The organism is Moritella sp. Urea-trap-13, from assembly GCF_002836355.1.
Taxonomy (GTDB): domain Bacteria; phylum Pseudomonadota; class Gammaproteobacteria; order Enterobacterales; family Moritellaceae; genus Moritella.
In genome coordinates this window covers 230687-288357 of the sequence record NZ_PJCA01000039.1, presented here as the reverse complement: position 1 = coordinate 288357, position 57671 = coordinate 230687, and the positions used below count along the sequence as shown (strand labels likewise).

The 57671-nt window shown below is 42.1% G+C and carries 54 protein-coding genes and 1 other RNA gene (2 of these 55 running past the window's edge); 38 read left to right on the top strand and 17 right to left on the bottom strand.

Going from position 1 to position 57671, the window contains the following annotated elements:
• Nucleotides 1-592, bottom strand: the 5' portion of a protein-coding gene (locus CXF93_RS20210) for a KpsF/GutQ family sugar-phosphate isomerase (RefSeq protein ID WP_101064302.1). 380 nt of this gene lie to the left of the window's left edge; the window shows 592 of its 972 coding nt (coding positions 1-592); the start codon lies at nucleotides 590-592; the stop codon falls past the left edge of the window.
• A gap of 57 nt (nucleotides 593-649) precedes the next feature.
• Nucleotides 650-1618, bottom strand: a complete 969-nt coding sequence (locus CXF93_RS20205) for a calcium/sodium antiporter (RefSeq protein ID WP_101064301.1) — start codon at nucleotides 1616-1618, stop codon at nucleotides 650-652.
• 326 nt (nucleotides 1619-1944) lie between these two features.
• On the opposite strand from CXF93_RS20205, the gene CXF93_RS20200 reads away from it, so the two are divergent.
• Together CXF93_RS20200 and murA are read left to right on the top strand one after the other, a co-directional pair.
• On the top strand, nucleotides 1945-2202 hold the full coding sequence (locus CXF93_RS20200) for a BolA family protein (protein ID WP_101064300.1): 258 nt from the start codon (nucleotides 1945-1947) through the stop codon (nucleotides 2200-2202).
• Between the two features lie 11 nt (nucleotides 2203-2213).
• A complete protein-coding gene (murA, locus tag CXF93_RS20195; protein ID WP_101064299.1) occupies nucleotides 2214-3476 on the top strand; it encodes a UDP-N-acetylglucosamine 1-carboxyvinyltransferase in 1263 nt (420 codons plus the stop codon).
• 119 nt (nucleotides 3477-3595) lie between these two features.
• Here murA and degS read toward each other — a convergent pair whose 3' ends face one another.
• From degS to CXF93_RS20180, 3 genes are all read right to left on the bottom strand, one after another.
• The gene (gene degS / locus CXF93_RS20190) at nucleotides 3596-4684 is read right to left on the bottom strand and encodes an outer membrane-stress sensor serine endopeptidase DegS (RefSeq protein ID WP_101064298.1); all 1089 of its coding nucleotides are present in this window, start codon (nucleotides 4682-4684) and stop codon (nucleotides 3596-3598) included.
• 97 nt (nucleotides 4685-4781) lie between these two features.
• On the bottom strand, nucleotides 4782-6143 hold the full coding sequence (locus CXF93_RS20185; RefSeq protein ID WP_101064357.1) for a Do family serine endopeptidase: 1362 nt from the start codon (nucleotides 6141-6143) through the stop codon (nucleotides 4782-4784).
• An 81-nt stretch (nucleotides 6144-6224) separates the two neighbouring features.
• Nucleotides 6225-6596: a YhcB family protein gene (locus CXF93_RS20180; protein WP_101064297.1), complete on the bottom strand. Its 372-nt coding sequence runs from the start codon at nucleotides 6594-6596 to the stop codon at nucleotides 6225-6227.
• Nucleotides 6597-6787: 191 nt separating this feature from the next.
• Between CXF93_RS20180 and zapE the strand changes: the two genes are divergently transcribed.
• The 9 genes from zapE (at nucleotide 6788) to sspB (ending at nucleotide 14414) form a co-directional block, all read left to right on the top strand.
• On the top strand, nucleotides 6788-7900 hold the full coding sequence (gene zapE / locus CXF93_RS20175) for a cell division protein ZapE (protein ID WP_101064296.1): 1113 nt from the start codon (nucleotides 6788-6790) through the stop codon (nucleotides 7898-7900).
• Between the two features lie 253 nt (nucleotides 7901-8153).
• Nucleotides 8154-9086, top strand: a complete 933-nt coding sequence (gene coaA / locus CXF93_RS20170; RefSeq protein ID WP_101064295.1) for a type I pantothenate kinase — start codon at nucleotides 8154-8156, stop codon at nucleotides 9084-9086.
• A gap of 247 nt (nucleotides 9087-9333) precedes the next feature.
• Entirely contained in the window at nucleotides 9334-9762 is a 429-nt protein-coding gene (gene rplM / locus CXF93_RS20165; RefSeq protein WP_101064294.1) for a 50S ribosomal protein L13, read from the top strand.
• Nucleotides 9763-9780: 18 nt separating this feature from the next.
• A complete protein-coding gene (gene rpsI, locus CXF93_RS20160; protein WP_101064293.1) occupies nucleotides 9781-10173 on the top strand; it encodes a 30S ribosomal protein S9 in 393 nt (130 codons plus the stop codon).
• Nucleotides 10174-10565: 392 nt separating this feature from the next.
• Complete coding sequence (gene petA, locus CXF93_RS20155) at nucleotides 10566-11156, top strand: ubiquinol-cytochrome c reductase iron-sulfur subunit (protein ID WP_017221716.1); 591 nt, start codon at nucleotides 10566-10568, stop codon at nucleotides 11154-11156.
• A complete protein-coding gene (locus CXF93_RS20150) occupies nucleotides 11156-12370 on the top strand; it encodes a cytochrome bc complex cytochrome b subunit (RefSeq protein ID WP_101064292.1) in 1215 nt (404 codons plus the stop codon). The genes petA and CXF93_RS20150 overlap by 1 nt, the downstream gene beginning before the upstream one ends.
• Complete coding sequence (locus CXF93_RS20145; RefSeq protein WP_101064291.1) at nucleotides 12370-13170, top strand: cytochrome c1; 801 nt, start codon at nucleotides 12370-12372, stop codon at nucleotides 13168-13170. Before CXF93_RS20150 ends, CXF93_RS20145 begins: the two co-directional genes overlap by 1 nt.
• Nucleotides 13171-13283: 113 nt before the next feature.
• A complete protein-coding gene (gene sspA / locus CXF93_RS20140; RefSeq protein WP_017221719.1) occupies nucleotides 13284-13919 on the top strand; it encodes a stringent starvation protein SspA in 636 nt (211 codons plus the stop codon).
• Nucleotides 13920-13922: 3 nt separating this feature from the next.
• Nucleotides 13923-14414, top strand: a complete 492-nt coding sequence (gene sspB, locus CXF93_RS20135; protein ID WP_198551718.1) for a ClpXP protease specificity-enhancing factor — start codon at nucleotides 13923-13925, stop codon at nucleotides 14412-14414.
• Nucleotides 14415-14536: 122 nt separating this feature from the next.
• Here sspB and CXF93_RS20130 read toward each other — a convergent pair whose 3' ends face one another.
• The 4 genes from CXF93_RS20130 to CXF93_RS20115 are packed head-to-tail and all read right to left on the bottom strand — an operon-like array spanning nucleotide 14537 to nucleotide 17970.
• Nucleotides 14537-15085, bottom strand: coding sequence for a BON domain-containing protein (locus CXF93_RS20130; protein ID WP_101064289.1), 549 nt, complete (start codon nucleotides 15083-15085; stop codon nucleotides 14537-14539).
• A 2-nt stretch (nucleotides 15086-15087) separates the two neighbouring features.
• Nucleotides 15088-15684, bottom strand: coding sequence for an SIS domain-containing protein (locus tag CXF93_RS20125; protein WP_101064288.1), 597 nt, complete (start codon nucleotides 15682-15684; stop codon nucleotides 15088-15090).
• Between the two features lie 11 nt (nucleotides 15685-15695).
• Entirely contained in the window at nucleotides 15696-16088 is a 393-nt protein-coding gene (locus CXF93_RS20120; protein WP_101064287.1) for a YraN family protein, read from the bottom strand.
• Entirely contained in the window at nucleotides 16081-17970 is a 1890-nt protein-coding gene (locus tag CXF93_RS20115; RefSeq protein ID WP_101064286.1) for a penicillin-binding protein activator, read from the bottom strand. Before CXF93_RS20115 ends, CXF93_RS20120 begins: the two co-directional genes overlap by 8 nt.
• Nucleotides 17971-18054: 84 nt before the next feature.
• Between CXF93_RS20115 and rsmI the strand changes: the two genes are divergently transcribed.
• The 20 genes from rsmI to mutT all read left to right on the top strand — a co-directional run bounded on the left by rsmI (nucleotide 18055) and on the right by mutT (nucleotide 41289).
• The gene (gene rsmI, locus CXF93_RS20110) at nucleotides 18055-18894 is read left to right on the top strand and encodes a 16S rRNA (cytidine(1402)-2'-O)-methyltransferase (RefSeq protein ID WP_101064285.1); all 840 of its coding nucleotides are present in this window, start codon (nucleotides 18055-18057) and stop codon (nucleotides 18892-18894) included.
• Between the two features lie 43 nt (nucleotides 18895-18937).
• An RNA gene (rnpB, locus tag CXF93_RS20105) (RNase P RNA component class A) lies at nucleotides 18938-19313 on the top strand.
• Between the two features lie 154 nt (nucleotides 19314-19467).
• On the top strand, nucleotides 19468-20409 hold the full coding sequence (gene rsmH / locus CXF93_RS20100; RefSeq protein WP_101064284.1) for a 16S rRNA (cytosine(1402)-N(4))-methyltransferase RsmH: 942 nt from the start codon (nucleotides 19468-19470) through the stop codon (nucleotides 20407-20409).
• Between the two features lies 1 nt (nucleotide 20410).
• Nucleotides 20411-20725, top strand: a complete 315-nt coding sequence (gene ftsL / locus CXF93_RS20095) for a cell division protein FtsL (RefSeq protein ID WP_101064283.1) — start codon at nucleotides 20411-20413, stop codon at nucleotides 20723-20725.
• A complete protein-coding gene (locus tag CXF93_RS20090; RefSeq protein ID WP_101064282.1) occupies nucleotides 20722-22449 on the top strand; it encodes a penicillin-binding protein 2 in 1728 nt (575 codons plus the stop codon). The genes ftsL and CXF93_RS20090 overlap by 4 nt, the downstream gene beginning before the upstream one ends.
• Nucleotides 22450-22499: 50 nt before the next feature.
• On the top strand, nucleotides 22500-24011 hold the full coding sequence (gene murE / locus CXF93_RS20085) for a UDP-N-acetylmuramoyl-L-alanyl-D-glutamate--2,6-diaminopimelate ligase (protein ID WP_101064281.1): 1512 nt from the start codon (nucleotides 22500-22502) through the stop codon (nucleotides 24009-24011).
• Entirely contained in the window at nucleotides 24008-25444 is a 1437-nt protein-coding gene (gene murF, locus CXF93_RS20080) for a UDP-N-acetylmuramoyl-tripeptide--D-alanyl-D-alanine ligase (protein WP_101064280.1), read from the top strand. Before murE ends, murF begins: the two co-directional genes overlap by 4 nt.
• On the top strand, nucleotides 25438-26520 hold the full coding sequence (gene mraY, locus CXF93_RS20075) for a phospho-N-acetylmuramoyl-pentapeptide-transferase (protein WP_101064279.1): 1083 nt from the start codon (nucleotides 25438-25440) through the stop codon (nucleotides 26518-26520). The genes murF and mraY overlap by 7 nt, the downstream gene beginning before the upstream one ends.
• Complete coding sequence (murD, locus tag CXF93_RS20070; RefSeq protein WP_101064278.1) at nucleotides 26520-27860, top strand: UDP-N-acetylmuramoyl-L-alanine--D-glutamate ligase; 1341 nt, start codon at nucleotides 26520-26522, stop codon at nucleotides 27858-27860. The genes mraY and murD overlap by 1 nt, the downstream gene beginning before the upstream one ends.
• A complete protein-coding gene (gene ftsW, locus CXF93_RS20065; RefSeq protein WP_101064277.1) occupies nucleotides 27860-29044 on the top strand; it encodes a cell division protein FtsW in 1185 nt (394 codons plus the stop codon). The genes murD and ftsW overlap by 1 nt, the downstream gene beginning before the upstream one ends.
• 58 nt (nucleotides 29045-29102) lie before the next feature.
• Nucleotides 29103-30170, top strand: coding sequence for an undecaprenyldiphospho-muramoylpentapeptide beta-N-acetylglucosaminyltransferase (gene murG / locus CXF93_RS20060; protein ID WP_101064276.1), 1068 nt, complete (start codon nucleotides 29103-29105; stop codon nucleotides 30168-30170).
• A complete protein-coding gene (murC, locus tag CXF93_RS20055) occupies nucleotides 30171-31631 on the top strand; it encodes a UDP-N-acetylmuramate--L-alanine ligase (protein WP_198551725.1) in 1461 nt (486 codons plus the stop codon).
• Nucleotides 31619-32557, top strand: coding sequence for a D-alanine--D-alanine ligase (locus tag CXF93_RS20050; protein WP_101064274.1), 939 nt, complete (start codon nucleotides 31619-31621; stop codon nucleotides 32555-32557). Before murC ends, CXF93_RS20050 begins: the two co-directional genes overlap by 13 nt.
• A 6-nt stretch (nucleotides 32558-32563) precedes the next feature.
• Nucleotides 32564-33382, top strand: a complete 819-nt coding sequence (locus CXF93_RS20045) for a cell division protein FtsQ/DivIB (RefSeq protein WP_101064273.1) — start codon at nucleotides 32564-32566, stop codon at nucleotides 33380-33382.
• A 5-nt stretch (nucleotides 33383-33387) separates the two neighbouring features.
• Complete coding sequence (gene ftsA, locus CXF93_RS20040) at nucleotides 33388-34635, top strand: cell division protein FtsA (protein WP_101064272.1); 1248 nt, start codon at nucleotides 33388-33390, stop codon at nucleotides 34633-34635.
• Between the two features lie 29 nt (nucleotides 34636-34664).
• Nucleotides 34665-35858, top strand: coding sequence for a cell division protein FtsZ (gene ftsZ, locus CXF93_RS20035; protein WP_101064271.1), 1194 nt, complete (start codon nucleotides 34665-34667; stop codon nucleotides 35856-35858).
• Nucleotides 35859-36026: 168 nt separating this feature from the next.
• Complete coding sequence (gene lpxC / locus CXF93_RS20030) at nucleotides 36027-36950, top strand: UDP-3-O-acyl-N-acetylglucosamine deacetylase (RefSeq protein WP_101064270.1); 924 nt, start codon at nucleotides 36027-36029, stop codon at nucleotides 36948-36950.
• Between the two features lie 126 nt (nucleotides 36951-37076).
• Complete coding sequence (locus CXF93_RS20025) at nucleotides 37077-37991, top strand: M23 family metallopeptidase (protein WP_101064269.1); 915 nt, start codon at nucleotides 37077-37079, stop codon at nucleotides 37989-37991.
• Nucleotides 37992-38037: 46 nt separating this feature from the next.
• Complete coding sequence (secA, locus tag CXF93_RS20020) at nucleotides 38038-40755, top strand: preprotein translocase subunit SecA (RefSeq protein ID WP_101064268.1); 2718 nt, start codon at nucleotides 38038-38040, stop codon at nucleotides 40753-40755.
• Nucleotides 40756-40896: 141 nt separating this feature from the next.
• Nucleotides 40897-41289 carry an 8-oxo-dGTP diphosphatase MutT gene (gene mutT, locus CXF93_RS20015; RefSeq protein ID WP_101064267.1) on the top strand — a complete coding sequence of 131 codons (393 nt, stop codon included), beginning with the start codon at nucleotides 40897-40899 and terminating at the stop codon, nucleotides 41287-41289.
• 32 nt (nucleotides 41290-41321) lie between these two features.
• On the opposite strand, the gene yacG is transcribed toward mutT, so the two are convergent.
• The 8 genes from yacG to CXF93_RS19975 form a co-directional block, all read right to left on the bottom strand.
• Complete coding sequence (yacG, locus tag CXF93_RS20010; RefSeq protein ID WP_101064266.1) at nucleotides 41322-41507, bottom strand: DNA gyrase inhibitor YacG; 186 nt, start codon at nucleotides 41505-41507, stop codon at nucleotides 41322-41324.
• Between the two features lie 34 nt (nucleotides 41508-41541).
• Entirely contained in the window at nucleotides 41542-42147 is a 606-nt protein-coding gene (gene coaE, locus CXF93_RS20005; RefSeq protein ID WP_101064265.1) for a dephospho-CoA kinase, read from the bottom strand.
• A 12-nt stretch (nucleotides 42148-42159) separates the two neighbouring features.
• Nucleotides 42160-43059 carry an A24 family peptidase gene (locus tag CXF93_RS20000; protein ID WP_101064264.1) on the bottom strand — a complete coding sequence of 300 codons (900 nt, stop codon included), beginning with the start codon at nucleotides 43057-43059 and terminating at the stop codon, nucleotides 42160-42162.
• A 125-nt stretch (nucleotides 43060-43184) separates the two neighbouring features.
• Entirely contained in the window at nucleotides 43185-44438 is a 1254-nt protein-coding gene (locus CXF93_RS19995; RefSeq protein ID WP_101064263.1) for a type II secretion system F family protein, read from the bottom strand.
• An 86-nt stretch (nucleotides 44439-44524) separates the two neighbouring features.
• Nucleotides 44525-46228 (bottom strand): type IV-A pilus assembly ATPase PilB, encoded by a 1704-nt coding sequence (gene pilB, locus CXF93_RS19990; protein WP_101064262.1) that lies wholly within the window; start codon nucleotides 46226-46228, stop codon nucleotides 44525-44527.
• Between the two features lie 6 nt (nucleotides 46229-46234).
• On the bottom strand, nucleotides 46235-46681 hold the full coding sequence (locus CXF93_RS19985; protein ID WP_101064261.1) for a prepilin-type N-terminal cleavage/methylation domain-containing protein: 447 nt from the start codon (nucleotides 46679-46681) through the stop codon (nucleotides 46235-46237).
• 377 nt (nucleotides 46682-47058) lie between these two features.
• Nucleotides 47059-47901 (bottom strand): carboxylating nicotinate-nucleotide diphosphorylase, encoded by an 843-nt coding sequence (gene nadC, locus CXF93_RS19980; protein WP_101064260.1) that lies wholly within the window; start codon nucleotides 47899-47901, stop codon nucleotides 47059-47061.
• A gap of 24 nt (nucleotides 47902-47925) precedes the next feature.
• On the bottom strand, nucleotides 47926-48432 hold the full coding sequence (locus tag CXF93_RS19975; RefSeq protein WP_101064259.1) for a TIGR02281 family clan AA aspartic protease: 507 nt from the start codon (nucleotides 48430-48432) through the stop codon (nucleotides 47926-47928).
• 166 nt (nucleotides 48433-48598) lie between these two features.
• Between CXF93_RS19975 and ampD the strand changes: the two genes are divergently transcribed.
• The 7 genes from ampD to CXF93_RS19940 form a co-directional block, all read left to right on the top strand.
• A complete protein-coding gene (ampD, locus tag CXF93_RS19970) occupies nucleotides 48599-49171 on the top strand; it encodes a 1,6-anhydro-N-acetylmuramyl-L-alanine amidase AmpD (RefSeq protein ID WP_198551717.1) in 573 nt (190 codons plus the stop codon).
• A 1-nt stretch (nucleotide 49172) separates the two neighbouring features.
• A complete protein-coding gene (ampE, locus tag CXF93_RS19965; RefSeq protein ID WP_101064257.1) occupies nucleotides 49173-50021 on the top strand; it encodes a regulatory signaling modulator protein AmpE in 849 nt (282 codons plus the stop codon).
• Nucleotides 50022-50437: 416 nt separating this feature from the next.
• Nucleotides 50438-51199, top strand: coding sequence for a pyruvate dehydrogenase complex transcriptional repressor PdhR (gene pdhR / locus CXF93_RS19960; RefSeq protein ID WP_101064256.1), 762 nt, complete (start codon nucleotides 50438-50440; stop codon nucleotides 51197-51199).
• 85 nt (nucleotides 51200-51284) lie between these two features.
• Nucleotides 51285-53942: a pyruvate dehydrogenase (acetyl-transferring), homodimeric type gene (gene aceE, locus CXF93_RS19955; RefSeq protein WP_101064255.1), complete on the top strand. Its 2658-nt coding sequence runs from the start codon at nucleotides 51285-51287 to the stop codon at nucleotides 53940-53942.
• Between the two features lie 10 nt (nucleotides 53943-53952).
• Nucleotides 53953-55548 (top strand): pyruvate dehydrogenase complex dihydrolipoyllysine-residue acetyltransferase, encoded by a 1596-nt coding sequence (gene aceF / locus CXF93_RS19950; RefSeq protein ID WP_101064254.1) that lies wholly within the window; start codon nucleotides 53953-53955, stop codon nucleotides 55546-55548.
• A gap of 199 nt (nucleotides 55549-55747) precedes the next feature.
• Entirely contained in the window at nucleotides 55748-57178 is a 1431-nt protein-coding gene (gene lpdA, locus CXF93_RS19945; protein WP_101064253.1) for a dihydrolipoyl dehydrogenase, read from the top strand.
• Nucleotides 57179-57421: 243 nt separating this feature from the next.
• On the top strand, nucleotides 57422-57671 hold the 5' end (the start) of the coding sequence (locus tag CXF93_RS19940) for a patatin-like phospholipase family protein (RefSeq protein WP_101064252.1). 2069 nt of this gene lie beyond the right edge of the window; 250 of the gene's 2319 nt are visible here — the first part of the coding sequence; the start codon lies at nucleotides 57422-57424; its stop codon lies off the right edge, out of view.

The window sequence follows — 57671 nt, the reverse complement described above, 5'->3', positions numbered from 1 at the left end:
ATAATTTACGGCCTAAGCTACCGCCGGGATGAGACAGCGCAAAATCATTCGCAGTAAAGCCTTTCGCTTCGAGTAATGCCACGGCAATCGCATCGCCCATCACTAGACTTGCTGTGGTGCTTGATGTTGGCGCTAATCCTAAGGGGCAGGCTTCTTTATCGACTTTAATGCATAAATTAACCTGTGCTTCGCGTGCCATGGTTGAGTTAGCATTACCTGTCATTGAAATAATTGGAATGCTTAAGCGTTTAAGCACTGGATATAACGCCAAAATTTCATTTGACTCGCCTGAGTTTGAGAGCGCGATGACCACATCTTCACCGCCAATCATGCCCAAATCACCGTGACTTGCTTCACCGGGATGGACGAAGAAAGCTGGGGTGCCGGTGCTGGCTAATGTCGCGGCAATTTTATTGGCTATGTGACCAGACTTCCCCATGCCAGTGATAATTACTTTACCTTTACAGGCGATTAATAATTCGCAAGCCGCCGTAAAAGTGTCATCAATATACTGACTTAATTGAGTAATCGCCGCCGCTTCTGTTTGAATGACATTAAGCGCGCTTTGGCAATAATTAAACTGACTAGACATGGTTACTCCCTAATAAAAATACGGTTTAATACTTAGATATAAAAATATCAAATAATGTTAAATGCTATTAAACACCAGAAATTGATACGCCACAAAACCAACGAGGAGTAATCCACCTTCAATGCGGTTGATTCGACCTGGACGACCTCTAAAGCTCATTGCCATTAATAGCATGACTATCGTAGCACCTAGCATGTAATAGAAGTCACGACTAATAATCGCGGGATCTATCATCCCAGGCGCTAAAATACCCGGTAGTGATAATACTGCTAAGATGTTGAATATATTAGAACCAATGATATTCCCAATAGCAAGATCATCCTCACCTTTTAGTACACCTGAAATTGACGCGGCGAGTTCCGGTAAGCTGGTGCCAATCGCGATAATCGTGAGGCCAATGACTAAATCGCTCATACCAAAGTGTTGGGCGATCACCACTGCTGAATCAACAAGGTAACTTGAACTAACAGGGAGAGCGATCATGCCGAAAATTAACCACGCAACTGCTTTCCAAGTTGGTACACCTTCTGGCACTTCATCGTTATGCTCTTGTACCAGAGGATCATTGTTGGGACGCTTTAGCGCGAGAATAGTTAAAGTGAGGATGGTAATAAAGAACAGTAATAATAGAATTACCCCTTCGTACATCTCTAACTTTAAATCCCACAGTACAACGCCAGCAAGTAGGGTGGTAATTAATACCATCGGGATCTCACGACGGATCGTTGCTGAGCCGACGAGTAACGGTTTTAATAATGCGGTGATACCTAATACTAAGGTGATGTTGGTTATATTTGAACCAATGGCGTTACCGATTGCCGTATTGGGTGCACCATTGAGAGATGCTGACACTGCTACCATCATTTCTGGTGCCGATGAGCCCATCGCGACAATAGTCAGGCCAATAATCAGCGGCGATATACCGAGGTTTCTCGCCAAACCAGCGGCACCATAGACGAATTTATCGGCACTTATAACAAGGCCAATCAATCCCAGAATTAAAATAATTATATTGGTAGTTAGCATCAGCACAATTGAAGTAGATAAAAAAGAACACTATTTTCGGTCTTTTTTCACTGAAAGAAAAGCTAAATTGTTAAATCTTGTCGTGTATTGAATGATCACAGCCTAAAAATCACTACTTAGTGATACTTTTGGATTGTGTATTATAGCGATTGCTTTTAGAATACTGGACTATTTTAATACTTTAGTTTTAAGCGCGATTCTCTCATTCAGAACGCCATTCACTTAAAACTAAACATGCTGTGGCTATCGTTTTAGGTCAGTTCGCGACTACGGCGTGTAGAGTTTTAACTTGGCTTAGAATGGCGGCATCATAGGATTTAAGTATTATGGATATTCAAGAATTACAAACATTGCTGGAAAATGAGTATACGTTCCAGGAATTACACGTGACAGGTGAAGGCAGTCATTACGACGTTATTGCTGTCGCCGAGATGTTTGTCGGTATGAGCCGTGTAAAAAAACAACAAGCTATTTATGCGCCATTAAAAGAGCAAATTGCATCAAATAGCATTCATGCGTTAACCATCAAGGCATACACACCTGAAGAATGGGTTCGCGAACGTAAATTTATATTACCTTCTTAGGCTGGATTAGAATGGATAAGTTTTTAATTAAAGGTCCTTGTCAGTTAAATGGCGATGTGACTATCTCGGGTGCTAAGAATGCGGCACTACCGATTTTGTTTGCTACATTGCTAAGTGATGAAACCATCACTCTTAAGAATGTTCCTGAATTAAGAGATATTAAGACCACGTTGCAATTGTTACGTGAGCTTGGTGCACAGGCAGAGCGTAACGCTGACGGTGATGTCGTTATCACTGCAGGTACAGTTAACTGCCAAAAAGCCCCTTATGAATTAGTTAAAACCATGCGCGCATCAATTTTAGCATTAGGTCCTTTGACTGCTAAATTTTCGACGGCGGATGTTTCTTTACCGGGTGGTTGCGCGATTGGCGCTCGTCCAGTGAATTTACACATTCACGGTTTAGAAATGATGCAAGCGAACATTAGCGTTGAAGAAGGCTATATTAAAGCCCGCGTTGATGGTCGTTTAAAAGGCGCGCGTATCCTCATGGATATGGTCAGTGTAACGGGTACTGAAAATTTATTAATGGCCGCGGTACTTGCTGAAGGTATTACCACGATTGAGAATGCTGCAAGAGAACCAGAGGTAGTTGATTTAGCTAATTTCTTAAATTCGCTTGGTGCTAAAATTACTGGTATTGGTTCTGACGTCTTAATCATTGAAGGCGTTGAAGCGCTTCATGGTGGTACGTATGCAGTACAACCAGATCGTATTGAGACCGGGACTTTCCTTGTTGCTGCAGCTGTTACAGGTGGCAAGATCACATGTCATAAAACCGACCCTTCATTGCTTGATGCTGTATTGCTTAAACTTGAAGAAGCGGGCGCGACGATTGAAACGGGTGACGACTGGATCTCACTTGATATGCAAGGTCGCGAATTGAAAGCGGTAAATATCAAGACGGTACCTTATCCTGGTTTCCCAACTGATATGCAAGCACAGTTCACGGTATTAAATACAGTGGCGAAAGGCACATCAACGATCATTGAAACTATTTTTGAAAACCGTTTCATGCACGTACCTGAATTAGCACGTATGGGCGCTGATATTGAACTAGAAGGTAACACGGCAATCTGTCGTGATACCGAGAGCCTAACTGGCGCACAAGTGATGGCAACAGATCTACGTGCATCTGCGAGTTTGGTTATCGCTGGCTTCCTTGCGACAGGTGATACGACGGTTGAACGGATTTACCATATCGACCGTGGTTATGAGTTTATTGAAGATAAGCTACAAGGCTTAGGCGGCAACATTATCCGTATTGAAGGTTAATATTCGTTGACGCTTTGTCATGGGAATAACCGCTAATAACGGGTAATTGTTTATTGTAAATAAAAAAGGCGCATTCAAATGCGCCTTTTTTATGTCTGAATTTATCTTGTCTTGAAATGTTATTGAGGTTGTAGTGCTTGCAGTTCACCGAGTGTGACTGAGATGTCGAGTTGTTTACCTTCTCGTATCACCGTTAAATTAATTTTTGAGCCTGGGCGCTGTTCTGCCACCACATCCATCAACCAAATAACATTATCAATCTCAGTCGCGTTGAACTTGATCACGACATCACCAGCAACCAAACCGGCCTTTTCAGCAGGGGAATCTGGCGCGGTGTTTTGTATTACAATACCTTGATTGGCTTTCAAACCGAGTAGTTTTGCCATTACGGTATTAATTGATGTGCCTTCAATACCGAGATAACCACGGATAACACGACCATTAGCAATCAATGCATTCATTATCTTAACCGCTAATGGGTAAGGGATCGCAAAGCTAATACCCATGGTTTCAACGTTTTCTGCGACTTGAAAAGAGGCAGTATTGATACCCACTAACTCACCGAGACTATTGACTAATGCCCCTCCGGAATTACCTTCATTAATCGCCGCATCAGTTTGCAAAAAGTTTTGATGCCCTGTGGTACTCATGCCAATACGACCACGGGCACTGATGATGCCTTGGGTAATGGTTTGGCCTAAATTGTAAGGGTTACCAATGGCAAGCACGACGTCACCAATGTTGGTTTGTTCATGTTTACTCTGCGGGATACTGGGTAAATTTTTGGCATCAATGCTTAACACGGCAAGATCAGTATATTTATCAAAACCGATTAACTCGGCGGTAAAAAATCGGCCATCTTGTAGCGCAACGATAATTTGGTCGGCGTTCGCGATGACGTGATAGTTTGTCAGTAAGTAGCCTTTTTTGTTCATTATCACCCCTGAGCCGAGGCTTTGTGGGCGTAATGTCGCTTTACTGTTAATCGTTGATTTTTGATAGGTGCGGGTATAGATATTAACAACAGAAGGCGCTGCGCGTTTTACGGCGGCAGAAAAGCTCATTTGTTCATTAAGGCCTAATGAAAAAGGTTGGGTAAGGGTGAGGCCTTGCTTGTTTTGTAATTGTGGTAACGCCAACAGCAGTACTGCGGCGACAGCAATACCGAGGAAGATACTTTTTGAAACATATGACCACAAATTTTGCACTGAAATATCCCTACGTTACTCACCAAAAATAGCAATGTAGAGAATAGCACCTCTTTCTAGGATAATGTAAGAAATAACGTGTAAAGTGATGTAAGACCTAGCGTAATACTAGGAATAAGTGTTGCTCACCACGCTGAATATTAAGTGCCAGAGTGGTTTTTTCTGCCGTCAGTAATTGACGTAGTTGGGCTAGATTTTTAACTTGGTCTTTATTCACGCCAATAATGACATCACCTTGCTTCAATCCGGATGCCGCAGCGATTGAACGTGGTTGGACGTGAGAAATCATCACGCCTTGGTCTTTTTCGGCGCTAACTAATGTCGCGCCTTTTAGACTCGGGTGCAAGTTACTGGCATTGGCGAGTTGGTTATCTGCTGGTTTGAGAGTTGCAGTGACTGTTATTTGTTTACTGTCTCTGACGATACCTAAGGTGATTTTTTTATTTGGGCCTAAAGAACCAATACGTGCTCTTAATTCACTGAAACTACGAATTTTATTATTATTGACGCTGACAATAATGTCGCCCGCGACTAATCCAGCTTCTGCAGCGGCAGAATCAGGGGTGACTTGGTTAATGAAAGCGCCGTATTGCACATCGATATCAAATGCTTTGGCAAGATCGGCGGTTAACTCTTGTCCTGCGACACCCAATAAGCCACGACGTACTTCACCGTGTTCAATGATCTGTTGTACTAAGTTGTTAGCCATATTCGCTGGGATCGCGAAACCAATACCGACATTACCGCCATTAGGGCCTAATATCGCGGTATTAATGCCGATCAATTCACCACGTAGATTCACTAACGCACCGCCAGAATTACCACTATTAATGGCAGCATCGGTTTGAATGAAGTTTTCGAGGTTTTCTAATTGTAAACCGGTTCGGCCTAAGGCACTTACAATACCTGAGGTCACAGTCTGACCTAAGCCAAACGGATTACCAATGGCGATAGTGAAATCACCAACACGTAATTTATCCGAGTCGGCGAATTTTATTTCAGTTAAATTTTTGGCTTTAATTTGCAGTAAGGCGATATCACTACTTTTGTCGGCACCAATGAGTGTTGCGTTATATTCATGGCCGTCTTTAAGCATGACTTGGATGTTGTCAGCATCGGCAATAACATGGTTATTGGTGAGGATATAGCCTTGTTTGGCATCGATAATAACACCAGAACCTAGGCCTTGGAATGGTTGCGCTTGTTGTTTCGAGCCTAAACCATCAGGGCCAAAAAAATAGCGGAATTCTTCAGGGATTTGTTGTGGTGATACCTTGGTACCCGATACCGATATATTAACAACGGCAGGTGTCACTTGCTCTAGAATTGGAGCTAGACTGGGCAGGGGTTGTCCTGCAACAGCGAAGGGCAAGGCTGCTGTTGCAGGTAAACTGGCTAACCCTATCGCTGCCGTTAATGCTAGCGCTGAGAGCGTTTTACAATGTAATTTAACTTTCATAACATTAACGTCCATAACAGTTTAAGCCTTTTAAATTATAAGCATAAACAGTTAGATATGGTCCAAAACTAAAAGTTCAAGTTATTTGTTCAATAACCCTGAACTGGTGCTCGAATAGTCTTTTGGCTGGCCTTCAAGCGGTTCTACTGGAACGATTATTTCTTTAGCCTGAAAAGGAATGTCTTTAACGGCTACATTGTCTAATAAATGTTTGGCGTTATTGGCTAAGTGCTTCTGCATTTCAACATAGCTATCAGACAATTTCAGCAATAACGCTTCAGTACTGTTGAAGTGTTCATTCACATCATGCTTGTATTGTTCAATTTCAGCTTCTTTGGCTAATAACTTACCCTTAAACTTACCTGTTTGATCTTTTGTGTTGGTTACCTTGGCAATAGCAAAACCGATAACAATACCGATAACCAGACTAATTAATATTTCAAAATAGGGCATATACACCTCGTTAAATGGAAATTTGTATTCTACTAAGTATGGGACGCTTAATTCTATACTCTAATATAACGGCCTTAGTTTTAAAATAGTGTATTTCAAAAGAATACAACATGGTAGCATTGATTATCATTAATGCGTGTCGGAATATGGCAATAAAAGGCGTTAGAAACAGTAAAGGATTAGCAATTATAATGACCCCCATAGAAAAATATCAGCTTGATTTAAAGCGCCCTGATTTTATGTTTGATGCAGCACAAGAAAATGCCGTAATGGCATTGCAACGCTTGTTTGATGAATTGTTAGCGGTGCCAGAGTTACCCGCCAAAACAAGCTTTTTAGCTAAGTTAAAAGCATTAACGGCAAAGCCAATACCGGTGTTGAATAATCCAGTGAAAGGTATTTACTTTTGGGGCGGGGTGGGAAGAGGTAAGACCTATTTAGTTGATACTTTCTACGATTGTCTACCGTTTGAAAATAAAACCCGCATTCATTTTCATCGTTTTATGCACCGTATCCATCAAGAACTAAAAGGCTTAGCACAACAAAAAGATCCATTGAAAGTGATAGCGAAGAAGTTAGCAGATGAAACTCGTATTATTTGTTTTGATGAATTTTTTGTTTCAGATATTACCGACGCGATGATTTTAGGCACCTTGTTTGAGGAGTTATTTTCCCATCAAGTTATTCTGGTGGCGACATCGAATATTATTCCTGATGAGCTTTATCGTAATGGCCTGCAACGCGCGCGTTTTTTATCTGCTATTCATTTGATTAATCAAAACTGTGACATCATTAATGTCGATAGTGGGGTTGATTATCGCTTACGGACATTGGAACAAGCAGAAATTTACCATTTCCCCTTGGACAGTATTGCGCAGCAGAATTTAGATCAATATTTTCAACAGTTATCTTGTGATCCTCGTAACTATAATCAACCGATAGACATTGAAAATCGCCAAATCCAAACATTAGCGGAAGCTGATAGTGTATTGATGATTGATTTTGCAGAATTATGTGGTGGTCCACGCAGCCAAGTTGATTATATGGAAATCTCGCGTATCTATCACACCGTGTTATTAGCCAACGTCAAACAGATGGGCCCGTTAACCGGTGACGTTGCGCGTCGCTTTATTGCCATGGTCGATGAGTTTTATGAACGTAATGTAACCTTAATCATATCAGCGGAACTGGAAATGTCGGCGCTATATAGTACTGGCTTGTTGGAGTTCGAATTCCGTCGTTGTTTATCGCGTCTGCAAGAGATGCAATCTCATGACTATCTCGCGCGTGAACATTTGCCTTAAAGTGTAGTTAAGGCACAAATACAGCTGTTTTTAGCACCAAGTAGGTAGTTTTTGTGCGCGTTATTAAAATAAATACAGCAACTAACGCATTTATTTATTGAGTTACGGTAAGTATATAGGCTATTGTTTCGGCGGACATGGACTGACAAAGTGACGTATATAGTGTTATTACGTCATTAAGTTCATTGCAAAGGCTTACTTCTAAATACGCGAAGTAAGTCATTATTAGGGCGTTAAGTAGGCTTTTAGTTTAATGAATTACTCACCATATCAAGTGTTTGACAGGGAATATTGGGCTGAACTACGTGAGTCAGTACCACTGACGTTATCCGCTCTCGAGTTAAAGCAGCTGCAAGGTATTAATGAGCGCGTTTCTATTGAAGAAGTGTGTGATATTTATTTACCACTCTCGCGCTTGCTTAATTTATATGTCACCAATCGTGTTCAGCGTCGTTTGGTGCGCGATCAGTTCTTAGGCCGTAAAGTCGGTAAGGTACCTTACATTATTAGTCTTGCTGGTAGTGTGGCTGTCGGTAAAAGTACCACAGCAAGGATCTTACAAGCACTGCTACAATGTTGGGGCGAACACCCCAATGTGGCGTTAATTACTACCGATGGTTTTTTGTATCCAAATGCACATCTAAAAGAACATGATTTGATGAAGCGTAAAGGCTTCCCTGAAAGTTATGACATAAATTCATTGGTTAAATTTGTCGCCGATATTAAATCGGGTAATGCGCGTGTTACTGCCCCTGTCTATTCGCACTTTTCTTATGATATTGAACCGGACAAAGAAGTCGTTGTTGAGCAGCCAGACATCGTTATTCTTGAAGGCTTAAATGTGTTGCAATCGGGATTAGAATATCCGAATGATCCGCATCGTGTATTTGTTTCTGATTTTGTCGATTTTTCTATCTATGTCGATGCTGAAACAGAAAATTTAGAAAACTGGTATGTACAACGTTTCTTGCAACTACGCGAAAGTGCCTTTACTGACTCGAGTTCTTACTTCCATCATTATGCTAAATTGGATGAGGAAGAAGCAAAAGGTGTGGCCCTGAACATTTGGCGAACAATTAATGGTAAAAATTTAGTAGAAAATATTTTACCGACACGAGAACGTGCTAACCTTATTCTTACTAAAGACTTAAATCATCAAGTACATCAAGTTAAATTGCGGAAATAGCCTTAATTCCAGTCGTTTTTTTGGTACTAGATGAATGTTTTTTGAGATTAATCCTATTTTTTGAAAAATATAGGTGAAATTTCGCTCATTTCTCTTTATAATGCGTGCTGCCCACGAACAAGGTGCTGTGGTGGTTCCTTGTCCTAATGACGCCATGTACTTATTCGAAGGGATAAGCAAGGTATATAGTTCATATATAGACAAGTATATATGATAGTTTAAACAAATTTTATTGGGTTCAATATAAATGAAAACTTTTGTTGCTACACCAAGCACGATCAAACGTGACTGGTACGTTGTTGACGCTGAAGGTAAAACTTTAGGCCGTCTTGCGACTGAAATCGCTTCTCGCTTACGTGGTAAGCATAAGCCTGAGTTCACTCCTCATGCTGACACTGGTGATTACATCATCGTTGTAAACTGTGAAAAAATTACTGTAACAGGTAACAAAGCGAAAGGTAAAATTTACCACTCGCACACTGGTTACATTGGTGGCTTAAAATCAATCAGCTTCGAAAAGCTAATTGATAAAGCTCCAGAGCGTGTTATCGAATCTGCAGTTAAAGGTATGTTGCCAAAAGGTCCTCTAGGCCGCGCAATGTTCCGTAAGATGAAAGTATACGCAGGTCCTGAGCATAATCATGCTGCTCAACAACCACAAGTTCTAGACATCTAATTTACGGAATTTAAGCAAATGGCAGAAAATCAATACTACGGCACTGGTCGTCGTAAAAGTTCAACAGCTCGTGTATTCATGACAGCTGGTACTGGTCAACTAACTATCAATAAACGTTCTTTAGAAGTTTATTTTGGTCGTGAAACGGCTCGTATGGTTGTTCGTCAAGCACTAGAATTAGTTGGTCTACAAGACAAATTCGACCTAAACATCACTGTTTCTGGTGGTGGTACTACTGGTCAAGCTGGCGCAATCCGTCACGGTATCACTCGCGCACTTATGGTTTATGACGAAACTTTACGTCCTAGCCTACGTGCAGCTGGTTTTGTTACTCGTGATGCTCGTCAAGTTGAACGTAAGAAAGTTGGTCTTAGAAAAGCACGTAAACGTCCACAGTTCTCAAAACGTTAATCCGTTTTTTGTGGTTCGCTTTATTGCGACGAAAGCCTGGCATTTGCCAGGCTTTTTTTTGTCTTTTTTTTGTCTATTTTTTATCTTTTATTTAATTGACGTAGTTACAGCTTTGTTAAATTTAATGCTGTTTCTTACTTGTATGATTGCAGTTAACACAGAAACAGAGCGACTTGCTCTATTTACTGGGTCATAAGCGACAGATATTGACTTAATCACTGAAAATCCATGATTAATGTCTCATTGTCCTTGTAAAAATGTAACCAATTAATTAAAATTCAACGGCATTTATGTAACTTTTTTAGCTATTAAAAAGTTATCTTTTTTGAAATGGTATTCACTGCAAGATAATAAAAATAATTTGCGCTGAGTCCGAATGGGAGAATAATTGGATGAGCAATGCGCCTGTTGATTCTGGTCGTCGTCGCTTTTTAACTGCTGCTACATGTGTAGTGGGTGGTGTTGGAGCTGTCGGCGCAGCCGTACCTTTTATCAAATCTTGGAACCCGAGTGCTAAAGCTAAAGCAGCTGGTGCTCCCGTTGAAGTTGATATTAGTAAAATTGAACCTGGTCAGTTAATTCGAGTTGAATGGCGAGGCAAGCCTGTATGGATTGTATCTCGTACAGAAAGTGTATTAAACGAACTTGAACAGCATGATGGTTCGTTACGCGATCCGGCATCAGAACAAGAACAACAACCAAGTTACGCACAGAACAAATACCGCTCGATTAAATCCGAGTTATTTGTGGCTGTTGGTATTTGTACTCACTTAGGGTGCTCACCAACTTACCTGCCTGACAGCTTTGGCGAACAAGTCGAAGGTGTTTCTTCTGGTTTCTTCTGTCCATGTCATGGTTCTAAATTTGATATGGCTGGTCGTGTATTCCAAAGTGTACCTGCACCGTTGAACTTAGTTATACCACCACATTACTATGTGGATAATACGACGATTATAATTGGTGTAGACAAGGGAGCTGCCTAATGTTTGGTAAAATAGTCAATTGGATCGACGATCGTATCCCAATGACGGATACGTGGAACAAACACGCTGGCCAATATCCAGCACCGAAGAATTTTAACTTCTGGTACTACTTTGGCATTCTAGCAACAATCATTTTTGTTAACCAAATCCTAACGGGTATCTGGTTAACAATGAACTACAACCCATCGGGTGAGGGTGCATTTGCATCAATCGAATACATCATGCGTGATGTTGAATTTGGTTGGTTGCTGCGTTATATGCATTCAACAGGTGCATCGGCATTTTTTGTTGTGGTTTATCTGCACATGTTCCGTGGTCTTATGTATGGTTCATACCAGAAGCCGCGTGAATTATTGTGGATCTTTGGTTGCTTAATCTTCTTAGCGCTAATGGCTGAAGCTTTCATGGGCTACTTACTACCATGGGGTCAAATGTCATTCTGGGGTGCTCAGGTTATTATCTCGTTATTTGGTGCGATCCCAATAATTGGTGATGACTTAACACTGTGGATCCGTGGCGACTACGTGATCTCTGGTGCGACACTAAACCGTTTCTTTGCGCTGCATGTTATCGCTGTGCCATTGGTACTTGTGGTATTGGTGTTCTTACACATTGTAGCACTGCATCACGTTGGTTCTAATAACCCAGACGGTATTGAAATCAAAGAAAACAAAGATGAAAATGGTTGGCCGAAAGATGGTATTCCATTCCACCCTTACTACACAGTGCACGATACTGTTGCAGTAGTGGTGATGCTTATCTTATGTAGTATTGTGATCTTCTTTATGCCTGAAGGTGGTGGTTACTTCTTAGAAGCGCCAAACTTTGAAGCGGCTAATCCACTGAAAACACCGGATCATATTGCACCTGTTTGGTACTTTACACCATTCTACGCAATCCTACGTGCGGTACCGGACAAACTCGGTGGCGTGATCATGATGGGTCTTGCGATTGTAATGTTATTCTTAGTGCCTTGGTTAGATCGCGGTAAAGTTAAATCAATCCGTTACCGTAGTGTTTGGCACAAACTTAACCTAACTCAGTTTGTTGTTTGCTTCATTATCTTGGGTGTATTAGGCACATTAGCACCAACGCCTGGTCGTACATTATTGTCTCAAATCACGACGTTAGGTTACTTTGGCTACTTCGGTCTTCTGTGGTTATACAGTAAGAATGAAACCACTAAACCATTACCAAAAAGGGTGACAATGTAATGAAGAAATTATTTATAGCGTTACTTACCCTGTTGCCGATGGCTGCATTTGCAGCTGGTGGTGGTGCTCATTTAGACGAAGCTAACTATGATTTAAGAGACAAAGCATCACTGCAAAATGGTGCTAAAATCTTCATGAATTATTGTTCTACATGTCACTCTACGCAATACCAACGTTATTCACGTGTTGCTGACGATCTGGGTATCGATCGTGATGTCATGACTGAAAATCTAGTATTTACTGGCGTTAAAGTTGGCTCATTAATGCTAACTGCGATGCCTGCTGAAAGTGGTGCAAAATGGTTTGGTGCTACACCTCCAGACTTATCACTAGAAGCGCGTCTGCGTGGTGCTGATTGGGTTTATACTTACCTGCGCTCTTTCTATATTGACGAAACACGTCCATTTGGCGTAAATAATGTGGTATTCCCAAGTGTCGGTATGCCGCATGTACTGGAAGAATTGCAAGGTACAGCACGTCTTTTAGAAATAAAACATAACGAAGAAGAGCTAGATTTACCGGAAGGTGCTAGAATTGTTAAAGAAACCGCAGTTGTTGATGCCAATGGTGTTGCAACAGGTGAAATTCTGACTAGCTACCTAAGCCCCGATGGAAACGGTGAGTTATCAGCAGAAGAGTTTGATGAAGCTATGTTAGACTTAGTGAACTTCTTAGTTTACTCAGCAGAGCCAAATCAACTTGAACGTCAAGAAATGGGCTTCTGGGTTATTGGGTTCCTACTTATCTTACTTGTATTTTGTTGGTTCTTGAACCGCGAATACTGGCGTGATATCCACTAATCGTTGAGATGTTGCCACGTTACTTGTAAAAGTTGCTGGTAAAAGAATTACGTACCGCCAATGCTAGTTTAGGCTATCATTGGCGTTTGTGTTTACAATTTATTGGAGGTGGCATGGCTTTAGCTGCTAATAAACGTTCAGTTATGGTGTTATATTCGGAACCGACTGATCTGTATAGTCATCAAGTCCGAATCGTCTTAGCTGAAAAAGGCGTAAGTGTTGATATTCATCAGGTTGACCGTAATAATCTACCTGAAGATTTAATTGATTTAAATCCTTACCAAACAGTACCGACATTAATCGACCGTGAATTAACGTTATATAACTCACGTATCATCATGGAATATCTGGATGAGCGTTTCCCGCATCCACCTTTGATGCCGGTTTACCCTGTTTCTCGTGGTAGTAGCCGTTTAATGATGCACCGTATCGAAAACGATTGGTATTCATTAGTTACTAAGATTATGAAAGGCTCTGTTGAAGAAGCTGCTGTAGCGCGTAAGCAACTGCAAGAAGCATTAATGAGTATCAGCCCAATTTTTGCTGAATACCCATACTTCATGAGTGAAGAATTCAGCTTAGTAGATTGCTACATGGCGCCGCTGTTATGGCGTTTGCCGGAACTAGGTATTGATCTACCTGGTCAAGCTGCAGGTGAGTTAAAGAACTATATGCTACGAGTATTCGATCGTGAATCATTCCAAGCATCTTTAACTGAACAAGAACGCGAAATGAGAATGTTAATGTAATTTATGGATAAAATGACCCCAATTCGTCCCTATTTATTACGTAGTCACTATGAGTGGTTACTTGATAATGACTTAACACCGCATATCGTTGTTGATGCGCATATTGCTGGTGTTTACGTGCCACAACAGTTTGTTCAAGATGGTCAGATCGTATTGAACATTGCACCTAGTGCTGTGGTTGCTTTTGAGTTAAACAATACTGCATTGAGCTTTAATGCTCGCTTCGGTGGTGTACCGTTTGATGTTTATGTGCCTGTTGCAGCGATTACAGCTATTTACGCACGTGAGAACGGCGCTGGTAGCATGTTTGAACCTGAACAAGCATATATAGATCAAGCTGAGCAAGAGATCGCAGAAGCGGCTGTTGAGCCTAGTGAAGAGAAAAGCATACCTGCGTTGGTCAGTGCGCCTGCTGCAAGCCCTGAAAGTAAGAGTGAAGCGACAGAACGTCCAAAGCCGACTAAAGGTAAACCCGCTTTAAGGGTCATTAAGTAACATAATACTTAATTAACGACTATGTGCAGTACTTGAATGTGTCGACGGGCATAATTCAGTACTGCATTTTTTTATCTTTTATTTATGACTTAACTACTGCTCATTTATCGATATAGCGCTTATCAGCGATACTCGAATACTTTAATGACTTTATCGACACCAACCACATAGCGCGCGGCTTCAGCAAGTTGGTCACCTTGGGCTTTTGTTACTCGGCCAATCAAAAACACTTCGGCATTTTCGGTTATCACTTTGACTTTCAGTGGTTCAATATCTTTCAGGTTAAGAATACTGGTTTTTACTTTTGTAGTTAACCAAGAATCTTTACTGGCACGTTCAAATGAGATTGGTGGCCCTAATCGGATCTGGTTATACACTTGTTGTACTGCTGTGGTCTCTGCCGCAATCGTGACTATTTTCTGACGCTCAGCTTCGGTTCTTACCTGACCTGATAATAATACTTTACTGTTGTTAGTCAGAATATGTAGGTTATTGTTGCTCAACAATTGCTTACTGTTGTCATTAAGTCCTGCAGTGATGTCGAGAGTAATTGTTTCATCATCTATTAATTGACTAAAACCACCGCCACTACTACAGCCTTGTAGCGTAGTAAGACTTAATAGCATGATACTTATTGCCAACCAAGGGGTTAATTTTTTAGCTGCTTTCATACTTATTCTTCGTACCCTTGCTGCGGGAATAAAGTCTGGTCGATAATGTCACACAGACAATTAATGATCAGTGCATGTACTTCTTGTATTCTTGCTTCTCGACGTGATGGTACGCGTATTTCAGCATCGTGTGGACCTAATAATCCAGATATTTCACCACCATCTTTACCGGTTAACGCCACGATTGTCATGTTCCGCGTTAGCGCTGCTTCAATCGCTTTAATGACATTACGGCTATGACCACCTGCTGAGATCACCACTAAGATATCACCATCATTACCCAGTGCACGTACTTGCTTTGAATAAACCATATCAAAGCTGGTATCAGTACCAATGGCTGTCATTAAAGTACAGTCAGGAGTTAACGCCAGCGCCGGTAAGCTTGGGCGCTCTGTTTCGTAGCGGTTTAATAATGACGCCGAAAAATTTTGCGATAAACTAGCTGATGCACCATTTCCACAAATTAAGATCTTGTTACCGTTTAATAAGCACTGTGCCATCATCATGGCTGAATTTTGAATGTACTCGGGTAACGCTTCAGCTGCAGCGATCTTGGTTTGAATACTCTCAGTAAAATTTTCTTTAATTAGCTCTAACATGGGTATCTACTCTAAAAAGCATTGGTTATCCATTGAATATTATCACTGGAACCTTCAATGGCGATCACATCGAAACGGCAAGGGGTATAGTTTTCATTTATTCCGTGGCGCACCATATAATATTGCGCTGTATAACGCAATTTTCGTTGTTTGGCGACCGGAATTGCAGAAATAGCTCCACCGTAATGGGTATATTGGCGATATTTTACCTCGACAAATACTAAGGTGGGTAGTGTTGTTGAAGATTTAATGTCACAGCTGGCACCGTGTTGGCAAATAAGATCTATTTCCCCTTGCCGACAAGCAAAGTTTCGCGCCAAGATGATTAAGCCTTGGCGCTGTAAAAAATCGGCTGCTATACCTTCAAAATATTCCCCGCGTTGACGGGGCTGCTTTTTATTCAGCGTTACTTTCCTCTAGTTGTATTTTGCCGGAGCGGTATTTTGCCCAGCTAAACTCGCGTTCAATAATACCATTATCATTGATATAGAGAATGCCAGTCTGGCCAGCTAAGCGTAAATTAGGGAAATTACGCAGCTGTAGCAGATTCGGAATTAATGTAAATGCATCGTAGCCCATCGCAAATAGATTTTGCTGGATTTTCGACATATTTGGCCATAGTGCCAAAGTTTGTTGTTTTAATTCGCGATCTGGGTTCAACAACCAAGGCATGTCGCTAAAGATTAAGCCATTAAGGTCGCGGCTTTGGCTCTTGGATAGATGATTACCATGGGTACGTGAACTTGCATATACGGCTACTTGCGGTGCATACGGATTCTGTGTGGTGCTAATGAAAGGGATTGCTAACATGGCTTCAGAAGGCGTGGCAATAATATAAATTGCATCAATGTCGCGGCGGCTACGGGTTTTGGCTTTCACATCAGCGCCAACCAAATTCTGCATTAAGCGAATTCGTTGATTACTTGAGGTCACAGAAAACAGCGACGTCACGGTATTTTGCATATCGCTGCGGCTTTTATATTTATAGGTTTCGCTGGTGCCTGTGGTTAGCAAGTGCCATTGTTGGTTAAATTCTTCAGCTAAACGGTTACCGGTACTATTATTTGGCGCGAGAACTAAAGGTTGTTTAATGCCATCTCGGTGCATTTTTTTTGCGGCGGCAGTAGCTTCGTCATTAGAACTCAATGAGAAGTAATAAATGTTCTCTGCTGCTAGCGTTTCTGCTTCGGTCAGTTTATTTAACGAAATTAATGGCACGTCTTTCACTAGCGGTAATACTTTCGCTAGGTTGGATTTTAACAGCGGCCCGACTACAAAGTCAGCACCATCATCTATTGCTTGTAAATACAGCTCATCGGCACTGGTGGTAGCAGTATCATAGAAGCGCAAATCGATATTATGATGACCGCTATCAGCTGTATTATCAGCCGGGTTTCCTTGATAGTAAGCACTTAGCATTCCATCTCGAATTGCTTTACCTGCAACAGCACTTTTACCCGTTAATGGCGCCAGCACGGCTATTCGGCTTGGTGCGTAAGGGGTTGTTGCCATTGCTTTAACCAATTCAATAGGAAAACCACTCAAGGCAGGATGTTGTGAGTAAGTTGTTTGCCATACTTGTAAATGGTTGATCAACGACTGTGGTTCAGTACGATATTGCTGTGCGGTTGCCGCTAAGTCGTACCAACCCGATAGCGTTGGATTTTCAGTCTTAAAACGCAGGGTTAGTTGCTGTAATTCAGCAAGCGGAATGACTGAAACCAGAGCCCATAAGCGAGTATTGTTGGTGCTGTGCAGTTCAGCATCGAGGAAGTCATTTAGTGCAACACGGTATTCAACCGCTTTGGCGTTATTATTTAACAGTTCGGCCAACGTCGCATTTAATAAATAGTAGCGTTGCCAATGGTTTTGTTTGGCTGTGTCTAACGTGGAACTAAAATGAAGTATTGTGACAGCATCTTGATAGCGTTTTTCTAATAGGTAAGCTTCTGATTTTATCAGTGCTACTTCAAATAATTGCTGTGTAGATAATGGATTACGTTCAACTGAAAGTAACATATCCAGCGCTGGTTGTGGATGGCCTTCAGAAATTAGAGCGCGCGCCGATAGTAGCTGCCACGAGATGGCTTGTGGTTTATTCGCTAATGCGATCTTATCAATGTAGTATTGTGCAGGCTGAGCAATTTGTGTCAGTACGTCTGGTGCAACGATTGGTTGTGGTTTCGATGTTGCTTTTTCAGATGTCGTGGTACTTGAACACGCACTGAGTAGTAAACTCAAGCTAAAAAGCATAATCAAGCGGGAATAGCTGTGCTTAAATTCCATTGGTGTATTATCCTGCAAAAGAGATTTATAATACCCCTATACTAAAGCATCATCGCTTAACAAAAAACTACCCATGAGAATGAAATGTCTGAACAAGCAACTTTATTTATCGTTCCAACCCCGATTGGCAACCTTTCTGACATCACTGAACGTGGTTTAGAGATACTCAGAAGTGTTGATTTAATTGCGGCAGAAGATACCCGTCATACAGGGAAACTGCTAAGCCATTACCAAATCAAGACTAAAACATTTGCTTTGCATGATCATAATGAGCAGCAAAAAGCGGAATACTTAGTATCAAAATTACAATCAGGTATCAGTATCGCGCTGGTTTCAGATGCCGGTACACCCTTGATCAGTGATCCTGGTTATCATTTGGTAAATACTTGTCGCGCCCATGGCGTTAAAGTAGTACCACTGCCTGGCCCCTGCGCTGCGGTAACCGCAATGAGTGGTTCTGGTCTGCCGTCTGACCGTTTCTCGTTTGAAGGTTTTTTACCATCAAAAGAAAAAGCCCGTAATGACAAAATAACGGAACTGAAAGAAGAAACCCGCACGATGATTTTTTATGAATCACCGCGTCGTTTACAATATACCCTCGATGCTTTAACTGCGATCATGGGGCCGGAACGTGAAGTATGTGTTGCGCGCGAAATAACCAAAGCGTTTGAAAGTATTACCACTATGCCTGTCGGTGAATTAGCCACATGGGTTGCCGAAGACAGTAACCGTAGTCGCGGTGAAATTGTATTGCTGGTTGCAGGTTTCAAACCTACGGGTTTAGAAATTCCAGCTAAGGTACTGAATACATTGAGATTATTAAACGAAGAATTACCCTTGAAAAAAGCGGCGGCATTAACGGCTGAAATTCACGGTGTCAAAAAGAATGCCTTGTATAAATGGGGTTTAGAAAACTTCGATTAATCACTGGATTTTCTGGGTTAGATTATGTATTATCCTCCGCCTTGGAGTTGGTCAGACAATCGCTGCTTTATGACTCGGTATTTATATCGAGGTTATAGAGGGGAGGAAAGTCCGGGCTCCAGAGGGCAGGGTGCCAGGTAACGCCTGGGAGGCGCAAGCCTACGACAAGTGCAGCAGAGAGAAGACCGCCGATGGCTTCTTCGGAAGCACAGGTAAGGCTGAAAGGGTGCGGTAAGAGCGCACCGTGCGGCTAGTAATAGTTCGTAGCAGGGTAAACTCCACCCGGAGCAAGACCAAATAGGCTTTCTATAGGCGTGGCCCACGCTGAAAGCGGGTAGGTTGCTTGAGTCTGTGAGCGATTGCAGACCTAGAGGAATGATTGTCCACGACAAAACCCGGCTTATCGACCAACTCCAAGAACCTTTCTACTTATTACAGTGTAGATAGGTTCTTGTTTTTCTTTCTTCGTATTACCTTCATTATATTTACTCTCCCAAAACTAGACCTTTTACGCTACAATACCTTTTTTAGCACCTGCTATTATTTAAAGTATTTTTAAGAGCTTTTATCGCTATGACACAAGAATTTGCACACGTATCCGTTTTACTTAATGAAACCGTTGCTGGACTCGATATAAAACCGGATGGTATTTACATTGACGGTACTTTTGGTCGCGGTGGTCACTCTCGCTTTATTTTATCGCAACTCGGTGAAAATGGGCGCTTGATCGCCATTGATCGTGACCCCGAAGCAATTGCTGTTGGCGAAGCACTAAAACTAGAAGACCCTCGCTTTGACATCGTTCATGGTCCATTTTCAGGTATTGCAGAATACATGGAAGCTAAAGGCTTAACTGAACAAGTTGATGGTGTGTTATTAGATCTTGGAGTGTCTTCACCACAGCTCGATGATGCTTCTCGTGGTTTCAGCTTCTTACGTGATGGTCCTTTGGATATGCGTATGGATCCGACATCAGGCCTGAGTGCGGCGAAATGGATTGCAACTGCAGACTATGACGATATCGTTTGGGTATTAAAAGTGTTTGGTGAAGAGAAGTTCGCGCGTAAAATTGCCCGTGCAGTGGTATTTGACCGTGACGGTACGCCATTTGAAACTACATCACAGTTAGCAAGTTTAATTTGCCGTGTGGTGCCTAAATCGAAAAAAGAAACTAAGCACCCAGCGACGCGTTCATTCCAAGCTATCCGTATTTATATTAATAGTGAACTTGAAGAGATCGAACGTGCTTTAGCTGGCGCATTAACATGCCTTAAGCCTGGCGGTCGTTTATCGGTGATCAGCTTTCATTCGTTAGAAGATCGTATTGTGAAGCAGTTTATTCGTAAGCAAGCTCGTGGTAAAGAAGTGCCATACGGCTTACCTATCATGCAAGAAGAAATTGATAAAACACGCACCATGAAAGCGGTGGGTAAAATGCTCAAACCTTCGGAAGCTGAGTTAGAGATAAATCCTCGTGCACGTAGTTCAGTATTACGCGTGGCGGAGAAGTTGTAATATGTTCGGCATTAAGTGGGATTTAGGTAAAGTCATCATGGTTGACATTGGCGAGCATAAGCGCGTCGTTTGTCTATTGGTTGCTATCTTAATTTCCGCTTTTGCCGTTATCATGTTAACCCACGAAACTCGTTTGCTGACCAATAACAAAGAGCAATTACTGACTCAACGAGATTTTGCGGATATTGAATGGCGTAATCTCTTGTTAGAACAGAGTACGCTAGAAGAACACAGTAAAATTGAATACACCGCTAAACATAAACTCGGCATGTATCGACCAAGTACCGCAGAAGAGCAATTGGTGACACAGCAGTGACAAATCGTAAAAATACTCCCAATGAAGAACAACCTAATTTTATTCTATGGCGCTATCGCTTAGTCGTTGCGACCGTCGTGATTATTTTTTTATGCCTGCTTGCACGTACCGCTTATATCCAAATTATTAATCCTGAACATTTGCGTAAACAAGCGGATATGCGTTCATTACGGGTGACATCACAACAAGTGCAACGCGGTATTATTACCGATCGCAACGGGGTTGAATTAGCCGTGAGTGTCCCGGTAATGGCTATCCATGTCGATCCGCGCACCATTAAAAATAAAAACAGCTTTGATAAAAAACGTGCATGGCAAGCGTTTGCTGAAATTCTCGATCTTAACCTTGTCGATCTACAAGCCAAAATTATGGCCTCCAATGGTCGTTTCATGTATATCAAACGCCAAATAAGCCCTGCCGTTGCCAAGTATGTTGATGAGTTAAAGCTAGTCGGTGTCAGTTTAGCGCCCGAATCTCGTCGTTTTTATCCAACCGGTGAAGTGAGTGCTCAGTTAGTTGGCATGACTAATATCGATGACAAAGGCATTGAGGGTGTTGAAAGAGCTTATGATGATTTCCTGACAGGCACGCCGGGTAAACGTATTGTCCGTAAAGATCGCCTCGGTAATGTTATTGAAGATATTTCAGTATTGCAGGAAAGTGAACAAGCGAATAATATCCAGTTAAGTATTGATCAGCGTATCCAGTCATTGGCCTACCAGCGTTTGAAAAAAGCGGTGAAATATAACGGCGCAATATCGGGTTCGTTAGTGATGATTGATGTGAAAACTGGGGAAATATTAGCGATGGTAAATAGCCCGTCGTTTAACCCCAATAACCGCAGTAAATATGATAGTTACAAATTAAAGAATCGTGCTATCACAGATAGTTATGAGCCAGGCTCAACGATTAAACCTTTGGTGATTGCCAGTGGTTTAGATAACGGTGTTATTGCAGCTGACTCAGTGATTGATACCAATCCAGGGCGCATGCGTCTAGGTGGTCGTTTAGTGCAAGATACCCGTAACCGTGGTGATATAGCCTTGGCTGATATTTTACGTTATTCATCGAACATGGGTGTGAGTAAAATTGCCTTGAAACTCGGCCATCAGCGCTTACTCGATACCTATTATCAGTTTGGCTTTGGTAATGTGAGTAGCTTGATCTTAAACGGTGAAAGTCGCGGTTACATGCCTCGTCGTACCCGTTGGTCTGAATTTGAAAATGCGACGTTATCATTTGGTTACGGCATGCAATCAACCACATTACAGCTTGCCCATGCGTATGCGACGATCGGGTCGGGTGGTTTATACCGTCCGCTAACGATTAGAAAATTAGATACCACGCCATTATCAGAGCGGGTATTATCTAAAGACCACGCTGAAGCGCTATTAAGCATGATGGAAACCGTGGTGACCAAAGGCGGCACGGGCGATAAAGCCCGTATTGATGGCTACCGTGTTGCGGGTAAAACCGGTACTTCACGTAAAGCGATAGCCGGTGGTTATGGTGATGATTATGTTGCCTTATTTGCTGGTGTAGCGCCAGTGTCTAATCCTCGTTTCGCATTAGTTGTGGTGATTGATTCACCCAGCGGTGATCGTTATTACGGCGGTGTGATTGCAGCGCCAGTATTTGCTGAAGTGATGGAAAGAACACTGCAAATGTTAAATGTAACTCCAGATGAAAAACAATCATTAACGATAACAGCAAAAGACTCTTAAAATTATGGGCGCTCAGGCGTTAAAGATTGTTTGGTGCAAAGGATTGTGAAATGCCAAGGGTTTTAAATACTAAGGGTTTTGAAATGAATTCATCATGTCGAGTATTATCTCTACACGCGTGGAATATTGATGTTGAATTAGCGGTTAACGCCTTGATCATTGATAGCCGAAAAGTGCAAACTGGCGATTGTTTCGTCGCGGTTAATGGTCATGAACTTGATGGTCGTCGCTTTATCAGTAAGGCATTAACAAGCGGTGCAACAGCGGTACTTAAAGACGCCGATACAGCCGCTGAACATGGACATATCGACTATGTTGAGCAGATCCCTGTTATCTCTTTTTTTGGCCTTAATTTAGCCTTATCCGCATTAGCCGATAATTTTTACCTGTCTCCTTCCCAGCAATTAAAACTGATCGGTGTCACTGGCACCAATGGTAAAAGTACCATTACCCAGATTATTGCTAATTGGGTGACCTTATTAGCCGGTAAAGCGGGAGTGATGGGCACGATCGGCAATGGTTTATTTGCCCAGTTAACCCAAGCAGAAAATACCACGGGTAGTGGTTTAGATGTGCAAGCTGAAATCGCTAGTCAATTACAACAAGGTGCAGAATTATGCGCCATGGAAGTCTCGTCTCACGGTTTGATCCAAGGTCGCGTTAGTGCGCTGGATTTTGATGTGGCATTATTTACTAACCTCACCCGTGACCACCTTGATTACCATGGCGATATGGATGCTTACGCGGATGCCAAAAAAATCTTATTCCAAGGTGCGGTAAAACACAAGATCCTGAATGTCGATGATGCTTACGGTAACGCCTGGGCGAAACAATGGCCTGATGCGATCCAGTTTTCAGTGCAACAAGATTTATCTGCCCATACCGGGGCTTTCTTATATTGTCGTGATCTAAATTTTGATACTGCTGGTTTTAGCTGTGAATTAAAAACCAGTTGGGGCGAAGGCAAACTGCAATGTGGTTTAATTGGTGAGTTTAATGCGTCTAATGTAGTGGCGGCTTGCGCAAGTTTATTAGCGTTAGGATATGATCTCGATTCGTTATTACAGGTAGCGCCAAAATTAACCGCAGTATGTGGCCGTATGGAATTATTCAAGCGCGGAGGACAAGCCGCTTGTGTGGTTGATTATGCCCATACGCCAGATGCATTAGAAAAAGCCCTGCAGGCATTACGGGTTCACTGTGAAGGTAAACTGTGGTGCATATATGGCTGCGGTGGTGACCGAGATACAGGTAAACGACCATTAATGGCACGAGTCGCTGAACAATTTGCAGATTTTGCTGTCATTACTGATGATAATCCTCGCACTGAGTCTGCCTCTACGATCGTAACTGATATGCTTGCTGGACTTGCTAAGCCTGATGCTGTGCAAGTTATTCATGATCGCGGTCAAGCGATTCACTGGGCTATGGGTCAAAGTGCAGCAGAGGATATTATCTTAGTCGCGGGTAAAGGCCATGAAGATTACCAAATTATCGGTGTGCATAAACACCATTATAGTGATCGTGAAACGATCATCGAAATGCTGGATAACCAACAATGATTAATTTAGCGTTAAGTGCCATTGCGGCGCAGCTTAATAGCAAGTTACAGGGTGATGATCGCGTTATCTCCGCTGTTTCTACAGATACTCGCACGATCAAAGCGGGCGATTTATTTATCGCTCTGAGTGGTGAACACTTCGATGCCAACAGTTTTGTCGCCAAAGCCGTTGAGCAAGGTGCTAGCGCTGCGATTGTGACGAAAAAGCAAGCCATCGATATTCCACAAATCGTAGTCAAAGATAGCCGTATTGCCTTGGGATTATTAGGCAAAATGGTGCGCGAACAAGTTAATCCTAAAGTGGCCGCATTAACTGGCAGCAACGGTAAAACCACAACCAAGGAAATGCTCGCGGCTATTTTAAAGTTAGTGGCGCCGACATTAGCGACAGCGGGGAACTTTAATAATGATGTTGGTGTTCCTCTGACGTTATTACGTTTACAAGCCGATGACCAATATGCTGTGATGGAGCTTGGTGCTAATCACAAAAAAGAAATTGCCTATACCACGGGGTTGGTATTGCCTGAAGTAGTGTTAATCAATAATGTTGATGCTGCACATCTAGAAGGTTTTGGTGATTTACAAGGCGTTGCTTCTGCGAAAGGTGAGATCTTAGCAGGTGTGAAACATCACGGTATGGCTGTATTGAATCGTGATGATAAATTTTATCAATACTGGTTACGTAAAGTAAATGCTCAGCGACAGGTTAGTTTTTCAGTGGTCGATGACAGCGCTGATTACTTTGCCGCAGATATCACATTTGATAATGTCGGTAACCCGACATTTAGGTTATGTACACCAAGTGATGAGTGTACGATTAATTTGGCTGTTGCAGGGAGTCATAACGTTGCTAATGCATTGGCTGCTGCGGCAATGGCGAGTTGTTTCGGTATTGATATTAACACTATCAAGCTGGGTCTTGAATCCATGAAAAATGTGCAGGGGCGATTGAAAATATCAGCATTAACCCCACGTATTCGAGTGATTGATGATACTTACAACGCCAATATTGCCTCGGTTAAAGCAGCTATTGATGTATTAACTCATTTCTCCTCTACCAATGTATTGGTGATGGGCGATATGGGCGAGCTTGGTAGTAGTACCGCGAATATGCATCAGCAAGTGGGTCATTATGCTCAGCAGCAACAAGTCGATCATGTTTATACTTGCGGCGCACTCAGCCGTGAAGCTGCGCTTACTGCGGGTGAGTGTGGGCGTGCCTTTTTGACTCAGTCTGCATTAGTTGCTGCGCTGATTGAATTAATTACAACTGCACCGGAAACGCAGCTGTTTACGTTATTATTTAAAGGCTCTCGCAGCGCTAAAATGGAACAGGCAATCAGTTTGTTAACCATTAAGCTAGCAGAGCACTCTACTATGTTAATCGAAAATACAACGTTAGTTGAAAATACAATAAAGGAAAGAAAATGTTAGTTTGGTTGTTCGAATCTTTAAGTGAGCATTTCTCGCTATTCAGAGTTTTTTCGTATCTCACATTTCGTGCAATTATTACGATAATTACCTCGTTATTACTGACATTATGGATGGGCCCTAAACTTATCCGCTATTTGCAAGATATGCAGATTGGTCAAATCGTGCGTGATGATGGTCCAGAGTCCCATTTTAGTAAACGTGGCACGCCAACGATGGGTGGCGTGATGATCTTGATTGCCATCTTAGTCTCGACGTTATTATGGGCAAGATTAGATAATGCTTATGTCTGGGTGATGATGTTTGTATTTGTTGCCTTTGGTGCGATTGGCTTTGTCGATGATTACCGTAAAGTGATCCGTAAAGATACTGATGGCTTGATTGCGCGTTGGAAATACTTCTGGCAATCAGCGGTTGCGATTGCGATTGCAGTGTATCTGTATGTGACTGCGGGTTCTGCCGCAGAAACAACCTTAGTGGTGCCTTTCTTTAAAGAATATATGCCTGAGCTGGGTCTGTTATTCATCGTATTAACGTATTTCGTGATTGTCGGTAGTAGTAATGCGGTTAACTTAACCGATGGTTTGGATGGTCTGGCTATTCTACCTACGGTATTAGTTGCGGGTGCATTCATGTTAGTGGCTTACTTAACCAGTAATGTTAAGTTTGCTGAGTACCTGTTTATTCCTTACATCCCTCAAGCCAGTGAATTAGTTATTGTTTGTGCGGCGATGGTGGGCGCTGGACTGGGTTTCTTATGGTTCAATACTTACCCTGCGCAAGTATTTATGGGCGATGTTGGTTCATTAGCCTTGGGCGCTGGTTTAGGTACTATGGCGGTATTGGTTCGCCAAGAATTCATGTTAGTTATCATGGGTGGTGTGTTCGTAATGGAAACGGTATCGGTTATTTTACAAGTTGGTTCATATAAATTACGTGGTCAACGTATCTTTAGAATGGCACCTATTCACCATCATTATGAATTAAAAGGCTGGCCTGAACCGCGTGTTATTGTGCGTTTTTGGATCATTACTATTATTCTCGTACTGATTGGCTTAGCTACGTTGAAGGTTCGCTAATGACACACTTATCTGAGCAAAATATGGCATCTTCTATTGTTATTGTTGGTTTAGGCCAAACCGGTCTGTCTTGTGTGCGCTATTTTCTAAAGCAAGGTATTGTGCCTGTTGTGGTTGATAGTCGCGATGTACCGCCGGGACAAGATGAACTGCCAGCTCAGGTAACGTTGTACAAAGGTGGTCTACACCCCGAGATCTTGTTACAAGCTAAACAATTAATTGTTAGCCCTGGTATTGCTATTGCGACGCCAGAGATTGCCGCAGCACAGCAAAGTGGTGTCGAAGTGATTGGTGATATTGAGCTGTTTGTGAGAGCGGCAAAAGCACCCATTATTGCGATCACTGGATCAAACGGTAAATCAACAGTGACCACATTGGTTGGTGAAATGGCCAATGCTGCTGGCGTGAGAACCGCTATCGGTGGCAATATCGGTATTCCGGCATTAGACCTATTGGATGTAGCCGAACCTTATCAGCTCTATGTATTAGAACTGTCTAGTTTTCAATTAGAAACCACACATAGCTTGCAGGCTGTTGCGGCTACGGTACTTAATGTCAGTGACGATCATCTCGACCGTTACCCTGATTTTGAGGCTTATCGTCAGGCTAAACTATCTATTTACCAACATGCGCAAACCATAGTGACCAATCGTGATGATGCATTAACGGTTGGTGCTGAACAAGACCATGATGGCGATACGATAAAACAAAGCTTTGGTGTTGATGATGCAGGTTATGGCTTGATCCAACAGCAAGGGTCAACTTGGCTCGCTTATCAAGGTAAAGGCATTATCAGCGCTGATGATCTGCAGATCACTGGGTTACATAACTTGATGAATGCTTTGTCTGCGATAGCGCTACTTGATGCGGCGGGTGTGGATAGAATTAAAACTTTACCGGGTTTAACGCAGTTTACTGGCCTAGCTCATCGCTGTGAATTTATCCGTAAATTGCATGACGTCATGTGGATCAATGATACCAAAGCCACTAATGTCGGTGCGACACTCGCTGCACTTGATGGCTTGAAAAGCAGTGTCAAAGGGCGTTTATATCTGATTGCTGGTGGGGATGGTAAAGGCGCTGACTTTAGTCCTTTGGTGCCTGCATTACGTGATGATATAGCGCTAACTTATTGCTTTGGTAAAGATGGCGAGCGTTTTGCCGCGTTAGCCGATAATACCAAGTTGGTTGGCGATTTAGATACTGCGATTGCAGAAATTAGTCAGTTAGTGCAACCGGGTGATTGGGTATTGTTGTCACCGGCCTGCGCCAGTATTGATATGTACGTGAATTTTATGGCGCGAGGCGATCATTTTAGAGCGCTAGTTAAGGCATTGTAATGGAATTTTTAACACGGACGAAAGACTATTTACTCGGCGTAGAAGTACAGCAACGCGCGGTCTATGATCGACAATTATTATTACTGGCGATTGTATTAATGATGGTAGGTTTAGTTATGGTGGCATCAGCTTCGTTGCCAGAAGGTATCGCCTTGGGTAACGATCCGTTTATGTTTGTGAAAAAGCATGTGATATTTTTACTTGTGTCGCTGTTCGCTGCCACCTGTGTATTGAATGTGCCGATTGCATTTTTTGAACGTAATAGTGTGCGTTTCTTATTTGTTGCTATCGCATTATTGGTGTTGGTATTAGTTATCGGGCGCACGGTAAATGGTAGTACTCGTTGGCTATCGTTAGGTCCGTTGAATATGCAACCCGCCGAATTTGCAAAATTCGCTTTATTTACCTATTTCTCAGGTTACCTCGTTCGTCAAAAGAACTTATTACAAGAGAGTTATAAAGGTTTTGTAAATGGCTTATTAGTGATCCTAGTCATTTCTGCTTTGTTGCTTTTTCAACCCGATTTCGGTTCTGTTATGGTTATTTTAACCACCAGTGTAGCGCTGTTATTTATCGGTGGTGCAAAATTAGTCCACTTCATGGCATTATGTGTTGTAGCTATTTTACTGGGCGTATTAGCAGTGATATTATCGCCCTATCGAATGCGCCGAATCACTTCTTTTCTCGACCCTTGGGATGATCCATTTGGCAGTGGTTACCAGCTAACGCAGTCGTTAATGGCCTTTGGCCGGGGGAGTTTTAGTGGCGAAGGACTGGGTAATTCCATCCAAAAATTAGAATATCTACCGGAAGCGCATACTGACTTTGTATTTGCGATCCTTGCCGAAGAATTGGGTTTCCTAGGGGTATTCATCGTCTTGATGCTACAAATGCTCTTAGTATTTAAAGCCTTGCAGATTGGTCGTCGTAGTTTAGAAATAGATCAGTCTTTTGCTGGTTTCTTGGCGATCAGTATTGGTGTTTGGTTTTGTTTTCAAACCTTAGTTAATGTCGGTGCAGCATCGGGATTATTACCAACTAAAGGCTTAACCTTACCGTTAGTCAGTTATGGTGGTTCTAGCTTATTAGTCATGAGTTGTGCGGTGGCAGTATTATTGCGGATTGATTATGAATATCGCGCACAAAAAGTGTCGATATCAACCAAGCCCCCCATAAGCAACTGAATGACAACAGTAACTGCAATAACGAATTAACTTTCATAACAACTTAAAGAAAAATATGATGACAAAACGTTTATTAGTGATGGCTGGTGGTACTGGTGGTCACGTTTTCCCTGGTATTGCGGTAGCAAAACATTTACAACAGCAGGGCTGGACTATCCATTGGATTGGTACTGCAGATCGTATGGAAGCTGATTTAGTGCCTCAGTATGGTTTTGATATTTCGTTTATTGATATTTCAGGTGTGCGTGGTAATGGGTTTAAGCGTTTATGCGCAGCGCCATTTCGCATTTTAAAATCAGTACTGCAGGCGCGTAAAGTGCTACAAGACTTTAAACCTGATGTGGTATTAGGCATGGGCGGTTTTGCCAGTGGACCGGGTGGTGTTGCCGCTTGGCTACAAGGTATTCCTGTGGTTTTACATGAGCAGAATGCTGCCGCGGGTTTAACCAATCGGTTATTAGCTAAAATAGCCAAGCGAGTATTAATGGCATTTCCTGGTGCGTTTGCGCATGGCCAGTTGGTTGGTAATCCGGTGCGAGAAGATGTACTCGCACTGCATCAACAAGTGCGAATCAAACAAGATAAACTGACAGTATTAGTGGTTGGTGGTAGCTTAGGTGCGAAAGTATTAAATGATACCTTACCTGCGGCACTGGCGTTATTACCACAAGATAAAATTTGTGTACGTCACCAAGTCGGTAAAAACAATGCCGCCAAAGTAATCAGTGCTTATCAAACCGCAGGCGTGACAGCTGAAATATTAGTGACTGATTTTATTGATGATATGGCGCAAGCTTATGCGCAAGCTGATGTGGTAGTCTGCCGCGCTGGTGCGTTAACGGTTTCCGAAGTTGCTGTTGCCGGGCTGCCTGCTATTTTCATTCCATTACCGCATGCGGTTGATGATCATCAGACTAAAAATGCCCAATCATTAGTGCAAGCGGGTGGTGCTGTATTGATACCACAATCGCAATTTAATGCCGCCGATTTGGCCAAATTATTACAGCAGTGGATTGATGACGATACATGTCTTGTGACGATGTCAGAGGCAGCAAAAACCGCTGCCATTCTAGATGCTACTGAACAGGTCGCAATTGCCTGTTCAGCGTTAAGTGAAGAGAGATAAATAATGCCTGAACAAAAGATCGCACAACTCAGAACTATGGTGCCAGAGATGCGCCGTGTGAAAACTATCCATTTTGTTGGTATCGGTGGCGCAGGTATGGGCGGTATCGCTGAGGTGTTAGCTAACGAAGGTTACCAAATTACTGGGTCTGATTTAGCGCCCAATCCAGTGACAGAGCGTTTGGTTAAATTAGGCGCCAAGATCAACTTCGAGCACACAGCTGAAAATGTATTGAATGCTAGTGTTGTCGTCGTCTCTACCGCGATTGATTTAAGCAATCCAGAAATTATGGCCGCGCATGAAAACCGTATTCCAGTGATTAAACGTGCGGAGATGCTCGCGGAATTGATGCGTTTTCGTCATGGTATTGCGATTTCAGGTACGCACGGTAAAACATCGACGACGGCGCTGGTTACGGGGATTTATCATGAAGCAGGTTTAGACCCTACTTACGTTAATGGTGGCTTAGTAAAAAGCACTGGCACCAATGCCGGGTTAGGGACTAGTCGTTACTTGATTGCTGAAGCGGACGAGAGTGATGCGTCATTCTTATTATTGCAGCCGATGGTTGCTGTGGTGACCAATATTGAAGCCGACCATATGGATACTTATGGCGGTGACTTTGCCAAGTTAGAAAAAACCTTCATTGATTTTCTTCATAATTTACCGTTTTACGGTTTAGCGGTGATGTGTGCCGATGATGCGGTTATTCAAAAGTTGATTCCAGATGTTGGTCGTCAAGTCGTCACTTACGGTTTTTCTGAGTATGCTGATGTACGCATTATCGATTATGTTCAGCAAGGTCACAAAAGTCACTTCACTATTTGCCGTAAAGATCGTGATGATTTGCGTGTGAGCTTAAACTCGCCCGGTCAACATAATGCTTTAAATGCAGCTGCAGCGGTTGCTGTTGCGACTGAGGATGGCATTGCGGATAGTGCTATTGTGACTGCATTAGCTAATTTTGCAGGCACAGGTCGACGTTTCGATCAGCTTGGTGAATTTGATTCAGGTGCAGGTAATGTGATGTTGGTAGATGATTATGGTCATCACCCAACCGAGGTTGATGTTACTATTACTGCTGCACGTGCGGGTTGGCCGGAAAAACGCTTAGTGTCGGTATTCCAACCGCACCGTTATACCCGTACGCGTGATTTGTATGAAGATTTTGCTAACGTCTTATCAAAAGTTGATTTGTTGTTATTATTAGAAGTATACCCTGCAGGCGAAGAGCCAATTCCGGGTGCGGATAGCCGCTCATTGTGTCGTAGTATTCGACAGCGCGGCAATATTGAACCTATTTTTGTATCGAGCCCTGATGAATTACCGGCTATTTTAGCTGAGCATTTACAAGAAGGTGACTTGGTATTGACCCAAGGCGCTGGTAATGTTGGTACGCTGGCTAAAGACCTCGCGGCAATGGCAATGAATGTGGATACGATGAAACAATGGAAGAAGTAATCATGAGCGCAACAAGCATTAAAAAAGTAGCGGTATTATTTGGCGGACATTCAGCTGAACGTGAAGTATCACTCAAATCAGGTGCAGCGGTTACTGCCGGTTTACAGCGTGCAGGTGTTGATGCACATGCATTAGATACTGCTGAATACGACGTGCATCAACTTGGACGTGATGGCTTTACCCACGCGTTTATTGCTTTACATGGTCGTGGTGGTGAAGATGGGGTGATGCAAGGCGCGTTAGAACTGCTTGCTATTCCGTATACCGGTAGCCGTGTATTAGGTGCCGCGTTAGCGATGGACAAGATCCGCACTAAGCAAATCTGGCAAGCGCAAGGTTTACCAACGGCACTTTATCGTATTGTCACGCCAACAGATTTTAGTACTGCAATCGCCAGCGATATTATTGCTGAGCTTGGCTCTCCGGTGATCATTAAACCGGCGAAAGAAGGTTCAAGTATCGGTATGGCGAAAGTGCATGACGTGGCGGAATTAGAGATCGCGGTAACCGCTGCGTTTGCATATGATAACGAAATTCTAATTGAACAATGGATTGAAGGCCCTGAATTTACCGTGGCGATTCTGGGTGATGAAGTATTACCGGTGATCCAACTTAAAACACCCAATACGTTTTATGACTATCAAGCTAAGTATCAATCAAATACCACCGAGTATTTGTGTCCGGCCCCGATCACAGATGCGCAGCGCCAGCAATTACAAGCCTATGCATTAAAAGCATTTCATGCGGTAGCGGCTGAAGGTTGGGGTCGTGTAGATGCCATGCTCGATGCGCAAGGTCAGTTCCAGTTATTGGAAGTCAATACGGTACCGGGTATGACGGAAAAAAGTTTAGTACCAATGGCGGCAAAGGCGGCGGGTTATGACTTTGAAACTTTAGTGTCAAAGGTACTCGCGCTAGCGCATTAATAAATCATGACCACTGCTACTGTGACGCCCTTACCTGATTCGCTAGATGATAATATCTATGCGCTGACCGAACTTGAAATTCAAGCGGATGAGTCCTGCGTTGAAGAATTAGGTCCGTCACGTTTAAAGCGTGGTTTAGGTCTATTTTTCTTCTTTATGGTGGTAGTATTTTTTAGCTGGATGTTCAGCAGTATGGAAGCATACTTGACTGATGCCAGCAAAATGCCCATGTCAGCGCTGATTATTCAAGGTGATCGAGATTACGTTAGTGATGATGATATCCGTGCGGTATTGTTACAAAAACCGGCAATAGAAAACTATTTCTCGGTCAATGTCGATGATATTCAACGAAAAATTGAGTCATTACCTTGGGTTTATCATGCTTCGGTACGTAAAAGTTGGCCGGATTTATTACGTGTTTATATTCAAGAACAGCCTGTTGTTGCGGTATGGAATGATACTCAACTGCTAAATGAAGATGGCATCGTGTTTGATGCAGACATTAATCGGGCGCCTAAATCCTTAGTGAAACTTTATAGCCCGAATGATAGAATTGTAGCTGCACTGTCTAAATACAATGAATTCAACGGATTACTTCAGATTAACAGTTATAGAATCGTTAAAATGACAGTTAATTTGCGGAATGCAATAACGGTTGTATTAAGTAATGGTATTATGTTGCGCTTAGGGCGAGAAGATGCGATCTCACGGATCCAGCGCTATATCGATTATGTCGCAGTATTAGACAAAGAAAAAATAGCCTATATAGATTTACGTTACGATACAGGTTTCTCAGTTGGCTGGAAAAATGACAATAAAGAGTAGTGATAATGACTAAGTCGATGGAACGAAAATTAATTGTAGGTTTGGATATCGGCACATCCAAAATTGCCGTTGTCGTTGGTGAGTTATTACCTGACGGCGAGCTGAACATCATCGGTTTAGGTGAAAGTGCATCGCGAGGCATGGACAAAGGTGGTGTGAACGATCTTGAATCTGTGGTTAAAGCCGTACAACGTGCATTACAAGCAGCAGAAATGATGGCCGATATGAAAATATCCTCTGTCTATCTGAGTATTTCTGGTAAACATATTAGTAGCCAAGATGAAATTGGCATGGTGGCGATTTCTGAAGATGAAGTCACACAAGATGATGTAGATAACGTGATCTATACTGCAAGGTCGGTGCGAATTCGTGACGAACATCGAATTTTACATGTTATACCGCAGGAATATGCTATTGATTATCAAGAACGCATTAAAAACCCTGTTGGTTTATCAGGCGTTCGCATGAAAGCCAAGGTACATTTGATCACGTGTCACAATGACATGGCAAAAAATATTGTAAAATGTGCTGAGCGCTGTGAATTACAAGTTGATAAATTAATTTTTTCTGCGTTAGCATCAAGCTATGCTGTCGTTACCGATGATGAAAAAGAGCTAGGTGTTTGTGTCGTGGATATTGGCGGTGGCACGATTGATATTGCTGTATTTTATGATGGTTCGTTACGTCATACCTCGGTATTTTCTTATGCTGGCAATGCAGTTACTAGTGATATTGCTTATGCATTTGGTACGCCTCCTGCAGACGCAGAAGATATTAAAGTTAAGTTTGGTTGTGCACACGCTAATCTATTACAACGTGATGATACCATCGAAGTAGCGAGTGTCGGCGGTCGACCATCGCGCACTTTACAACGACAAACACTTGCAGAAGTGATAGAACCTCGATATTCTGAACTATTCGGAATGGTTGAAGATGAATTAAAAACTGTTTTGGCCTCATTAAAGCTGGAAAAATTGGCAGCTGGTATTGTCCTTACTGGTGGCGCTGCACAAATTGAAGGTTTAGTTGAATGTGCTGAAGGCGTATTCAACTCTCAAGTTAGAATCGGTATACCATTGAATATCAATGGTTTAACTGAGTATGTAAACACACCAGTTTATTCAACAGCGGTTGGTTTACTTCTGTTTGGTAAAGAACATCAGTTCGAACCAGCAACAGAAGTAGTCGTAGAAAAAAATAATTGTAATCAGCTATTTAAAAAAATAATGAGCTGGTTCAAAGGCGGGTTTTAAAACCCCAATAAGATTTTGGAGAAAGTACCATGTTTGAACTACTCGATGATAGTCACGATGAAGCTGTCATTAAAGTCATTGGTGTTGGTGGTGGCGGCGGTAACGCTGTTGATCACATGGTCAGTGAAACAATTGAAGGTGTTGAATTTATTGTAATTAATACCGATGCGCAAGCATTGCGTAATTCAGCAGCTGGAACTGTTATTCAAATCGGTAACACAATAACGAAAGGCTTAGGGGCGGGTGCAAACCCAGCTGTAGGCCGCGAAGCTGCATCAGAAGATCGCGATACTATTCGTGAGCATCTGCAAGGCTCTGATATGATCTTTATCGCTGCTGGTATGGGCGGTGGTACAGGAACTGGTGCCGCGCCTGTTGTTGCTGAAATTGCCAAAGAACTGGGTATTTTGACAGTCGCAGTCGTAACTAAACCATTCTCTTTTGAAGGTAAACGTCGTCTGACTTATGCGCAAGCAGGTATTGATGCATTAAGTGAACAGGTTGATTCTTTAATCACAATCCCGAACGACAAACTACTGAAAGTATTGGGTCGTGGTGTGAGCTTATTAGACGCCTTCAAAGCAGCAAATAACGTATTGCTTGGTGCTGTGCAAGGTATTGCCGAACTCATTACCCGTCCTGGTCTTATCAACGTGGATTTCGCCGATGTTCGCACAGTTATGAGCGAAATGGGTACTGCGATGATGGGTACGGGTGTAGCTTCAGGTGAAGATCGTGCTGAAGAAGCGGCTGAAGCGGCTATCTCAAGTCCATTACTTGATGATGTTGATTTAGCGGGCGCACGCGGTATCTTAGTTAACATTACTGCTGGCTTAGATATCAACATCGAAGAATTCGAAACGGTTGGTAATTCAATTAAAGCGTTTGCATCTGATAATGCAACGGTTGTTGTGGGTGCGGTAATTGATCCTGAAATGACAGATGAATTACGTGTAACGGTTGTGGTTACGGGTATCGGTGCTGAAAATAAGCCAGATATGACCTTAGTACCAACACCGGTAAAGAAAATTGAAGAAGCTAAAGTTGAACCAGCAAAAATTGAAGAAATAGCTAAAGCGACAGTGGTAGCAGCCGATAACCAAGTTGATGTGCAGAATGTTGCACAGCAAGTTGCTGTTGGTGAGAGTCATACGACTAAAGCAACCAAAAGTGAACCGGACTATCTTGATATTCCAGCGTTCTTACGTCGTCAAGCAGACTAATACTTTATCGTATAGTCGCGAGAGTATGATTCAGTCGTAGGCATTATTTTTAGCCTAAAGACTGAATTATATAAGCTGTGTTTGGATTGGTGATTTTGCATTTCCACAAGAGTTATGGTAAATTGCTCGGCCTCTCGTTGGAGTGTGAGATTTAATAGGGTGACATTAATGATTAAACAAAGAACATTAAAGCAAGCTGTACGTGGTACCGGCATCGGTCTACATTCTGGCAACAAGGTTACCCTAAATCTTCGTCCAGCAGCAGCGAACACCGGGATTATCTATCGCCGTATCGACCTCGATCCTGTGGTTGATTTCAAAGCCTCGGCAGACATGGTAAAAGATACCATGTTGTGCACTTGCCTTGTTAGCGAAGATGGTCACCGTATCTCTACTGTCGAACATATTAATGCGGCATTAGCTGGTCTTGGCATCGATAATATTATTATTGAAGTTGATGCAGCTGAAATTCCAATTATGGATGGCAGTGCCAGTCCTTTTATTTTCTTACTGCAGAGTGCGGGAATTGAAGAGCTAAACTGTGCCAAGAAATTTATTAAAATCAAACAACCAATCCGTGTTGAAGATGGCGATAAATGGGCTGAATTCTTACCGTCGAACCATGGTTTTATCATGGATTTACGTATTGAATTTGATCATCCGGTATTTGAAGGCCAAAATCAGCATATTCGCGCAGATTTTTCTGGCGATTGGTTCCATCAAGAAATCAGTCGTGCACGTACTTTTGGTTTCATGAAAGATATTGAGTATCTACAATCACAAAATCTCGCTCTGGGCGGTAGTCTAGACAACGCGATTGTGGTTGATGAATTCCGTATTCTAAATGATGACGGTTTACGTTATGACGATGAATTCGTTAAACATAAAGTACTTGATGCTGTTGGTGACCTGTACTTATCAGGGCATTCAATTTTAGGTGAGTTTAGAGCATTCAAAACAGGCCACGGCATGAATAACTTATTACTAAGAGCATTACTTGCTAATCAAGAAGCGTGGGAATTTACCACCGTTGATGAAACGCAAGATGCGCCGATTCGTTGGTTAGAAGCCAATTTAGAACTGGCGTTATAATCTAACCAAACAGGTCTAGTATCTCGGAACTGACGTTGTTAGTCAGCGCTGAGATAAATACAGATAGAATTGTGGCACCAAATTGTTTATATTTAGTGTCACATATTCATCAGTTAAAAAAAGATTATGAGCGTTACAGTTACTTACTCGAATAGTAAACATAGCTATTCTAAATTATTTAATCTCTATTTCTTCATATTTGCATTAATTGCTGTTATCGCGGCATCGATTGCGTCTTCTTGGTTTCTCTATTCAAACTACTCTTCTCAAGCCATTCAGCTTAAAATTGCAAAAACGCAGCAAAAATATCAACAACAAGCCGATCAAGTCCTTGCGCTACGTCAAGAAACAGATTTGAAAATCGCGGTATTTGCGAGTAAAGTTGGCATGATGCAAGCAGAAGTTAACCGTTTGAGTTTATTAGGTGATGAATTGGCTAAAGATGCCAGTTTGACGCGTGGTGAATTTGATTTTATGTTAAAGCCTGCTATTGGTGGTCCTGTGGATACCGATTCAAGTTATGCTGTTGATTTACAAACCTTGCTTGAAGAGATGGATTTACTGTCCTTAGAAGTAAATAATCGCTCACAACAGCTTACACTACTTGAAACTATGCTATTGAATCACAATATAACAGATGAGGCAGTGTTATCTGGTCGACCCGTTATTCAGCGTGGTTCTTGGTTATCATCTCCTTATGGTGTGCGTAAAGACCCTTTTACAGGGCGAGCGACTATGCATAAAGGCGTTGATTTTGCAGGTGATAATGGCATGAACATTATTGCCACGGGTGCAGGTGTTGTTACTTGGTCTGGCAGACGTTCAGGTTACGGTTTATTAATCGAAATTAATCACGGAAATGGTCTGTCGTCACGTTATGCCCACTCTAAAGAGTTGATCGCAAAAGAAGGTGATGTGGTTGGTAAAGGGCAAACTATTGCTATTATGGGAAGTTCGGGACGTTCTACTGGACCCCATGTGCACTACGAAGTGCTAAAATCGGGACGACAAGTCGATCCTAAACGCTATGTTTATCGCTAAAATGCTTTAAATTTCAAATAGATTCACAATAACTTTTGGTCATAAAATGTTAACTAATATAATTACAAAAATAGTCGGTAGCCGCAATGACCGCATTTTAAAAAAATTGCACAAAGTTGTAAAACAAGTTAATCAATTAGAAGCAGATTTTGAAGTATTATCAGATGCAGAACTAAAAGCTAAAACAGTTGATTTTCAACAACGTTTCGCTGCTGGTGAATCACTTGATAGTCTTTTAGCGGAAGCATTTGCGGTTGTACGTGAAGGCTCTAAGCGTGTGTTTGGCATGCGTCACTTCGATGTACAGCTATTAGGTGGCATGGTATTAAACAATAATCAAATCGCCGAAATGCGTACTGGTGAAGGTAAAACTCTAACGGCAACATTACCTGCTTATTTAAATGCCTTAACAGGTAAAGGCGTGCATATTATTACCGTGAATGATTACCTTGCTGCACGTGATGCGGAATGGAATCGTGAACTATTTGAATTTTTAGGACTTACAGTTGGCTTGAACGTGTCTGGCATGGATAACATGGCAAAACGTGAAGCTTATGCTGCGGATGTTACCTACGGCACCAATAATGAATTTGGTTTTGATTATCTGCGTGACAACATGGCGTTCGAACCGCAACAACGTGTTATGCGTCCGTTATACTATGCGGTAATTGATGAAGTTGATTCAATCTTAATTGATGAAGCGCGTACACCGTTGATCATTTCTGGCCCAGCGGATAATAGCTCAGATTTATATACCAATATCAATACCATCATTCCTTTGCTAGAACAGCAAGAGCAAGAAGATACTGAAGAATATACTGGTGTTGGTCACTACACGGTTGATGAAAAGAACAAACAAGTATTGTTGACTGAGAACGGTCAAATTAAAGTCGAAGAAATGCTCAAAGAACGTGGTTTATTAAGCGCTGATGATTCTTTATTCTCTGCTGCGAATATTTCATTACTGCATCACATCAATGCAGCATTACGTGCCCATACGTTATTTGAAAAAGACGTAGACTATATTGTTAGTGATGACGGTGAAATTGTGATTGTCGACGAACATACTGGTCGTACTATGCCGGGTCGTCGTTGGTCTGAAGGTCTGCATCAAGCGGTAGAAGCCCGTGAAGGTGTGAAGATCCAAAATGAAAACCAAACATTAGCATCGATTACCTTCCAGAATTATTTCCGTATGTACGACAAACTGTCTGGTATGACAGGTACTGCTGATACCGAAGCATTTGAATTCCAATCTATTTATAGCCTGGAAACAGTGGTATTACCGACTAACAAGCCAATGACGCGTAAAGACTTCGGCGATCTGGTTTACCTGACTGCAGCTGAAAAGCATGTTGCGATCATCGAAGATATTAAAGATTGTGTGAAGAGACAACAACCAGTATTGGTTGGTACAGTATCAATTGAAAGCTCAGAACTACTTTCTAATTTACTGAAAAAAGACAAGATTAAGCATAACGTATTGAATGCTAAGTTCCATGAACGTGAAGCTGAGATCGTTTCTGATGCAGGTCGTTCTGGCGCGGTGACAATTGCAACCAACATGGCCGGTCGTGGTACCGATATCGTGTTAGGTGGTAACTGGCAGACTGATGTGGATAAGCTGAAAAATCCAACTGAAGCACAAATTGCGCACATTAAAGCGGAATGGCAAGTGCGTCACGAAGCTGTGCTAGCGGCAGGTGGTTTGCATATTATCGGTACTGAACGTCACGAATCTCGTCGTATTGATAACCAATTACGTGGTCGTTCTGGTCGTCAGGGTGATGCTGGTTCAACACGTTTCTATCTTTCTATGGCCGATCCGCTTATGCGTATTTTCACATCAGACCGTATTACCGGCATGATGAAGAAACTGGGTATGGAAGAAGGTGAAGCGATTGAGCATAAGTGGGTAACACGCGCGATCGAAAATGCCCAACGTAAAGTTGAAGGTCGTAACTTTGATATTCGTAAATCGTTACTTGAATTCGATGACGTTGCCAATGACCAACGTAAAGTGGTTTATGAGCAACGTAATGAACTTATGGAAGCGGAAGATATCAGTGACACTATGGTTGCGATCCGTGAAGACGTGATCAATGCGGTAATGGATGCTTACATCCCACCACAATCATTACATGAAATGTGGGATATCACCGGTCTAGAGCAACGTTTACGTGCTGACTTCATGCTCGAACTACCAATTCAGCAATGGATCGATGAAGATAGTAAGTTATACGAAGAAAAGATCCGTGAACGTATCATGACTGGTGCTAATGAAGCCTATACAGCCAAAGAAGATGCCGTCGGTGCTCAAGTTATTCGTCAGTTTGAAAAAGCAGTAATGTTACAAACACTGGATGGTTTATGGAAAGAGCATTTAGCTGCCATGGATCATTTACGCCAAGGTATTCATTTACGTGGTTACGCACAGAAAAACCCGAAACAAGAATACAAGCGTGAGTCGTTTGAACTGTTTACTGAAATGTTAGAAAACTTGAAATCAGATGTGGTTGGGGTGATTTGTAAAGTCCAAGTGCAAGCACCAGAAGACGTCGAAGCCGTTGAAGCACATCGTCGTCGTGGTGAATCATTACCACAAAACATGAATCATGCTCCGGCTGAAAATCAACTTGCTGATGAATCTGCAGCAACTGAAGCGGAAACATTTGTGCGTCAAGGTCAGAAAGTCGGTCGTAACGATCCGTGTCCTTGTGGTTCAGGTGCTAAATTTAAACAGTGCCATGGTAAATTAAGCTAATAGAACTAAGCCATAACTATTGTCACGATTGGTGATAGTTAATAGGCGTTATAGTTAACTGTTAAAAGCGTTAAAACAGCAATGTTTTAGCGCTTTTTGTTAACGGTCATTTTATCCTACAACTTAACAAGAGTACTCCTCATGAAAGTCGTCCATGTCGCTGCCGGTATTATCATCCGTGAGCAACAAGTCTTTATCAGTAAGCGTAGCTCAGAGCAGCACCAAGGTAATCAGTGGGAGTTTCCAGGTGGTAAGGTAGAGTCTGGAGAATCTGTGCTTGAGGCGTTAACCAGAGAGCTCAAAGAGGAAGTTGATCTTGATGTCGTTAATGCGCAGGCATTTCACCAGCTAGAATTTGATTATGGTGATAAGGTCGTGCTATTGGATTTCTATCTAGTCGATAAATTTGCAGGTGTTGGTAAAGGTCTTGAAGGGCAGCAAACTGCGTGGGTAAATATTAGCGCACTAGCGGATTATAAATTCCCCGCAGCGAATCAAGTGATTGTCGAGATGTTAATGACTCAGTTTGCCTGAGCCACTCATTAGCATAAATCCAGTTAGTCGCTCTAATCGAATTCGTAACCTTTAGGCTGTAATTCTTGTGGAGATACATCTTCACCTGGAATGGAACGCTCTTCACTTGCCCATTCGCCAAGATCAATTAGTTTGCAACGGTCACTGCAAAACGGGCGAAATTCATTAGTGGTAACCCATTCAACGGATTTCTTACAGGTTGGGCAATTTACTTGCATGATGACTTCCTAAATAAACAATGCTTGAAAGTGGCTAGTCTGCCATGGCTGTAGCCGCTAATTCAAGAAATTTCTGATGTAAAACTGCAGTATCCTTGACTAGCTGCTGGCGATCGTTATTCACCACTACGGAGTCCGCTGCTGCAAGGCGTTGTTGGCGTGAGGCTTGTGACTCTAGTATCGCCTTAACCTGTTGCTCGGATACATTATCTCGCGCCATCGTACGCTGTATTTGTAGTTGTTCGTCGACATCAACAACCAGTACATGATTGCATAACGTGGTGAGCTTATTTTCAACTAACAGTGGCACAACTAACAAGGTATAGGGTGAATCACTGGCGGCTAATTGCGCTAATAATTCAGTCCGGATCAGTGGGTGTAATAAATCATTTAACCACTGCTTGTTGGCATTATCGGAAAATATTTTTTCTCTTAATAAACCACGATTTAAACTACCGTCATCAAGCAAAATGTGCTCGCCAAAATGGGCGCTAATTTGCGCTAATCCTTGACTACCGATAGCCACAACTTGTCTGGCGACAATGTCAGCATCGACTAAATTAATGCCTTCGCTAGCGATAAGATCGGCAACGGTAGTTTTACCTGATGCGATACCACCGGTTAATCCGACAACATACATAGTGGCCTGCCTTTAATAAATAAAGTTAACTAAATAGAAATCAACTATTTGATCGCCCCAGATAAGGTATAACCAACCTGCAATTGCCAAGTAAGGACCAAACGGGATAGGATTGCCTCGGGTATGCTGCTTTAATGCTATTTGAGTAATACCAATAATGGCGCCGGCAAAAGAAGATAACAGCACGATGGCTAAAATTGATTGCCAGCCGAACCAAGCACCAAACGCAGCTAATAATTTGAAATCACCATAACCCATGCCTTCCTTACCGGTTAATAATTTAAAGCCCCAATACACAGACCATAGCGATAGATAACCAACAATCGCTCCTATGATAGCATCGGACGGGGTTACCCAAGCGTAATTGACGTTTAGTAGTAAGCCTAGCCATATCAGTGGTAAGGTCATTTGGTCAGGCAATAACATTTTATCTATATCGATAAAGGTCAGTGCAACTAAGCTCCAAGTTAAGATCAAGGCGCCCGCTAATTGGATACCGTAAGGGATATACAAAGCGACTACGAGTGATAATAAACCGGTTAATAATTCAATGCTTGGATAGCGAGCTGAAATTGGATTGGCACAACTGCTGCATTTACCTCTGAGTATCAACCAGCTAAGCACGGGAATATTTTCTAATGCGGTAATCTGATGACCACACTTAGGGCAAGCAGATCGGGGTAACAATAAGTTAAATTTAGCGGGTTCAGATACTGCTGTAGATTTGTCTTCAGCGGTGTTGCATTCATCACTAAAATAAACCGTGCACTCTTGTTTCCACTCACTTTCCATCATTATGGGTAAACGGTAAATTACCACGTTTAAGAAACTACCGACTAACAAACCGAGCAAGGTAACGGATAACCATAATAGCCAAGGAGAAAGTTGAAAAAGAAGCGCTAAGTCTTGCATGTAAATTACCTGTATCGGATCAAGTTGATAGATAAATGTTCACTGAAATACGATGATAGCAAACCCATTCCATAAAAGCTGTTAAAGCTTAACGAATAACATCTTAATTACATTTAGCGTATTTATTACATGATGCTACCCATTTTAAAGATAGGTAAATACATCGCAATCACCAGACCGCCAATCACCACACCCAATACCACCATGATCATCGGCTCGATTAAACTGGTTAAACCATCCACTGCATCATCAACTTCTTGCTCATAAATGTGTGCGACTTTCGCTAACATATCATCAAGTGAACCAGACTCTTCACCGATCATTACCATTTGCGTAACCATGTCAGGAAATAAGTTGGTCGAGCGCATGGCTATGTGCATTTGTAATCCGGCGATCACTTCATTACGCATTGTCATTACCGCATTTTTATAAACAATATTGCCCGATGCGCCTGCGGCAGAGGTTAGCGAGTCTACCAGCGGAATACCGGCTGCAAATGTGGTTGATAGGGTTCTGGCGAACCGTGCCATCGCGCCTTTGTGCATAATTGGCCCAATTGCTGGGATCTTGAGGATAGTGCGTTCGGTGATATGTTTAACTTTAATCGAACGTTTATTCGCTCTAAGGTAAATAACCGGTATGCCAAATAATACCCCGACCACCAAATACCAAAATTGGCTAACAAAGTCAGAAATAGAGAGTACGACTAAGGTGAAAGGTGGTAATTCGGCACCAAAACTAGCGAAGATATCTTTGAATTGCGGAATGACATACAGCAGTAAAATAAGCGTGACGACAACCGCAACCGCGACGACCATTGCTGGATAGAGCATGGCTTTCTTGATCTTGGATTTCAGTGCTTCGGCTTTTTCTTTATAGGTGGCGATACGATCATAAATAGTATCCAATGAACCCGATTGTTCACCTGCACTGATCAAATCACAATATAAATCATCAAAATAAAGCGGATGTTTGCGTAAGGTATCAGAAAGTGATGTACCAGTAGAGACTTCTGCAGCCACTTCACCGATTAATGCGCGCATGGCGGGATTGTCATTACTGCGAGCAATAATTTCTAGACTTTGAACTAAGGGCACTCCGGCATTAAGCATGGTGGAAATTTGCCTTGAAATGATGGCAATATCCATCGCTGTAATTTTCTTGCTAGCGACAGAGAATAAACCGGTTGATTTACGCTTGGCTTTTAACACATTGATACCCTGGCGGCGTAACTCTACTTTTAGGTTACTGATGCTTTCTGCTTGAATTTCACCACTGATTTTTTTACCTTTACGATTAACGCCTTGCCAGTTATATGGATAGCGTTTTTTGACTGCCGATGGTTTGCGATTACTGGTTTTTTTGGTTAGTGCGACCATGATGCTATCCTTAGCGAATGGTGGACGACAAGCTCCTTGTTAAACACAAGACTGCTTTAGTTGTTAGTTGTTAAAAGCTAAATATTTTAATGGCTGGTGATACGTTCAACTTCAAGCAAGCTAGTAACACCATCGAGAACTTTTTGTAATGCGGATTGGCGTAAGGTATCCATACCTTCCAGCTGGGCTTGGCTAGCGAGTTCCAGAGAGTTACTACCAGTTAAGATCATTCTAGCGATTTTGTCTGACATTGGCATGACTTCATAGATCCCCATGCGACCTTTATAACCTTTAGTGCATTGCTTACAGCCGATGGCCTTAAACGGGGTGATGCCATGCGCAATTTGTTGCTGACTAAAGCCAAGTTTAGCTAATTCAATTGCGGGAATATCTTCAGGTTGCTTGCATTCACGACAAAGTCGACGACCAAGACGTTGAGCGATGATTAAACTCACGGATGAACCAATATTGTAAGCGGGTACGCCCATGTTAGATAACCGAGTCAGTGTTTCTGTGGCTGAGTTGGTATGCAATGTCGATAATACTAAGTGACCGGTTTGCGCGGCTTTGATAGCAATCTCTGCGGTTTCTATATCACGGATTTCACCGACCATCACCACATCAGGATCTTGACGTAAAAACGATCGTAATGCCGTGGGGAAAGTTAACCCAGCTTTAAGGTTGATCTGTACTTGATTGATCCCCGAGAGGTTTATTTCGATAGGATCCTCGGCTGTGGATATGTTGCGTTCGACGGTATTGAGGATATTAAGTCCACTGTACAGGGAAACGGTTTTACCACTACCTGTGGGTCCGGTGATCAAGATCATGCCTTGTGGTTTCTGTAATGCGGTGAGGTAAAGGGCTTTTTGTTTGTCGTCATAACCGAGAATGTCGATATTGAGACTGGCTTGATTTGAGTCGAGGATCCGCATCACCACTTTTTCACCCCACATGGTGGGTAGGGTACTGACACGCAGATCAATGGATTTATTCTTCGATAGTTTTAACTTGATCCGGCCATCTTGTGGCATGCGGCGCTCGGCAATATCTAATTTTGCCATGACTTTCAAACGCGCAGAAAAACGCATGGCTAAATTCACTGGCGGCGCTACCATTTCATGCAAGATACCGTCGATACGAAAACGTACCCGATATTTAAATTCATAGGGTTCGAAGTGAATATCAGACGCGCCTTTTTTGATCGCATCCAATAGGATCTTATTGACGAATTTAACAATCGGGGCGTCGTCACTACTGTCTTTATTTTCTTGATCTAAGCGTGACTCGCTATTATCAACTTCCAAGTCATCGATATCGGTATCGTTAAGATCGCCAAGCGCATCAATGTCATTTTCTAATACCGTTTCTAAGGCTTTTTGTAATTGCAGTTCATCAACCAATAATACTTCGGTATGTAAACTAAAGCTAAAGGCAAACTCTTCTAATGCGCTAACATTAGTGGGGTCTGACATCGCCAAGTATAAGGTTTGCCCCTGCACATAAATAGGCAGGGCATGGTGTTTTTCGATGAGTTTTTCATTGAGCAGGTTTGTGGGGATCTCTTCGAGTTTAAAGGTATCTAAATCCAGTAAGGGAACACCGTATTCACGCTCGAGTAATTTAGCCAATACCTGACTGTCGATGATATTACTGTCGACGAGCAGGGTTGTGAAGGCTTTACCTTCCAATTTAGCGCTTTGCAGCAGTGAGGAGATCTCTTCTACCGCGAGGTAGGCATGTGCGACGAGGCTGTGAGCCAGGCCGCTAGCGTTATGCTTGTGTTGCATTAGGGGTTAGCAGAACCCTTTAGTATCACATGTACCGCCTTGAGCCCAAGTTACTCGACCGCCTGAGTCAAGTGTAGCGGTTAAAGTATAACTCACGCTATCGGTATCTGTAGCAGTGATAGTCGCCCCACTTACTACCGACCATGCTGTACTTTGTACCTTACCTACTGTTCCGGTGCTATTAGCTGGAATACCTTTTTTACCAGCTTCACCACAATCGTCAGCAGCTATAGAAAAACCATTTGATGCATTCAGCCCTTCAAGTTGTGCACATAATTCGACAGCTGTTTTAATTGGTCCTGTTGCCGCAATTACCTCTGAGAACTCAGCTCGTTTTGTATAATTTTGATAAGCTGGTAAACCCACACCCGCCAAAATAGCCACAATAGCGACTACGATCATTAATTCTATTAACGTAAAACCTTGTTGTTGTGCTTTCTGTTGTACTCTCATTTTTTATATCCTTATAAAAATTACCAAATAGTCCTTTACTCATCACAAGCCATCAAATGGTATGAGACATCTGATGAGTTGGATTCATTTAAACGTTTATTTAACATTTTGTACACATAAGTTTGACGATTTAAATCAAGTTATAGGACAATGTGTCACTATAATCGCTTGATTTATTGACATAAAATTTTATTGTACTAAGGGTTTTGAAGTCTAAATACGCTGATTAGCAGACTATGTCTAGATGAATGACTGAATAGCGGGTAGGAGATAGATATTAATATTATTTGCAGTTTATGAGGGAGGATATTTACTTTAAATGTAAAAGCACTACCGTATAAATGGCAGTGCTCCATATTTTAACTAAAGCGTGTCGACTACTTAATAAAGCGCATCGACAGGTCAGTTGCTTGTACGTGTTTTGTTAACGCACCAACCGAGATAAAATCAACACCAGTTGCTGCAAAGCTCGCTAATGTATCAATCGTCACGTTACCTGATACTTCTAATTTTGCTTTACCTTGGTTCAATTCAACCGCAGCGCGCATCATTGGAATATCAAAGTTATCGATCATGACAATATCGGCGCCAGCATCTAATGCTTGTTGCAGCTCTGCTAAGCTTTCCGTTTCAACTTCAACAGGCTTGCCTGGTTGTAGCTCTTTGGCTTTAGCGATGGCGTTTTCGATGCCGCCACAAGCCATGATGTGGTTTTCTTTAATTAGGTAAGCATCGAACAAGCCGATACGGTGGTTTTTACCGCCACCACAAGTTACTGCATATTTTTGTGCGAAGCGTAGGCCTGGGATTGTCTTACGGGTATCGAGTAACTGACATTTTGTACCAGCAAGTTCATCAACATATTGTTTCGTTAAGGTGGCAACACCTGATAATGTTTGTACAAAGTTTAATGCGTTACGTTCGCCAGTTAATAACGTACGTGCTGGACCTTCCAACGTGAATAGTGTTTGATCGGCAGCGACTAAATCACCGTCTGCAACAAACCAAGTCACCGTTACCGTATCACCTAGCTGGTGGAATACTTCATCAACCCAGGCTTTACCACAAAATACCGCTTGTTCACGACTGATCACTTTGGCTTTAGCTTGCGTCTCTGCTGCGATTAAGTTTGCCGTGATATCACCTTCTGCCACACCTTGACCACCAAGGTCTTCAGCTAATGCAGTACTTACTGCGCGGCGTATTTCTTGTTGTAACATAATAATTCCTAGGTCGATTAAAAACTAATATTCACTTAACGTGAGGGTTTTGCCTTGCTGGACTAATTTAACTTGTTTCAATGCATTCATACCGAGCAGAATAGTATCACCTTGCATATAGGGATTAATATTCGCACTGAGATCGTAAAGTGTTAATTCACCAACCGATAAACTATCTAGATGTGTTGAGAATACTTCAATGACACCATTAGCGGTATTGACTGACTGACTATAACCAGCATCTAAGCCGATCTGTTCGGCAACCTTTGCTGGTATCGAAACCTGCGTGGCGCCCGTATCGAGTAAAAATTTTACCTGATAACCATTTATATAACCATTAGTAACATAGTGTCCGGCACGATTTTGTTGCAGCATCACGACTGCATTGCCATTTTGTTGGTAACTTTCTGGGTCACTATTGGGATTTTGTTGGTTCGATAAATAACTATTGAAGAATAGCGTCATCACTATCAACCCGCTTATCCAGGCGATATAGGTCATGGCTTTGGCTATTTTTTGATTTCCATCCATTCTCTTTCTCCATTCTAAACAGGTTACTTTATTGGCTTCGCATTTTACTGACTCAGCGCTGTATTTTACCGACGTAGCTATGTTATTGCTAATGATATCATTGTAAAGTGAAGCCATTGTAAGTAGTAGTCTTGAATAGCATTAAATTCGATTATAGTCAGAAGGTATGAATACAGTGGCAGATAAGCAAGTAACCTCAGGTATATTGGTAAGTGCAGATTTTTTACCATCACCACATTTTGATGAGCGTCCTGCAGATATTGATATCGACTTATTAGTGATTCATTGTATCAGTTTACCACCTGAGCAATATGGCGCGGACTATGTTGAAGACTTTTTTCTCGGCAAACTCGATTGCAGTGTGCATCCTTATTTTCAGAAGTTAATCTCGGCAAGAGTATCTGCGCATTTATACATTAGGCGTGATGGCCGCTTGATCCAATTTGTGCCTTTGGCTAAGCGCGCTTGGCATGCCGGACTCTCTGAGTTTGCTGGTAAAAGCAGATGTAATGACTTTTCTATTGGTATTGAGCTGGAAGGGGATGTTAACCACCCTTATACTTTGGCACAATATCAATGCCTCACGGCAGTGACGCAAGAAATACAAACCCGCTATCCATTAATAACCCAAGCACGTATTACTGGTCATAGTGATATTGCCCCTGTACGCAAAGATGATCCCGGTCCGCATTTTGACTGGACACATTATTTTGCATGCTTAGATTCGAAGGACCATTAATATGGCATTAATATCTCTGCTGCTGGCATTGCTGATAGAACGCGTTGTTCGCCTCAGTGGCAAATTACAATTGGATAATGTACTACAACGTTATCTCTATCCCTTGCTACCTTCATTTATTAATGGTGGTGTATTTGGCACCTTGATGATTATCGCGTTACCGACCGCATTAATGTATAGCTTATTAACGTCGATTGCGGGTTTATATTATGGCGTGTTGACGGTTGTGGCTTGGTTGCTGCTGTTACTAATGAGCTTTGGTGGCAGTGACTATCGTCGTGATTATCGTCAATATCTCAAAGCATTAAGTCGTAATGATCTCGAAGCCAAAGGCATCTATGCAGAGTGTTTGGATGTAAACAGTGAACGTTTTTGTGCGACGTTACTGACTCAAGCTGTCGCCCAGCAGTTAGTTTGGCTTAACTACCGTTTTTATTTTGCGGTGATTTTTTATTTTGTGGTTGCAGGGCCTATCGGTTTAACCTTGTATGTGGTGGCGCGTAGTTACCATAAATATGTGATGCAGCATCATAGTCAGCTACTTAATCGCAGTGGTATTCATCGTATCATGCGTATTATTGATTGGTTACCGGCGCGTTTAACGATGGTGGGTTATGCGCTGGTGGCTGAAGAGCAAGCGGCGTTACCCCAAAGTTTACGCAGTTGGCGTGACGTATCGACCTCTGAATTTGATTTATTAGGCAAGGTGGTTTATCTCGCCAGTAAAGCTAACGTGGAAACCGATAAGTGTTATGACTATACCTGCTACTTAGTACAACTCGCCAAACGTAATATTATCTTCTTTGTCACCGTCATTTCCCTTCTTACCATTAACGGTACTATTCTTTAATTATTCTTTAATTATTCCTTAGCTATGATTTAGTGATTACTGAATTATAGTTAAGCATGATTAAATTTCTGTTTTTTGACAAAGCATAGGGCGTAATGTCCTATGCTTTGTTGTGCTTAAATTTCGCATTAAGTGGTAAGACCAATATGACCAAGTTATCACTTTGGGGGTAGTTTGTTGCATGTTTATTCTAGGGGTATAGTCATTTAAACTGGGTATCACAGGAATAACCCTATGTATATTCTTAGTTTATCCCATTATTTAGGCTGTTTAATACTGGCCATTTTGATTTAAACACTATAAATACGAACAAAAATGTCTATTTTTAATGACAATTGAACGTGTTTTTGGTAAATTGTCATGACTTAATATTAAATTGGTCTTACCAATTTACCACTGGTCATTTTGAGGTTCACATGGTCTATCGAAAAATTCAGCAGCCGAAGTTGTCCGATGCGATTGCAGAGCAACTAGAGCAAATGATTTTGGAAGGTAGTTTAGAATCCGGCCAGCGCTTATCTTCCGAGCGTGATTTAGCCCTACAGCTTGAGGTGTCTCGCCCCACTGTACGCGATGCAATTTTACGTTTGGAAAGCAAAGGTTTATTGGAACGTCGTCAAGGACGTGGTACATGGGTGAAGAAGGTCATGGACCAAACACTGATGGATCCACTGTTTCAGCTATTGACGACACACCCAGAAGCGCAATTAGATTTATTGGAATTTCGTCATGCATTGGAAGGCATTTCAGCTTATTACGCCGCATTGCGTGGTACTGAAACTGACTTTCAGCAATTACGGGTTGCGCTCGATGCTGTCACAGCGTCTGAATTAGCCCAAGATCCAACGCAACAAGCAAAAGCAGTCAGTGCGTTTAATATCGCGGTTACTGCTGCATCACATAATATTGTGTTGTTACATCTTTTACGTGGTTTAAATCCGTTGTTAGAAGATAATATTTGCCAAAATTTTAGGTTGTTGGAAAAGCGTCAAGGTGTGGTTGAACAAATTAGCCAACACCGTGGTGATATGCTTAACGCAATTCTTAACCGACAACCAGAAACAGCCAGAGAAGCATGTCATGCCCATCTGGCTTATATCGAGCAAGCATTGCTCGATATTGGGCGTGAAGATAGCCGCATAAATCGTGCGTCACGCCGTATAAAACAAGCTAAATAGTGTTACTAATGAATATTCTTAAACATACCTATGCTTAAGAATATTTCTTTAACGTTGTAGAGATCTAATTAGTAAGGAATCTCATATGTCCGACATCTTAAAGCATGATGTAGACCCAATCGAAACTACCGAATGGCTAGAATCAATCGAATCAGTAATTCGTGAAGAAGGTCTTGAACGTGCGCAGTATTTATTAGAAAAAGTAATTGCAAAAGCACATCAAGACGGCGTTGCCCTAGGTAAAGGCGGCATCACTACGGATTATATCAATACTATCCGTACTGAAGACCAACCTGCATACCCAGGTGACGAAAAACTAGAACGTCGTATTCGTTCGATTATCCGCTGGAATGCTTTAATGATCGTACTACGTGCATCTAAGAAAGACTTAGAGTTAGGTGGCCACATGGCATCTTTCCAGTCTTCTGCTGCACTTTACGATGTATGTTTCAACCACTTTTTCCGTGCTCCAACGGAAAAAGACGGTGGCGATTTAGTTTATTACCAAGGTCATATTTCTCCTGGTATTTACGCTCGTTCATTTGTTGAAGGTCGTTTAACTGAAGATCAACTAAACAACTTCCGTCAAGAAGTTGATGGTAAAGGTATCCCGTCATACCCACATCCTAAGTTGATGCCTGAATACTGGCAGTTCCCTACAGTATCTATGGGTCTTGGTCCATTCTCAGCTATCTATCAAGCACGTTTCTTGAAATACCTAGATGGCCGTGGTCTAAAACAGACTGAAGATCAAACTGTATACGCTTTCCTAGGTGATGGCGAAATGGATGAACCTGAATCACGTGGCGCATTATCATTTGCTGCTCGTGAAGGTTTAGATAACTTAGTATTTGTTGTTAACTGTAACTTACAACGTCTTGACGGTCCTGTAATGGGTAACGGCAAGATCATTCAAGAACTAGAAAGCTTATTTAAAGGCGCTGGCTGGAATGTGATTAAAGTTGTATGGGGCGAAGAGTGGGATGAGCTACTAGCTAAAGACACTTCTGGTCGTTTACTACAGTTAATGAATGAAACTGTTGATGGTGATTATCAAACGCTGAAAGCTAAAGGCGGCGCTTACGTACGTGAGCACTTCTTTAACCGTTACCCAGAAACTGCTGAATTAGTTAAAGATATGACTGACCAGCAAATTTGGGAACTGAAACGTGGTGGTCATTCTACTAGTAAACTATACGCTGCTTATGCAAAAGCAAAAGCAACTGTAGGTTTACCAACTGTAATCCTAGCTAAAACTGTTAAAGGTTACGGCATGGGTGAAGCAGCTGAAGGTAAAAATATCGCGCACGGCGTGAAAAAAATGAAATCGGATACGCTTATGCAGTTCCGTGATCGTTTCGATATCCCTGTATCTGATGATCAATTATTAGAATTACCGTATGTAACACTTGAAGAAGGTTCGCCTGAACACGAGTACATGCATGCACGTCGTAAAGAGTTAAACGGCTACTTACCACAGCGTAAAACTGAGTTCTCTGGCAAATTGGATATTCCAACTGTTGAAGATTTCAGCGTGCTACTTGGTGAGCAAAAACGTGAAATATCTACAACGATGGCTTATGTTCGTGCCCTAAATGTGCTGCTTAAGCATAAAGGTATTGGCAAAAACATCGTACCAATTATCGCCGATGAAGCGCGTACATTTGGTATGGAAGGTTTATTCCGTCAAGTTGGTATTTACAACCCTAAAGGTCAAACTTATACCCCGCAAGATCGCGAAATCGTTTCTTACTATAAAGAAGAGACTAGCGGTCAAGTATTGCAAGAAGGTATTAACGAATTAGGTGCAATGTCTTCTTGGGTTGCAGCGGCTACATCATACAGTACTAATGACGTACCTATGATCCCACTGTACATCTACTATTCAATGTTTGGTTTCCAACGTATTGGTGACTCTGCATGGATGGCTGGCGATCAAATGGCACGTGGCTTCCTATTAGGCGCTACAGCTGGTCGTACAACGCTAAACGGTGAAGGTCTACAACACGAAGATGGTCACAGCTTAGTTCAAGCAGGTCTAATTCCTAACTGTGTGTCTTATGACCCAACTTTCGCTTATGAAGTTGCTGTTGTATTACAAGACGGTTTACGTCGTATGTATGGCGAACAAGAGAACGTTTTCTATTACATCACATTGATGAATGAAAACTATGCTCACCATGCAATGCCTGAAGGTGCTGAAGCTGGCATCCGTAAAGGTATGTATAAGTTAGAAACTTATACTGGCGAAAAAGCAAAAGTACAATTATTAAGTTCAGGTACTATCATGATGCAAGTTCGCGAAGCGGCTCGTATCCTAAGTGAAGACTATGGTATTGGTTCTGACGTATTCTCGGTAACTTCATTCAATGAAATTGCACGTGATGGTCAAGACGTTGAACGTTACAACATGTTACACCCTGAAGCAGAGCAAAAAGTACCGTACATCACTACACTAATGAGTGATGCACCTGCGATTGCCGCGACAGATTATATCAAAAACTATGCTGAACAAGCGCGTGCATACGTGCCGACTTCATACAAAGTACTTGGTACTGACGGTTTTGGTCGTTCAGACAGCCGTGCAAATTTACGTCGTCATTTCGAAGTTAACGCGCAATACGTAGTTGTTGCTGCATTATCTGAATTAGTTAAGAAAGGCGAGCTTGATAATAAAGTTGTTGTTGATGCAATTGCAAAATTCGATATCGACGCTGACAAAATAAACCCTCTATACGCATAAGGTATAAAAAATGAGTATTGAAATTTTCGTTCCAGACATTGGTGATGATGAAGTAGAAGTAACTGAGATTTCCGTTCAAATCGGCGATACAGTTGCAGAAGAAGATACTTTGCTTGCTGTTGAGGGTGACAAAGCGTCTATGGAAGTTCCTGCGCCACAAGCTGGTGTAGTACAAGAAATTCGTGTAAATGTTGGCGATACTGTTAAAACAGGTTCATTAGTATTTATCTTTGCTGATGCAGCAAGCGCAGCAGCGCCTGTTGTAGCTGAAGTTGCTGTTGCTCCTGTAGCTGAAGCAGCTCCTGTTGCAGCGGCAGCGGTTCAAGTATTAGAAGTTAACATTCCTGACATCGGCGACGATGAAGTGGAAGTAACTGAAATTTCAGTTAAAGTCGGCGACACAGTAGCTGAAGAAGATACGTTAATGGCTGTTGAAGGCGATAAAGCTTCAATGGAAGTACCTGCACCATTCGCTGGTGTTGTGAAAGAAATTAAAGCAGCTGTTGGCGATAAAGTAACAACTGGTTCTTTCATCATGACGTTTGAAGTTGCTGGCGCGGCACCTGTTGCTGCTCCTGTTGTAGCTGAAGCCGCTGCACCTGCTGCAAAAGTTGAAGCACCGAAAGCTGCAGCTCCTGTTGCATCAAAAACTGCACCTGAAGCTACTGGTTTCGTTGAAAACGACGCTTATCATCATGCATCACCAGTAGTTCGTCGTCTAGCACGCGAATTCGGTGTTAACTTAGATAAAGTTGGCTCAACGGGTCGTAAAGGTCGCATTGCAAAAGAAGACGTACAAACTTACGTTAAAAATGCAGTTAAACGTTTAGAATCTGGCGCTACTGGCGGCAACGGTTCTGGTATGGACGTACTAGCATGGCCGAAAGTTGATTTCGCTAAATTTGGTGAAATCGAAGTAGTTAAGATGACGCGTATCCAGAAGATTTCTGGTCCGAACCTGCACCGTAACTGGGTTAAAATCCCACACGTTACACAGTTCGACGAAGCTGACATCACTGAACTAGAAGCGTTCCGTAAAGTTGAGAACAACAAACTTGTTAAGCAAGATAAAGGCTTCAAGATTTCTCCACTTATCTTCATCGTTAAAGCTGTAGCTAAAGCGTTAGCTGATTATCCGAAGTTCAATACTTCAATCGGCGCAGATGGCGAAACGATCATTCAGAAGAAATACATCAACGTTGGTGTTGCTGTTGATACGCCAAACGGTCTAGTTGTTCCGGTTATCCGTAACGTTGACCAGAAAGGTATTTACGAGCTTTGCCAAGATCTTGCTGTTATCTCTAAGAAAGCACGTTCTGGTAAACTGACTTCTTCTGACATGCAAGGCGGTTGTTTCACAATTTCTAGCCTTGGCGGTATCGGTGGTACACAATTTACACCAATCGTTAATGCACCAGAAGTTGCAATTTTAGGCGTATCACGCTCTGAAATTAAACCTAAGTGGGATGGCAAAGACTTTGCTCCTCGTCTTATGTTACCAATGGCACTTTCATATGATCACCGTGTGATCGATGGCGCTGATGGTGCTCGTTTTGTTACAGCATTAAACGGATATCTTTCAGATCTTCGTCAACTAGTACTTTAATTTTAATTAAGTAATAGTTTTAGTATTTAATTGAGTAGAGTTATCGCATTTTTGCAATGTTTTAACTCTTTTTACTTCTCATTTATTTAACATATATGTAAAATTATCTGGATTCGAACATCATTACTCAGAAGCTTTAAATTGTGCCTCTGAGTGAGGTAACCGCCATTCCAGATAATTAAATGACAACGAGGTCATAATGAGTAATGAAGTTAAAGCTCAGGTAGTAGTACTAGGTGCTGGTCCTGCAGGTTATTCTGCTGCATTCCGTGCGGCAGATCTAGGTTTAGAAACTGTAATCATCGAACGTTACAACACCCTAGGTGGTGTTTGTCTTAACGTTGGTTGTATCCCTTCAAAAGCTTTACTACACGTAGCTAAAGTAATTGAAGAAGCAAAATCATTAGCAGATCACGGTATCGTGTTCGGCGCACCACAAACTGACATCACTAAAATCCGTTCATGGAAAGAAAAAGTTGTTGGTCAATTAACTGGTGGTCTTGGCGGTATGGCTAAGATGCGTAAAGTTAAAGTGGTTGAAGGTTTAGCGCAATTTACTGGTGCTAACACTATCGAAGCAACAGACCGTGACGGTAACGTTACAACTGTTACCTTTGATAATGCAATCATTGCAGCGGGTTCACGCCCAGTTAAACTACCATTTATTCCACATGAAGATCCACGCGTTTGGGATTCAACAGATGCGTTAGCATTGACTGAAGTTCCAGGTAAACTATTGGTTCTTGGTGGTGGTATTATCGGTCTAGAAATGGGTACTGTGTACTCGGCACTAGGTTCTGATATTGACGTTGTTGAGTTTGCAGATCAATTAGTACCTGCAGCGGATAAAGACATCGTTAAAATTTATGCTAAAGCAGTTAAAAACAAATTTAACGTTATGTTAAGCACGAAAGTAACGGGCGTTGAAGCAAAAGAAGACGGTCTATATGTTACGTTTGAAGGCAAAAAAGCGCCTGCTGAACCAGTACGTTATGACGCTGTGCTTGTTGCTGTTGGTCGTGTACCAAACGGTCTTGGCTTAAATGCTGAGAAAGCGGGTATTAATGTAACTGAACGTGGCTTTATCGAAACAGATAAAACCATGAGCACGAACGTTCCACACATCTATGCAATCGGCGATATCGTTGGTCAACCTATGTTGGCGCATAAAGGTGTGCATGAAGGTCACGTTGCTGCAGAAAACATTGCTGGCAAGAAACACTTCTTCGATCCTAAAGTTATTCCATCAATTGCTTACACTGAGCCAGAAATGGCGTGGGCAGGTCTAACTGAGAAAGAAGCGAAAGAGCAAGGCGTGAATTACGAAGCTGCTGTATTCCCTTGGGCTGCATCAGGTCGTGCGATCGCTTCTGACGCATCTAACGGTATGACTAAGTTATTATTCAACAAAGACACTAACCGTATTATCGGTGGTGCTATGGTTGGTACTAACGCTGGTGAATTACTAGGTGAAGTTTGTCTAGCAATTGAAATGGGTTGTGATGCAGAAGATATCGCATTAACAATCCATGCTCACCCAACGTTACACGAATCAGTTGGTATGGCTGCAGAAATTTATGAAGGTTCTATTACTGATCTTCCTAATGCTAAAGCTGTAAAAAGAAAATAATTTAGCGAGTTAATCGTTAACTTTTATTGTAATAGCGGAAAGCGACCTTAGGGTCGCTTTTTTTATGCCTGTTATTCCTATCCTTGCCAAGAAAATGCTTGTTCGGTTATTTTATGCAATTGGTATTAGGCATTTTAAAACAGAAGTTGCTAATATAGTTAGGTATATAGATACATTTTATTGAATATAACGTGTTGTTCCCAGTGGATGGGATGGATTAATTTTTAGGATCGTCATTAAACTATGTCTCAAATTAAACGGATTTTTGGTTCTTCATTTACAATGATGAACGGGTTACTTCTCGCTTTTATTAGCCTTCATTTAAGCACTGCTACAGCCGCAGATGGTATTTCTACCTCAACTCAAACTACAGCTCCGGTGAGTGAAAAAACACGCCCTAAAATTGGTCTGGCCTTAAGTGGCGGTGGCGCGAAAGGTGCTGCGCATTTAGGGGTGATTAAGTATTTAGAAAAACATAATATTCCTGTCGATT

What these genes read in the sequence shown, in the direction of transcription:
- pilB (WP_101064262.1), bottom strand. Translation starts at nt 46,228, where the DNA reads ATGCAACACAAGCATAACGCTAGCGGCCTGGCTCACAGCCTCGTCGCA.
- CXF93_RS20145 (WP_101064291.1), top strand. Translation starts at nt 12,370, where the DNA reads ATGAAGAAATTATTTATAGCGTTACTTACCCTGTTGCCGATGGCTGCA.
- lpdA (WP_101064253.1), top strand. Translation starts at nt 55,748, where the DNA reads ATGAGTAATGAAGTTAAAGCTCAGGTAGTAGTACTAGGTGCTGGTCCT.
- rsmH (WP_101064284.1), top strand. Translation starts at nt 19,468, where the DNA reads ATGACACAAGAATTTGCACACGTATCCGTTTTACTTAATGAAACCGTT.
- CXF93_RS20130 (WP_101064289.1), bottom strand. Translation starts at nt 15,085, where the DNA reads ATGAAAGCAGCTAAAAAATTAACCCCTTGGTTGGCAATAAGTATCATG.
- sspA (WP_017221719.1), top strand. Translation starts at nt 13,284, where the DNA reads ATGGCTTTAGCTGCTAATAAACGTTCAGTTATGGTGTTATATTCGGAA.
- CXF93_RS20115 (WP_101064286.1), bottom strand. Translation starts at nt 17,970, where the DNA reads ATGGAATTTAAGCACAGCTATTCCCGCTTGATTATGCTTTTTAGCTTG.
- ftsW (WP_101064277.1), top strand. Translation starts at nt 27,860, where the DNA reads ATGGAATTTTTAACACGGACGAAAGACTATTTACTCGGCGTAGAAGTA.
- coaA (WP_101064295.1), top strand. Translation starts at nt 8,154, where the DNA reads ATGAATTACTCACCATATCAAGTGTTTGACAGGGAATATTGGGCTGAA.
- CXF93_RS20025 (WP_101064269.1), top strand. Translation starts at nt 37,077, where the DNA reads ATGAGCGTTACAGTTACTTACTCGAATAGTAAACATAGCTATTCTAAA.
- CXF93_RS20000 (WP_101064264.1), bottom strand. Translation starts at nt 43,059, where the DNA reads ATGCAAGACTTAGCGCTTCTTTTTCAACTTTCTCCTTGGCTATTATGG.
- petA (WP_017221716.1), top strand. Translation starts at nt 10,566, where the DNA reads ATGAGCAATGCGCCTGTTGATTCTGGTCGTCGTCGCTTTTTAACTGCT.
- CXF93_RS19975 (WP_101064259.1), bottom strand. Translation starts at nt 48,432, where the DNA reads ATGGATGGAAATCAAAAAATAGCCAAAGCCATGACCTATATCGCCTGG.
- CXF93_RS20050 (WP_101064274.1), top strand. Translation starts at nt 31,619, where the DNA reads ATGGAAGAAGTAATCATGAGCGCAACAAGCATTAAAAAAGTAGCGGTA.
- murA (WP_101064299.1), top strand. Translation starts at nt 2,214, where the DNA reads ATGGATAAGTTTTTAATTAAAGGTCCTTGTCAGTTAAATGGCGATGTG.
- CXF93_RS19985 (WP_101064261.1), bottom strand. Translation starts at nt 46,681, where the DNA reads ATGAGAGTACAACAGAAAGCACAACAACAAGGTTTTACGTTAATAGAA.
- CXF93_RS19995 (WP_101064263.1), bottom strand. Translation starts at nt 44,438, where the DNA reads ATGGTCGCACTAACCAAAAAAACCAGTAATCGCAAACCATCGGCAGTC.
- rplM (WP_101064294.1), top strand. Translation starts at nt 9,334, where the DNA reads ATGAAAACTTTTGTTGCTACACCAAGCACGATCAAACGTGACTGGTAC.
- rsmI (WP_101064285.1), top strand. Translation starts at nt 18,055, where the DNA reads ATGTCTGAACAAGCAACTTTATTTATCGTTCCAACCCCGATTGGCAAC.
- ftsZ (WP_101064271.1), top strand. Translation starts at nt 34,665, where the DNA reads ATGTTTGAACTACTCGATGATAGTCACGATGAAGCTGTCATTAAAGTC.
- CXF93_RS20200 (WP_101064300.1), top strand. Translation starts at nt 1,945, where the DNA reads ATGGATATTCAAGAATTACAAACATTGCTGGAAAATGAGTATACGTTC.
- lpxC (WP_101064270.1), top strand. Translation starts at nt 36,027, where the DNA reads ATGATTAAACAAAGAACATTAAAGCAAGCTGTACGTGGTACCGGCATC.
- mraY (WP_101064279.1), top strand. Translation starts at nt 25,438, where the DNA reads ATGTTAGTTTGGTTGTTCGAATCTTTAAGTGAGCATTTCTCGCTATTC.
- aceE (WP_101064255.1), top strand. Translation starts at nt 51,285, where the DNA reads ATGTCCGACATCTTAAAGCATGATGTAGACCCAATCGAAACTACCGAA.
- CXF93_RS20045 (WP_101064273.1), top strand. Translation starts at nt 32,564, where the DNA reads ATGACCACTGCTACTGTGACGCCCTTACCTGATTCGCTAGATGATAAT.
- mutT (WP_101064267.1), top strand. Translation starts at nt 40,897, where the DNA reads ATGAAAGTCGTCCATGTCGCTGCCGGTATTATCATCCGTGAGCAACAA.
- CXF93_RS20185 (WP_101064357.1), bottom strand. Translation starts at nt 6,143, where the DNA reads ATGAAAGTTAAATTACATTGTAAAACGCTCTCAGCGCTAGCATTAACG.
- sspB (WP_198551718.1), top strand. Translation starts at nt 13,923, where the DNA reads ATGGATAAAATGACCCCAATTCGTCCCTATTTATTACGTAGTCACTAT.
- CXF93_RS20205 (WP_101064301.1), bottom strand. Translation starts at nt 1,618, where the DNA reads ATGCTAACTACCAATATAATTATTTTAATTCTGGGATTGATTGGCCTT.
- coaE (WP_101064265.1), bottom strand. Translation starts at nt 42,147, where the DNA reads ATGTATGTTGTCGGATTAACCGGTGGTATCGCATCAGGTAAAACTACC.
- pdhR (WP_101064256.1), top strand. Translation starts at nt 50,438, where the DNA reads ATGGTCTATCGAAAAATTCAGCAGCCGAAGTTGTCCGATGCGATTGCA.
- CXF93_RS20125 (WP_101064288.1), bottom strand. Translation starts at nt 15,684, where the DNA reads ATGTTAGAGCTAATTAAAGAAAATTTTACTGAGAGTATTCAAACCAAG.
- ftsA (WP_101064272.1), top strand. Translation starts at nt 33,388, where the DNA reads ATGACTAAGTCGATGGAACGAAAATTAATTGTAGGTTTGGATATCGGC.
- zapE (WP_101064296.1), top strand. Translation starts at nt 6,788, where the DNA reads ATGACCCCCATAGAAAAATATCAGCTTGATTTAAAGCGCCCTGATTTT.
- murD (WP_101064278.1), top strand. Translation starts at nt 26,520, where the DNA reads ATGACACACTTATCTGAGCAAAATATGGCATCTTCTATTGTTATTGTT.
- aceF (WP_101064254.1), top strand. Translation starts at nt 53,953, where the DNA reads ATGAGTATTGAAATTTTCGTTCCAGACATTGGTGATGATGAAGTAGAA.
- ampD (WP_198551717.1), top strand. Translation starts at nt 48,599, where the DNA reads ATGAATACAGTGGCAGATAAGCAAGTAACCTCAGGTATATTGGTAAGT.
- CXF93_RS20180 (WP_101064297.1), bottom strand. Translation starts at nt 6,596, where the DNA reads ATGCCCTATTTTGAAATATTAATTAGTCTGGTTATCGGTATTGTTATC.
- yacG (WP_101064266.1), bottom strand. Translation starts at nt 41,507, where the DNA reads ATGCAAGTAAATTGCCCAACCTGTAAGAAATCCGTTGAATGGGTTACC.
- murG (WP_101064276.1), top strand. Translation starts at nt 29,103, where the DNA reads ATGACAAAACGTTTATTAGTGATGGCTGGTGGTACTGGTGGTCACGTT.
- secA (WP_101064268.1), top strand. Translation starts at nt 38,038, where the DNA reads ATGTTAACTAATATAATTACAAAAATAGTCGGTAGCCGCAATGACCGC.
- murF (WP_101064280.1), top strand. Translation starts at nt 24,008, where the DNA reads ATGATTAATTTAGCGTTAAGTGCCATTGCGGCGCAGCTTAATAGCAAG.
- nadC (WP_101064260.1), bottom strand. Translation starts at nt 47,901, where the DNA reads ATGTTACAACAAGAAATACGCCGCGCAGTAAGTACTGCATTAGCTGAA.
- murE (WP_101064281.1), top strand. Translation starts at nt 22,500, where the DNA reads ATGCCAAGGGTTTTAAATACTAAGGGTTTTGAAATGAATTCATCATGT.
- rpsI (WP_101064293.1), top strand. Translation starts at nt 9,781, where the DNA reads ATGGCAGAAAATCAATACTACGGCACTGGTCGTCGTAAAAGTTCAACA.
- ftsL (WP_101064283.1), top strand. Translation starts at nt 20,411, where the DNA reads ATGTTCGGCATTAAGTGGGATTTAGGTAAAGTCATCATGGTTGACATT.
- ampE (WP_101064257.1), top strand. Translation starts at nt 49,173, where the DNA reads ATGGCATTAATATCTCTGCTGCTGGCATTGCTGATAGAACGCGTTGTT.
- CXF93_RS20150 (WP_101064292.1), top strand. Translation starts at nt 11,156, where the DNA reads ATGTTTGGTAAAATAGTCAATTGGATCGACGATCGTATCCCAATGACG.